General features: G+C 52.0%; 42 protein-coding genes and 3 pseudogenes. 16 read left to right on the top strand and 29 right to left on the bottom strand.

Going from position 1 to position 44,729, the window contains the following annotated elements; translation table 11 throughout:
- The 6 genes and pseudogenes from BV390_RS27090 to BV390_RS27060 form a co-directional block, all read right to left on the bottom strand.
- On the bottom strand, positions 1 to 704 hold a 704-nt coding region (locus BV390_RS27090), incomplete at its 3' end, for a 7-cyano-7-deazaguanine synthase (protein ID WP_227517256.1).
- Entirely contained in the window at positions 701 to 1,939 is a 1,239-nt protein-coding gene (locus BV390_RS27085) for a PfkB family carbohydrate kinase (protein ID WP_085397552.1), read from the bottom strand. The genes BV390_RS27090 and BV390_RS27085, both read right to left, overlap by 4 nt.
- Positions 1,936 to 2,271, bottom strand: coding sequence for a hypothetical protein (locus tag BV390_RS27080; protein WP_071844415.1), 336 nt, complete (start codon positions 2,269 to 2,271; stop codon positions 1,936 to 1,938). Before BV390_RS27080 ends, BV390_RS27085 begins: the two co-directional genes overlap by 4 nt.
- 262 nt (positions 2,272 to 2,533) lie before the next feature.
- Positions 2,534 to 3,622, bottom strand: a pseudogene (locus BV390_RS27075) (IS3 family transposase).
- A gap of 300 nt (positions 3,623 to 3,922) precedes the next feature.
- Positions 3,923 to 4,792, bottom strand: a complete 870-nt coding sequence (locus tag BV390_RS27070) for a phosphorothioated DNA-binding restriction endonuclease (RefSeq protein ID WP_085397551.1) — start codon at positions 4,790 to 4,792, stop codon at positions 3,923 to 3,925.
- A 147-nt stretch (positions 4,793 to 4,939) separates the two neighbouring features.
- Positions 4,940 to 5,272 carry an SH3 domain-containing protein gene (locus BV390_RS27060; RefSeq protein WP_085397550.1) on the bottom strand — a complete coding sequence of 111 codons (333 nt, stop codon included), beginning with the start codon at positions 5,270 to 5,272 and terminating at the stop codon, positions 4,940 to 4,942.
- 357 nt (positions 5,273 to 5,629) lie between these two features.
- On the opposite strand from BV390_RS27060, the gene BV390_RS27055 reads away from it, so the two are divergent.
- Entirely contained in the window at positions 5,630 to 6,439 is an 810-nt protein-coding gene (locus tag BV390_RS27055) for a toll/interleukin-1 receptor domain-containing protein (protein WP_085397549.1), read from the top strand.
- Positions 6,440 to 6,945: 506 nt separating this feature from the next.
- Here the strand turns inward: BV390_RS27055 and symE are convergent.
- From symE to srlA, 5 genes are all read right to left on the bottom strand, one after another.
- Positions 6,946 to 7,278 (bottom strand): endoribonuclease SymE, encoded by a 333-nt coding sequence (symE, locus tag BV390_RS27050; RefSeq protein ID WP_085397548.1) that lies wholly within the window; start codon positions 7,276 to 7,278, stop codon positions 6,946 to 6,948.
- A gap of 422 nt (positions 7,279 to 7,700) precedes the next feature.
- Complete coding sequence (locus tag BV390_RS27045; protein ID WP_073554232.1) at positions 7,701 to 8,717, bottom strand: Gfo/Idh/MocA family protein; 1,017 nt, start codon at positions 8,715 to 8,717, stop codon at positions 7,701 to 7,703.
- A 22-nt stretch (positions 8,718 to 8,739) separates the two neighbouring features.
- The gene (srlE, locus tag BV390_RS27040; protein ID WP_046853177.1) at positions 8,740 to 9,720 is read right to left on the bottom strand and encodes a PTS glucitol/sorbitol transporter subunit IIB; all 981 of its coding nucleotides are present in this window, start codon (positions 9,718 to 9,720) and stop codon (positions 8,740 to 8,742) included.
- Positions 9,717 to 10,088 carry a PTS glucitol/sorbitol transporter subunit IIA gene (locus BV390_RS27035; RefSeq protein WP_046853176.1) on the bottom strand — a complete coding sequence of 124 codons (372 nt, stop codon included), beginning with the start codon at positions 10,086 to 10,088 and terminating at the stop codon, positions 9,717 to 9,719. Before BV390_RS27035 ends, srlE begins: the two co-directional genes overlap by 4 nt.
- On the bottom strand, positions 10,085 to 10,612 hold the full coding sequence (gene srlA, locus BV390_RS27030; protein ID WP_046853175.1) for a PTS glucitol/sorbitol transporter subunit IIC: 528 nt from the start codon (positions 10,610 to 10,612) through the stop codon (positions 10,085 to 10,087). Before srlA ends, BV390_RS27035 begins: the two co-directional genes overlap by 4 nt.
- A 354-nt stretch (positions 10,613 to 10,966) precedes the next feature.
- Here srlA and BV390_RS27025 point away from each other — a divergent pair, with 354 nt between their 5' ends.
- The 5 genes and pseudogenes from BV390_RS27025 (at position 10,967) to BV390_RS27005 (ending at position 12,874) form a co-directional block, all read left to right on the top strand.
- Complete coding sequence (locus BV390_RS27025) at positions 10,967 to 11,209, top strand: helix-turn-helix domain-containing protein (RefSeq protein ID WP_046853174.1); 243 nt, start codon at positions 10,967 to 10,969, stop codon at positions 11,207 to 11,209.
- A gap of 41 nt (positions 11,210 to 11,250) precedes the next feature.
- Positions 11,251 to 11,456 (top strand): annotated as a pseudogene (locus tag BV390_RS31690) (transcriptional regulator); the annotation flags it as partial.
- A gap of 129 nt (positions 11,457 to 11,585) precedes the next feature.
- The gene (locus BV390_RS27015) at positions 11,586 to 12,044 is read left to right on the top strand and encodes an STM2901 family protein (RefSeq protein ID WP_085397547.1); all 459 of its coding nucleotides are present in this window, start codon (positions 11,586 to 11,588) and stop codon (positions 12,042 to 12,044) included.
- Positions 12,038 to 12,367, top strand: coding sequence for a DUF1493 family protein (locus tag BV390_RS27010; RefSeq protein ID WP_049265522.1), 330 nt, complete (start codon positions 12,038 to 12,040; stop codon positions 12,365 to 12,367). Before BV390_RS27015 ends, BV390_RS27010 begins: the two co-directional genes overlap by 7 nt.
- Positions 12,368 to 12,385: 18 nt before the next feature.
- Complete coding sequence (locus tag BV390_RS27005; RefSeq protein ID WP_046853171.1) at positions 12,386 to 12,874, top strand: Hcp family type VI secretion system effector; 489 nt, start codon at positions 12,386 to 12,388, stop codon at positions 12,872 to 12,874.
- Between the two features lie 263 nt (positions 12,875 to 13,137).
- Here the strand turns inward: BV390_RS27005 and BV390_RS27000 are convergent, their stop codons facing one another.
- Together BV390_RS27000 and BV390_RS26995 are read right to left on the bottom strand one after the other, a co-directional pair.
- On the bottom strand, positions 13,138 to 14,817 hold the full coding sequence (locus BV390_RS27000; protein WP_085397546.1) for a glycoside hydrolase family 43 protein: 1,680 nt from the start codon (positions 14,815 to 14,817) through the stop codon (positions 13,138 to 13,140).
- A 60-nt stretch (positions 14,818 to 14,877) separates the two neighbouring features.
- Positions 14,878 to 16,317 (bottom strand): MFS transporter, encoded by a 1,440-nt coding sequence (locus BV390_RS26995; RefSeq protein WP_160873654.1) that lies wholly within the window; start codon positions 16,315 to 16,317, stop codon positions 14,878 to 14,880.
- Positions 16,318 to 16,763: 446 nt separating this feature from the next.
- Here BV390_RS26995 and xylA point away from each other — a divergent pair, with 446 nt between their 5' ends.
- Together xylA and BV390_RS26985 are read left to right on the top strand one after the other, a co-directional pair.
- Positions 16,764 to 18,083, top strand: a complete 1,320-nt coding sequence (xylA, locus tag BV390_RS26990) for a xylose isomerase (protein ID WP_064384661.1) — start codon at positions 16,764 to 16,766, stop codon at positions 18,081 to 18,083.
- A gap of 530 nt (positions 18,084 to 18,613) precedes the next feature.
- Positions 18,614 to 20,002, top strand: coding sequence for a carbohydrate porin (locus tag BV390_RS26985; protein ID WP_032697986.1), 1,389 nt, complete (start codon positions 18,614 to 18,616; stop codon positions 20,000 to 20,002).
- A gap of 174 nt (positions 20,003 to 20,176) precedes the next feature.
- Here the strand turns inward: BV390_RS26985 and BV390_RS26980 are convergent.
- The 4 genes and pseudogenes from BV390_RS26980 to BV390_RS26970 form a co-directional block, all read right to left on the bottom strand.
- A pseudogene (locus tag BV390_RS26980) lies at positions 20,177 to 20,923 on the bottom strand (SAM-dependent methyltransferase); the annotation flags it as partial.
- Positions 20,924 to 20,926: 3 nt separating this feature from the next.
- Positions 20,927 to 21,052, bottom strand: coding sequence for a hypothetical protein (locus BV390_RS31830; protein WP_255380409.1), 126 nt, complete (start codon positions 21,050 to 21,052; stop codon positions 20,927 to 20,929).
- 10 nt (positions 21,053 to 21,062) lie between these two features.
- On the bottom strand, positions 21,063 to 21,320 hold the full coding sequence (locus BV390_RS26975; RefSeq protein WP_032689681.1) for a YjhX family toxin: 258 nt from the start codon (positions 21,318 to 21,320) through the stop codon (positions 21,063 to 21,065).
- Positions 21,321 to 21,570: 250 nt separating this feature from the next.
- Entirely contained in the window at positions 21,571 to 21,816 is a 246-nt protein-coding gene (locus BV390_RS26970; protein ID WP_032689680.1) for a helix-turn-helix transcriptional regulator, read from the bottom strand.
- 125 nt (positions 21,817 to 21,941) lie between these two features.
- Here BV390_RS26970 and BV390_RS26965 point away from each other — a divergent pair, with 125 nt between their 5' ends.
- Complete coding sequence (locus tag BV390_RS26965; protein ID WP_032689679.1) at positions 21,942 to 22,202, top strand: helix-turn-helix domain-containing protein; 261 nt, start codon at positions 21,942 to 21,944, stop codon at positions 22,200 to 22,202.
- Between the two features lie 619 nt (positions 22,203 to 22,821).
- Positions 22,822 to 23,034, top strand: coding sequence for a transcription antiterminator/RNA stability regulator CspE (cspE, locus tag BV390_RS26960; protein WP_007720208.1), 213 nt, complete (start codon positions 22,822 to 22,824; stop codon positions 23,032 to 23,034).
- Positions 23,035 to 23,272: 238 nt separating this feature from the next.
- On the opposite strand, the gene BV390_RS26955 is transcribed toward cspE, so the two are convergent.
- A complete protein-coding gene (locus BV390_RS26955) occupies positions 23,273 to 23,431 on the bottom strand; it encodes a YqaE/Pmp3 family membrane protein (RefSeq protein WP_015585265.1) in 159 nt (52 codons plus the stop codon).
- Positions 23,432 to 23,650: 219 nt separating this feature from the next.
- On the opposite strand from BV390_RS26955, the gene pspE reads away from it, so the two are divergent.
- Positions 23,651 to 23,989 carry a thiosulfate sulfurtransferase PspE gene (gene pspE, locus BV390_RS26950; protein ID WP_085397544.1) on the top strand — a complete coding sequence of 113 codons (339 nt, stop codon included), beginning with the start codon at positions 23,651 to 23,653 and terminating at the stop codon, positions 23,987 to 23,989.
- Between the two features lie 215 nt (positions 23,990 to 24,204).
- On the opposite strand, the gene BV390_RS26945 is transcribed toward pspE, so the two are convergent.
- Together BV390_RS26945 and uxaC are read right to left on the bottom strand one after the other, a co-directional pair.
- The gene (locus tag BV390_RS26945) at positions 24,205 to 25,749 is read right to left on the bottom strand and encodes an MFS transporter (protein ID WP_085397543.1); all 1,545 of its coding nucleotides are present in this window, start codon (positions 25,747 to 25,749) and stop codon (positions 24,205 to 24,207) included.
- Positions 25,750 to 25,772: 23 nt separating this feature from the next.
- Positions 25,773 to 27,179, bottom strand: a complete 1,407-nt coding sequence (gene uxaC, locus BV390_RS26940; protein ID WP_047663917.1) for a glucuronate isomerase — start codon at positions 27,177 to 27,179, stop codon at positions 25,773 to 25,775.
- A 460-nt stretch (positions 27,180 to 27,639) separates the two neighbouring features.
- Between uxaC and uxuA the strand changes: the two genes are divergently transcribed.
- Positions 27,640 to 28,710 (top strand): mannonate dehydratase, encoded by a 1,071-nt coding sequence (uxuA, locus tag BV390_RS26935; protein WP_032689673.1) that lies wholly within the window; start codon positions 27,640 to 27,642, stop codon positions 28,708 to 28,710.
- Between the two features lie 113 nt (positions 28,711 to 28,823).
- Here the strand turns inward: uxuA and BV390_RS26930 are convergent, their stop codons facing one another.
- Positions 28,824 to 29,717: a LysR family transcriptional regulator gene (locus tag BV390_RS26930; RefSeq protein WP_032689672.1), complete on the bottom strand. Its 894-nt coding sequence runs from the start codon at positions 29,715 to 29,717 to the stop codon at positions 28,824 to 28,826.
- Between the two features lie 33 nt (positions 29,718 to 29,750).
- Between BV390_RS26930 and BV390_RS26925 the strand changes: the two genes are divergently transcribed.
- A complete protein-coding gene (locus BV390_RS26925; protein WP_228304998.1) occupies positions 29,751 to 30,014 on the top strand; it encodes a 4-oxalocrotonate tautomerase in 264 nt (87 codons plus the stop codon).
- A 61-nt stretch (positions 30,015 to 30,075) separates the two neighbouring features.
- Here the strand turns inward: BV390_RS26925 and BV390_RS26920 are convergent, their stop codons facing one another.
- The 3 genes from BV390_RS26920 to BV390_RS26910 all read right to left on the bottom strand — a co-directional run bounded on the left by BV390_RS26920 (position 30,076) and on the right by BV390_RS26910 (position 32,987).
- Positions 30,076 to 30,597, bottom strand: coding sequence for a DUF2867 domain-containing protein (locus tag BV390_RS26920; protein ID WP_047663923.1), 522 nt, complete (start codon positions 30,595 to 30,597; stop codon positions 30,076 to 30,078).
- A 201-nt stretch (positions 30,598 to 30,798) separates the two neighbouring features.
- The gene (locus BV390_RS26915; RefSeq protein ID WP_085397542.1) at positions 30,799 to 32,127 is read right to left on the bottom strand and encodes an OprD family outer membrane porin; all 1,329 of its coding nucleotides are present in this window, start codon (positions 32,125 to 32,127) and stop codon (positions 30,799 to 30,801) included.
- A gap of 77 nt (positions 32,128 to 32,204) precedes the next feature.
- The gene (locus BV390_RS26910) at positions 32,205 to 32,987 is read right to left on the bottom strand and encodes a histidine phosphatase family protein (protein ID WP_032697975.1); all 783 of its coding nucleotides are present in this window, start codon (positions 32,985 to 32,987) and stop codon (positions 32,205 to 32,207) included.
- A gap of 544 nt (positions 32,988 to 33,531) precedes the next feature.
- Here BV390_RS26910 and surE point away from each other — a divergent pair.
- The gene (surE, locus tag BV390_RS26905; RefSeq protein WP_064793465.1) at positions 33,532 to 34,407 is read left to right on the top strand and encodes a 5'/3'-nucleotidase SurE; all 876 of its coding nucleotides are present in this window, start codon (positions 33,532 to 33,534) and stop codon (positions 34,405 to 34,407) included.
- A 53-nt stretch (positions 34,408 to 34,460) separates the two neighbouring features.
- Here surE and BV390_RS26900 read toward each other — a convergent pair whose 3' ends face one another.
- Genes BV390_RS26900 through BV390_RS26885 form a run of 4 tightly spaced genes read right to left on the bottom strand, consistent with a single transcriptional unit; the run spans position 34,461 to position 40,713 of the window.
- Complete coding sequence (locus tag BV390_RS26900; RefSeq protein WP_047663927.1) at positions 34,461 to 37,616, bottom strand: CusA/CzcA family heavy metal efflux RND transporter; 3,156 nt, start codon at positions 37,614 to 37,616, stop codon at positions 34,461 to 34,463.
- An 11-nt stretch (positions 37,617 to 37,627) separates the two neighbouring features.
- On the bottom strand, positions 37,628 to 38,905 hold the full coding sequence (locus tag BV390_RS26895; RefSeq protein WP_085397541.1) for an efflux RND transporter periplasmic adaptor subunit: 1,278 nt from the start codon (positions 38,903 to 38,905) through the stop codon (positions 37,628 to 37,630).
- 45 nt (positions 38,906 to 38,950) lie between these two features.
- On the bottom strand, positions 38,951 to 39,298 hold the full coding sequence (cusF, locus tag BV390_RS26890) for a cation efflux system protein CusF (RefSeq protein ID WP_032698007.1): 348 nt from the start codon (positions 39,296 to 39,298) through the stop codon (positions 38,951 to 38,953).
- Between the two features lie 29 nt (positions 39,299 to 39,327).
- Positions 39,328 to 40,713, bottom strand: a complete 1,386-nt coding sequence (locus BV390_RS26885; RefSeq protein WP_046853163.1) for an efflux transporter outer membrane subunit — start codon at positions 40,711 to 40,713, stop codon at positions 39,328 to 39,330.
- Positions 40,714 to 40,885: 172 nt separating this feature from the next.
- Between BV390_RS26885 and BV390_RS26880 the strand changes: the two genes are divergently transcribed.
- On the top strand, positions 40,886 to 41,569 hold the full coding sequence (locus tag BV390_RS26880) for a copper/silver response regulator transcription factor (RefSeq protein ID WP_032689664.1): 684 nt from the start codon (positions 40,886 to 40,888) through the stop codon (positions 41,567 to 41,569).
- A complete protein-coding gene (locus BV390_RS26875; protein ID WP_085397540.1) occupies positions 41,559 to 43,010 on the top strand; it encodes a Cu(+)/Ag(+) sensor histidine kinase in 1,452 nt (483 codons plus the stop codon). Before BV390_RS26880 ends, BV390_RS26875 begins: the two co-directional genes overlap by 11 nt.
- 56 nt (positions 43,011 to 43,066) lie before the next feature.
- Here the strand turns inward: BV390_RS26875 and BV390_RS26870 are convergent, their stop codons facing one another.
- The gene (locus BV390_RS26870; protein WP_032689662.1) at positions 43,067 to 44,188 is read right to left on the bottom strand and encodes a ribosomal protein uL16 3-hydroxylase; all 1,122 of its coding nucleotides are present in this window, start codon (positions 44,186 to 44,188) and stop codon (positions 43,067 to 43,069) included.
- Positions 44,189 to 44,729: the final 541 nt, after the last annotated feature.

Here is a 44,729-nt window from a genome sequence, read left to right as displayed (position 1 = left end):
GGCTGATTCGATGTGTTTGCGGGAAAAAAATCGGCCCAGATCCGCGAAATTTTAATCAGCGAGTCAGCTTGGGAAGAAATGACCTGCTTATTCGCACCTTCCCTAAGTCTGTCCAGTTCATATCCCACTTCATCCAGAACCTGAAAATACTTATTGCACCCACGGCAATTACCGCATGGGATATTAGCTTTGTGACAACTATGCGCCCACGCAAGACCACCCGGAGTGACACCAGAAATTCTAACCAACTCAGTTGTGGAAAGTTCTATTGCTGGGGCTTCAACGATCATGTTGCCTTCCTGGAAAGACATCAACTCACTGATTTTATACACAAAAGCTAGAGTACCATCTAAATGAGAGCTATCAGACTTCACTGTCCCTATCCAGAGGTGCGTGACACCAAGCGTAATAGCTTTCATTGCAGCAAGTGAAATCAGCATTTGATTACGATAAGGCCACCAATCACTGGACGGTGCGTTAGAATCGGCCTCTGCACCCGCCATATCCCCAGACCCTAAAGAGCTACAATCTACTTTAATGACATGATGATCAATTTTCAGGGCGCTACAGGTCGCACTAGCTGCCTTTATTTCAGCCTCCGCAGCACGTTGACCATAATCTAAAGTAATGGCTATATCTGGTCGTTTCCACCATGCAATTGCGATAGAGTCCATGCCGCCAGAGAGCAATAGAGCTGTCTTCATTTCTGCACCACTGCCCAAAGTGTTTTATAGATTGCAGTAACATAATCCTTGCACAAGATGCATCCTGAGCCAGACATCATTTTTTTGTCTTCATCAGCTTCATTTTCCGCATAGAAGACAACGGGTATATTACATGCTCGAGCGTACCCGACCTCATAGATTGTTCCAGCATCTAAACCGTCACCAATAGCAAAAATGATATCAGCATTTTTTATTCCCTCAAGATCTCTTTCCACAACATCTTCTGCTTTACCATGCCCGACGTCATGATAAGGAGAAAAGACTTTAAACCCTAGATCGCTCAAATTGCGGCGAGCTTGTTCAATCAACCACATCTGTGCCAAAGTAAAGAAAGGGCCTGCGAGATAGACCGAATATGTTTCACCACGTAGAAATTCAGGAGTGGGTAAAATTGCCTTGGGATTAAAATCAGCGAGCCCTTGAGTTGATGGAAATAAACTGTTCTCACAATAATACGCTGTTGCATGAGAAGCTGCATTAGCTGCATCATGAGCAGATTTTTTATTAATCATCCACTGGTATGCAAAATAAGCAACGAACGCATCTCCTGAACCTATTTTGAATACATTACTGGTCTCATAAGCTGGAATCGTGGATATTTTTCCATTATCACATACCAATGCTCCAGCAGGCCCTTGCTTAATTATAATTACTTGCGCATGGCCTTGTTCAAACAAATGGATAGCTTGCTCTTCAACAGATAATTTAGGTTGACCGCTCAACGTTGTGGCTTCATAGCGATTGAGAATAAGTGCCAGATTCTTTGCTGTTGAGCCGTTTTGCTTGAACAATTCAGGTTTCGACACATTTTGAGGGTCATAAACGGCGTATTCAGCATCAACTACAGCAGTCCCTTCCAGCATCCCATAACGTAGAACGTTAGTCGCTTGCAATCTAATGTCTGGCATCGATACGGGAGGAACATTATAAATTTTAGGTTCTGACAGGCCATGCTCGTAGTGAAACAAAATAGAACGAGCTAGAGGTTGGATGTCGACATTAAAGCCCTCAAAATAAGCTCTCTCACGAAGTACTTGAGCAACGCTGTTATCCGCGTAAGTGTGAAAATTTACTGGTACTTTGAGATGGGCAAGCGCTGATGCGGCTCGACCGGCAGATCCGAATATATCGTGGTAGCCAGGGTGCAAACAGACTTCATGGTAAGAGCCTCCAACTAATGTCAGAACTCCACTATCTGGTGTATTTGTATTCATTGTGCATAAACCTTAACCATAACCTGCCCACCATTGATTGAGATTACCCGGGCAACATATGTTGTACCAAGCTCAATGCATTCACGCATGCGCTGAATTTGAGGGGAGGCAATACCACCTGCAACTTGGTTAGCGCCATATATGGCTTCAGTTAAAGATAATCCGTTTTGGTTGCGTTGCTGGATGACCAGTATGTCTCCAGCTTTTAGTAATGGCACAACAGCTGGATTTGGCGAGCTAAGCTGAGTAGTTATCGTTAATTTTTCACATGTAAGTTCAAAAGTGTCTTGACCAAACTGACCACCAAAGCTTCCACCACCTGAACCGGACATAATGACCTCGAGATTATAGTTAGAGATATGCCGTTAAAATGTATTATGAAAAAAGATCCATTTGTACAAAAATTGACGATTTTCTGATCATCATCAAACATTGCTTTTGTACCTGGTATCGCCGCCATACCGGTCCATCGGGTGATATCTTTACTAGTTGGGTGACCTGCACCCCGTTGATTAATACACCCCGATGTTAGTAATGTCTTCATAATGACCCTGACCCCGAATATGCTCCAGTCATAATCAGGAATAACCGGCTTCATGTTGGTTGCATGTTCTGGCAACCGGCAGACTTTTCAGCAAATTCGGACGGGGTCATCCAGCCCAGCGCAGAATGAGGACGTCTCTGGTTATAGTGTATGCGCCAGGCTTCGATTTTGCACCGTGCATCCTCCAGCGACATGAACCAGTTTTCGTTCAGGCACTCCTGCCGCAGCCTGCCGTTGAACGACTCTACTGTGGCATTATCCGTTGGTGTTCCCGGTCGTGAGAAGTCTATACGCATCCCTCGCTCATATACCCACTTGTCCAGCATTTTTCCTGCAAATTCAGAGCCGTTATCGGTTTTTAGCAACTGTGGTAAAGGGCGTCTGAGCGCAATGGTGTTCAGCATCTCTGCGACCTCCGTTGAGCGCAGATTCTGGCCCACGCAGATCCCCAGACATTCGCACGTGTAGAGATCAATGACCGTCAGCAGACGTAACCGACGCCCGTCAAATAAGGCGTCAGAAACAAAATCCATGCCCCAGACATGATTCGGATACAGCCCCTGAGGCTGGGGCTGTCGCCGATTTATTTCTGCGTGGGCGTTTGAGACGCAGGGACAGACCCTGCTCGCGGTAGAGTCGGTAAATGCGTTTATGATTATCCCGCCTGAGCATGACGTGCACCCTGCGGTAGCCATAGTGGATCCGGGTTTCGGTGATCTCCCTGATACGAAGGCGTAGCGCGCTGTCGTCTGCCACCACAGAACGGTAGCGAAAAGAGCTGCGGCTGATCCGTAGCGCAAAACAGACCTGCCTCTCGCTGGCCCCGTAGCGTGCCTGCAGATCCCGGACCCATTCGCGCAGACGTGCCAGCGTCAGTTCTTTTTTGCCAGCACATCCTGCAGCATGGCTTTGTCGAGGCTGAGATCGGCAACCAGCTTTTTCAGCCTGAGATTCTCTTCCTCAAGTTGCCGCATGTGCTTCAGCTCAGAAGGGGAAATCCCGCCGTATTTTTTTCGCCAGGTGTAAAACGTGGCATCGGAGATGCCCAGCTTACGGCAGACTTCGGGCACGCTCGTACCCAGTTCGGCCTGTTTCAGGGCAAAGACAATCTGCTCTTCGGTGAATCGTGACTTTTTCATCGGCACAACCTCCGCTCAGGGGAGTCGTCATCATGCCAGAATTCTGTTTCTGAATGGAGCAGGATCTTGGGTCAGGATCAAGTAACTCTTTGATTCTTGAAATTCATAAACTAAAATGATTGAGTATATGATTGAATATATAAGTGAGTATATGAAGGTGTTTTTACTATTTATATTTTCATTAAATTCAGTTAATTAATTCTGTTTGGCGAGTCCGGCCTTCAACTCCAGATTTTAAGCGTAGTTATTCTGGTGTTAACGCCTTCACCTACAAGGCTTTCTTCACTTTTATTCTTACCCCTACCCCCTAAATACCTCCTTCCTATGCCATTCCACAAATCCGTCTTTCGGGTAGTTCTCTTTCCCCTGCGGTAGCCCAATCAGTTTCCCATCAAAATCCCAGAACAGCTTTCCGACTATACCGCCGCCGTTCACCGCAGGCGAAACCTGTATCCGCATGTTCTCATCCAGACCAACAGATCCTTTATCAAACGCTTTATGGTGAATGGCGCAGAGGGCCAGGCCATTGGGTATTTCACATGGCCCTCCGTGCTGCTTCCATTTGATATGCGCCGCTTCCAGTGCGACAGAGGTGTTATCGTGGCGCATATTAAAACCGCAGATAGCACACTCGTAGTTATAGGCGCGCAGCACTTGTTGGCGGAAAAGCGGATCTCGTTCTTTGCGAATTTGCTGAAAATCAAAGCCCATTTCATCGGCGATCTCTTCCTGAATACTTTCAGGGAAGTGGGCTGCTAATATCTGATGTGCCAGAGTGTTGATCAGTTTTTTGTTTGCAGAGAGTAGCGAGTAATACTCTTCATCAAAACCGCCTGCTACATGGCAGGACTCTAGCTCTTTAGTCGGAGGCTGTTTGCTGCCCGTGGTCGAGCAGTGCTCAGCGTTTTGTAGTTCCCAGAAGCCGTCGCCCTTCAGCCGCCAGAAAGGCATATCAGGTCGGTATTGAGCTCGCTGTGGGCCAAAGCGTTCTAGTAAGTTATGTAACTGATCGCGAACTTCTGAGGCGTAATCGAACATCCGTGAATGTCCGCGCTGATACTGGGACAGTACGTGGAGTAGCAACAGCGGCTTATGAGGCGCGCGTTGTTCCCCTTTACGCCAGATAGTGATGTCGGCAATTGCTTGCTGTAGAGTTTTACTGGAAGGCATTGCGTTATGTCATCTGCTAAATAATTGCGATGATGCTCGCAAAACACAACCCGATCAAGTTGATAGGCCAGCGAGAAGCGCCTTTTATCTAAACGCCATAACGTTTATTTCCGCTAGAAGTAATGCAGTAAAGTCCTCCTCGAGGCCCTATGCATACCGTGCCTGAAGAGCAGGGGCATGATGAACCATAGTTTTGTGGGGCCGAGTGCTGCAGAGAGGGGGGGGATGTTCCGTTCGTAATTTTGCGGGGAAAGGTGGCGTGACTTTTTTGACATAACAATTGGCTGATTCACATAAATAAGATGATGATACCCAACGCTCTTTTTCATTGGCGATACTTATTCTACTCCAGTTATTTTGTTGCTCATATATTTTGACCTGAGCCCCTCTTTGTAACGATTCCAGAGGTGAACCGTTAGGTGTAGAACGTACTTTTAGAGCATTAGCATTAGCATAGCCAATCTTCGCTTGTTCAGACATGCCTGATTCTTGTGCAGGTTTAGCTGCAGGGGAGTTGGTGCTTTATTATCCTTAGCAAAAAACCAGTCAAATAATACAATAACAATGAATCCGATGCTTTTATTCTTCATCTTTTATTCACATTCGCGTTTATTTTTATATAAATTATATAATATTTCTATGAGTTATGGATGTGCGTTTTATCATAAATCAGTATTTTAATTGGTGTTAGATTGTCTGGCACCGCAATAGGCCTCCTTTTCGCTATTTCAGCTCCGCGATTCCACCTCTTTAGTCAACTAGAAATACTTGATTTAATTTATATTGGTTGTATATTGGATTTTTATTTGTTGCTTAAAATGCTAAGAGGGATAAATAATGGAGCAGAACTATCTATATATGTTTGAGTGTGACTATGCATCTCGTACGCGCGAAAAAAAATTTCTGAAGGATATTTTAAATAATTTTGATAAAGATTATGCGACAATGGTAGGTGTTGTTGTAAATAACAATCCATACTGTTTAGCATTTCATATTGCAGTTAATTTACAAAAAGATCCTATTGTCTTTGAGTTATGGTTGAAAGATAATTATCCAGGAAAACTGAAAAGATATAATATTTTCACAAAAGATATCCCTCAGTATAATGTTCAAACTTTTATTGATGCTGACATGGTTGATTTTGCTATAACACCCGAAGGAGGTGGCTATTTATTTCTTTGGCCTGAGCGAGAGTTATTTGAAAAACAACATCCACAATATAAAAATATTAATGAAAAGCAATCCAAGGTGTTTATTAGTCATTCCTCAAAAGATAAGCTTAATATTGTCAATCCATTAAATGCTTATTTACAGGCTAATGATATAGCAACATGGCTAGATAGTTATGAAATTGATTATGGAGATAATATTTTTATCAAGGTTAATGAAGGGATTGAAGAGTCAGCTGTTGGCTTATTTGTCTTGACTGATAATTTTTTTAATAGTGACAGTGGTTGGCCCTTAGCCGAATTCTCCACCTTTTTCACGGATCTGATGAAGTCAAATAAAAAAGTGCTTATGTTGGATGCAGGAGTGTCACCTAAAAATATGTTAGGAATGATGAAGGCTTACCGCTATATCTCTTGGGATAATGGAGCAAGTCTACCGGAAATTGCTAACGCTATTAATAAAATAATAAAGCGATGAGTTTCTGAAGTTACTAATTGCAATGTTGTATTTAGGATTAAGGCAAGTATTTTAGTGCAGCCTAAATACTTGTCTCTAAAAAATTATGTTATAATTTTTATATGTGTTTTAATGATGGATTGGATATCCGGTCAATTTAATAGATGTAGGGTTGTGCGGATTTTATACAGGGATATTGCTATTATGGACATGATACTCTTTAAGAGACAGATTTTCGGATTGATTTGAAATACATTTCATATTGAAATTAATTATCAATTTATCAATTTATCAATTTTGTCCAGTTCATTAGAGTCATAAGTCAGCGCTGTCATTGTCGCTACCATGGAAATTATACCATTATGTTTAGTTGTAACATTGTTACCTTCGGGTTTGTGCTTGCCAATTTTCTATCCGTCAGTTTTGACATTGTACCTTCAACTCATTTCTGGTCAATAAAATTGAGAATAATAACAAGAAACTCCAATATAGGTGAACCGCTCCTGACGCATCAGGAGCGGTATTTATTAGCTTCGTACACGTTTCCCCGCAATCACCCCAATAAACTCTCTTACCTGTTTCTGCTTCCTTGCCGACAGCTTCTCAACCCGACGCATCGCTTCTTCCAGCTCCGGTTCCGGCTCCACTGCCGTCAGCACGATACACCCCGCCATCACCCGGGCTTCCACCTTTGTACCCGTCGCAAACCCTGCGGCTTCCAGCCACTGACCCTTCATCGTTAACGCCGGAATACGACTATAATCCGGAAAACGGCTCACATAGCTCACGGTTAACTGACGCTTATTTTTCGGTGACACTTCTGCAACGCATGAATCTGCAATACAATCGACTTCAGTCATAATTGCTATTCCCTGTAAATAGTGATTGTGATGAGCGATGTGGACGTGCGCTAACACGTTCACATCGCGTTAAATAACACCTGTAAATCTAACCAGTAACAAAAACAAAGTCCAGCTGATAATAAAACATAATCGGCACCTTCTGATTTATATTAAGAACTGAAGAGGGATATTTAATCTTGATGTTTATGGCGTATAAATAGAATAGATGAATGAGTTTATTTTCTTATAAGCCATTAAATGACTTAACACTGAATAGTATTACCAACTATCAGAAACACGGTTATTGCATCCGGCGAATAAACTCACCAGCTTTAATACTGACGCTCATTCGCACCGCAGGACATCCGGCCATCGGCTAACGCCGGTAACCGGATGTATAAAGTGACAAGGGGAGGGGAACATCCCTGTTCCCGGAGCCCTTAGACCAGCAGCTCCGCCTGGCCGCTCAGCAGGCTTTTATGCGCCGTCTCGCAAATCCGGCTGGCCTGTAGCCCGTCGTCTGCGCTGGCGGCATAGGGGGTATCGGTCTTCACCGCTTTAATAAAGTCATTAATCGGGTCAATACCAAACCCGCTGGCGACGCCGTCGCGGTAGGTAATGAAGTAGCTGTTCGGAGTCTTAACCGTTTGCTGGCCGAAGATCTCCAGCCCGCGGTTTTGTGAATCCGAGCGGATCCAGGCGTTATCGCACAGCACCGCCATGCGCCCGTCGTTGTCTTTCGGGAACGCGGCGGGCAGGACCCAGCTGTTCTCAATCACCCACGAACTGCCGTCCTCCATCAGTAGGGTGCTCTGCACGCTGTCCCATGTGTCCAGCCCTTTGCTCGCCAGCAGGCGTTTCTGCCCGACCGCGTAAACCGATTTCACCTCCTGCCCGCTGATATAGCGCACCATGTCGAAGCAGTGCGAGCCGAGGAACCACACCGGCGAACTGTGCGCCGACCAGGCCAGCCATTCGCTGGGAACGGCGATCACATCATCCATATTGATATAGCCGCGCAGGATCCTGCCGCTTTCCGCCTTCTGCACCTCCATGCGCACGCGGATCGCCGCCGGGTCCCAGCGCTTGTGAAAATCGACGCCGACGATTACCCCATGCTCCCTGGCGGCGGCAATAATCGCCTCGCAGTCGGCCACCGAGGTCGCCAGCGGTTTTTCAATCAACACATGCTTACCGTGGGCAATGGCCTGCAGAGCCGGTTCCTTATGGAAAGGATCGGACGTCGCCACGGAAATGACATCCACCTGCTGTTCATCCAGCAGGGCGGGCAGGCTGGCGTACCCGGCGATGCCCAGTTCATCCGCTGCGGCATGGCAACGCTCCGTGTTGTTGTCGCAGACCGCGACCAGCTCCACGTCCGGGTTATGCAGATAGGCGTTGATATGGTGCTTGCCATAGATCCCCGCGCCGACAACGGCCACTTTTAACTTGTTCATCATGACGTTCCTTATATGTCGGTTAAAACAGTCCCAGAGAGAAGGCCCAGCCAATCATCACCGCCAGCGGGCCGGTCAACTGGCGGGAAAGCAGGAAGGCCGGTACGCCGCTGGCGATGGTCTCCGGTTTGGCCTCCTGCATCGAGAGGCCGACGGGCACGAAGTCGCAGCCCACCTGCACGTTAATGGCGAACAGAGCGGGCAGGGCGAAAGCCGGCGAGATATTCCCCAGCCCAATTTGGGTGCCAATCATCACCCCCACCACCTGGGTAATCGCCGCGCCGGGCCCGAGAATCGGCGACAGAAAGGGGATGCCGCAGATCACCGACAGCAGCAGCAGTCCCCACAGCGAGTTCGCCATCGGCGTCAGGGCATGAGCGATCACGTTGCCCAACGACGTGGCCTGGACGATGGCGATCAGCACGGAGACAAAGGCCATAAACGGGATCACCGTTCGTACCGACACATCCACCGCCTCGCGGCTGGCGGCAAACAGCAGGGCGATGACGTGGCCGGTCTTATTGCCCAGCCTTTCCACCGCCAGAATCAGCTGATTGCCGAAGGTGGCGGGCGGCGGCATCTGCGCGACCGGCGGGGCAGGCTCCACCACAATCGCCTGCGGCTCATCCGGCATCGCGTCCGCCGCCACGCGGGTGATCTGCCCTTCATGTACGTCCGAAACGTAGTTGCTGGCGTTAATAAACTGCGCCAGCGGCCCGGCCTGGCCGGTGGGCATCACGTTAATCGTCTTGATGCCTTTTTTCGGATACAGCCCGCAGCGTAGCGAACCGCCGCAGTTGATCACCACGCACAGCGTCTCTTCATCCGGCGGAACGGCCTGAAAGCCGTTGATCACCGCCGATTGCGTGAGTTCGCCCAGCCGACGGGCGACGGGATGGATCTCCCGCCCGGTTAGCGACACCACCTTCAGGCCACTGCCGATCGGCAGCCTCAGCCCGGTTCCGAACCCTTCGGTGCCGGGAGCTACGTTGATCAGGTTCATTGCGCACTCTCCTTAACGATCACATCGCCTTGCAACACCGTAAGCGCAGGGACCTTGCCGGCAAGATGTACCGTGCCCTGATGACGAGGCGCGCTGGCGCTATCGAACACCAGCGTCAGGTGCCCGAGCTCCAGCAGCGCCTGCAGGGCGTGGCTGCCAACGGCGGTGATGTGGTAGTCCTCGCCCCCGAGCGTGAACCGATCGCCCGCCCGTAGCCGGGCATATTCGTGCTGAAAAACGGGCCGCAGGGCCAGGGCGTAATCCAGGCAGTCCGCCGGGCCGTCGGCGCGAAAGGTAATCAGCAGGTTATCCGCCAGGCCGTCCGCCACATGGGGGCCGACGCGTTCGATATGGGCCTGATAGATCATGCCGCACCTCCCGTCGCCTTATGGCGCAGGCGCAGGAACAGATATTCGGTGATCATGCCGCGCAGCAGGCCAATGATGATGGCGGCGGCGATATAGCGCAACGCCAGTTCGGTCACCGGCAGACCGAGGGTTTTGATCCCGGCGGCGACGCCCAACCAGATGAACAGCTCCGAGGGCACCACGTGGGGGAACAGGCTGGTCAGCGGGTGGGCGGTGGTGCCCAGCGCGTCTTCATACCCGGGTTTGCTCTTTTCCGGCAGCAGCTTGCCGAGCGTCAGCGCGCCGGGGCTGCTCATAAAGAACCAGCCGAGGATCGGCAGCAGGCCATAGGTCAGGATCCGCGAGCGACCAAACAGCGTCGCTACCCGTTCCATGCGCTGCTGGCCGACCAGCTTCATCAGAAAGTTGATGGCGAGCAGCAGGCAAATCAGCATCGGAATGATCCCGCTCATCATGTCGAGAAAGACCTTCCCGGCGAGCTGGAAAATATTGATAAAGCTTTCAGCAAGGGTAACCAGAAACATGGCGACCTCCTTGCGTAGGGCGGGTTGGCAGTGCGACAGCGGTGGTGATTTTCATAAGTAAAGTTCCCTGTGTTGGTTAAGGTTACAAACGAAATTCATTGTTTTTAGCGGGCTTATATTTGTCGCCTTCTGGAAACTGAAGGCGGTGGTCCTGGCTATGCCCCTGAGTCACGAAGCGGCCAGAATCCCAAGGTTCTCCCTGAGTAAATTAGCTAGCGGTTATTTCTCTTCGGCCATGGGCGCTGAGCTATCGTGATGCGTTCTGACTGCTCTTGAATAATTGATTATCCCGTTTTGGGATATTTATGGAAGCGATCGATATTCGATTTTGGGATATAGATCGAGAAAAATGACATGTCTTCTATTTATTCTGATGAATATCAATTGGTTATAAAAATATTACGCGCGGCAAGAAAGGAGAAGGGGTTAACTCAGGTAAAGCTGGCCCAAGCGCTGGGGCGCCCACAGTCATTTGTTGCCAAAATGGAGAGTGGTGAAAGGAGATTAGATGTCGTGGAATTCGCGCATATTGCTGCCTTGCTATCTATTGATCCGGTCAATATATTAAATATCATTATGTCAAAATATAAATCATAAGGTCTGAATCGCTTTTTTAGGCTTGAATTCATGCGGGCTACGAGGAATCCGCAAGCTCTCGCATTAGCTCATACGAAAGAGCGTCCATGCCCCCGATTTTATATTAGCCTGCAAACTGGCAGCGGTACTTGATGTACCGGAAGCCTACTTCTACGCGGTAGATGACGATTTGGCGGAGTTGATATTGCAGTACCATCGTTTTAAGAAAAACAATCCAGGGAAGAGGGTATTGATTGGGCCAAACTAAATTCATAAACCAGGTTTATATTAGAACGGGGAAATATTTTCATAGTGCTGCCTTTATTTTTATTTCACTGGACGATTGTGCAAGGCGTATGATAAACCAACAAATCATTAAAGATTTGACGGAGTGCTGATGGATACAGTCGAAGAACTAAATGGAACATACTTCTATGCGGGAAAATTGAATCTTACCGCCGCTGAACTGTTTTTTATGGTGTTTATTTTCAACACGGCTGATCAATTCGGTATTAAAGACATTGCCGCAGCCTGTGCACTGTATGCAGGTATAAACGATCAGACAACGCGCACTAAACCCGGTACAGCGATTCAAGGGACTTCACGCCTTTCGAAAGGGATTAGAAAAGCATTCGGGAAACGGTTCTTTCCGTTCGGTATTAAACTTCCTACATGGATCGGTGGTTATACGCCGTGGACGGTAAAACGTAGAATGGTCCGAAGTATCGGAGCGTGGATAGGTCGAACTATCCCATTAGTTGGCGAGGTCGTTCTTTTGGTTGATGTTTCACAAATTACCTACAATTCGATCAGAGAATATAACACCATAGCGAGAGGCAACGATAAGTTATGGTAGACCCTATTGAACAACGAGTAATTGAAATGATCACTATTCGTGGTGGTTGTTACATATTCAGGAAAAAGAAATATGACACGTACACGCCAGAATCAAGCATTCATTTTGATGTGCAGCTTGATCAGGATGATGTTGAAGAGTTAGTCGAAGAGTTTGAAACGGAATTTGGCGTTGATATGTCTACTTTCCATCTTGAAGCCTACTACCCCGAAGTTAAGTTTTCATGGAATCTATTCAAGAAACCTGATCCTGTAGATGTTCCTGATCTCACGATTGATATGTTTATTCAATCGGCTAAGGCCGGGAAATGGTTGTTCGACTAATTGTGAGGAGCTTAATAAATGGCTGTACCTGTTCACCTAATTTTAAAAGATGATGGCGGATCGCAGATCGTGGGGTCGTGTGATGTTCACGGAAGGGATGGCAGCATAGAACTACGAAGTTTACAGCACGGCGTAATTATCCCTACTGATCCCCTCACTGGTAAAGTCACTGGTTCCCGTCAACACTGTTCTTTTAACTTTACTAAAGAGATTGACAGTTCATCACCGTATCTGTTTAAGGCTGTTGCTACAGGCCAGACGCTGAAAAGTGCTGAATTTAATTTCTACAGAATTAACTACAGTGGACAAGAGGAAATCTACTACATCATCACGTTAGAAAATGTGAGAGTGGTTCACTATAGCCCTGTTATGCACGACACGAGATCGGTGACGGGGACTGGTCACATGGAAGATATTTCCCTGAGTTATGAGAAAATCACGCACCTTTATAAAGACGGTAATATTCTTCACTCTGATTCGTGGAACGAGAAGTATGGCTGTCATTAACGATGCCGGACAAGAGGTGGAATACTGTACTATACGGATGTCGCACTATGGCCTGATTATCATCAGGTCTGCTGTCTAAAAGAGAACCCCTTGTGCTGAACAAGAGAAACCGGGCCGTCGGCATTTTATCCGTTCAGCGTACGGAATGACAGAGTGTGGATGCGTGGAATAGAGCGGCGAACAACCTTATAAATCACCTGACAGTAAAATAACAGCAACAGAAACCTACGTTATCGTTAAGATAACGTAGGCATCATTATGATTTAATTAAACCGTGATTCGCTCGCCTGCCAGCTATACGTACCATCGGCCATTAACGCATCGCCCAGCTCCTGATAATGGAAATCATAAAACTCCGCGCTGGCGTCATAACCTGAGTAGTCTACAGCCGCAAGGCCAACGAACGCCCCGGTAAAGAACCCACCATAGCTTTGCAACACGTAATCATCGGAAAGGATAGCGGCATCTAATTTAACGGGGATTTCAGTGAAGTTGACCCCATCAAAACTGTATTCATAGCTATACGTTTGTTTGCGAACTTTGGTGCGGAACCAGACGAACTCAGTCCCTTCCGGGATCTTGATGGCATCATCTTTCAAACAGGATGTGTATTTCCCGCGGTTATTTTCACCGATCTCAATGACTGAGCCATTAATCTCATTCCAGGTGATGAACACAAAGCTCCAGTGGCGATCGTTGTAGTAATTCGTTAATCCTGCCATCTGTTGATAATTGACCGGATTAAATTTCACTTTAACCTGGGCATCAAAATAGAAGGCCTGCCAGCGTCGGGCAATCAGCGACAGGTTATGCGTATTCGCTAATGAACCTTGCCCGATTAACGTCAGCTTGCCATCGCCGGTGGTCCCCATTTTTTCTGTGAACGGAACGCGCAGCGTATTCCAGTTAGGATCGAGCGTTGCTGTTTTAAACGCATCGTACTGACTATGGTCTTTGGTACTTTCGGTGTAAATGGCATCGGTGGGTCCTTCGACAAAGGTTTTCCCGCCGTGGCCCCCTTCGATACGCGGCCAGCCGTCGGCATCCCAATACACTTTCTGGATCGCGGTTTCTCTGCCCAGAGTTGACCAGCCACGCGGATCATAGGCCGACTCACCTGGACGATTCCACGGACGGGCGCAGAGCGAGGCATAATACCATTCACCTTTGGGGGTGGAGACCAAAGCGCCATGCCCCTGCTTCTGGATGTAGCTGTCCGGGGTATCGACGTTCGTTAAGAACACTTCCCCTGGCTCGGTTTTAAAGCTGTTGGCCTCTAAGGTTCTGGAGCGTGCAACAACCTCCTGGTGGGTAAAGACGGTCCCCCCCTGCGCGGCGAAAAGATAATAATAGCCGTTCAGTTTGTAGAGGTGTGGCCCCTCGACCAGTGCAACGGCGGTGCCCCGATAAATGGTCCGCGCGGTTGCCGGTTTTAATTTCAGTGTCTTCGTATCAAGCTCAGTTAACGTGATGCCATCGAAGGGGTGATGGTACTCTCGATGGTCCCAGGTTTGCTGCACGATATATTTACGCCCGTCATCATCATGGAAAAGCGAGGCATCAAAACCGACGCCATTCAGTTTGATGGGGTCTGTCCACGGACCCCGGATATCGGTCGCGGTGGTCAGATAGTTGGTCATGTCTTTGAAGGCGCCTTCGGTGATTTTCACATCGGTATACACTAACCAGAATTTGCCATCGGCATACGAGAGCGCCGGCGCCCAAATCCCACCTGATGAAGGGTTGCCTTTCATATCTAAAAGGGCGGTGGTAGACAAGGGACTGGGAAGCAGATTCCAGTGTTGCAGGTCCTTTGACTCATGTAAACGAACGCCAGGGAACCACTCAAATGTCGAGTTGGCGATATAGTAGGTGTCCCCTACACGGATAATACTGGGGTCCGCATTAAATCCGGGTAATACAGGGTTTTGAATAAGTGACATAGCATTCTACCTTTTTAAAATATCCAAATTTATATTTCTGAATTCTTATTAATTTTTTAACTATACCCGGATCTCATCCAGCTGACGGTTGATCTCGGTGACATTTTTATCTGAGATAGGATAGAGCTGAATAATAATCATCGAAATAGCGGCTAACACGATGGGCATCCACACCGCGGTCATAATGATTCCGTCGATAGCATTGGCACTTTGTTGCGCGCCGGTTTCGCTAAAGCCATAGGCGGCCAGTAACCAAAGTGGAATCGCGCCGCCAATCGTGAAACCAATCTTGAAGAACAGTCCCATAATCGCGTTAATGATGGCGGCATTGCGTTTGCCTGATTTTAATTCGCCATAGGCAATCACTTCCGGAACAAGCGCCCACATGAAGCCGGTCGCCGAGGTTAAGCCCCATTGTTTAATGAAGGTTGCGACGTAAGCAAGCCACAGGGCATCGTGCATGCCTTCGCGTGACCACACGTAGGTCAGTAATTCACCCACAATAAACATGCCAAGGAAAAGATGGAAGAAGCCTTTTTTACCGAAGATTTTCTTCAGTCTGGACCAGAAGATAGGGAAGATGATACCGGGAATTGAGGCGACAAGACCAATCGCTCCCATCCATTCAGAATGACCGACAACAAACTGATTGAAAAAGCCATTGACCGTGTTCATGAAGAACATGAAGGTAAAGGCTAACATGAAAAAGAATCCGAGAATGACCAGTGGCCGGTTATTTTTAAGTTCAAGGAATAAATCTGTCGCTTTTACGTTAGCCGTCTGTTCTGCCGTCGCGACCACACGTTCTTTGGTGAATTTATAGCAGAAGAAAAGTGCCGCTGCGCCAATTAACATATAGATTGAGTAAACGCCAAACCACGCATAGTTAGCTGACGGGTCGGTATAGTTACCCATATTCAGCTGAAGGCCAAAAAACCCCGTATCCTTGAGGCTGCGATCTTTTGGTGAGGCCATCTGTACGAACATCGGGAACAAGGTATAAACAAGCAGGTTGGCGCTGTTTGCCAGCATCATGCGGGTACTGGTCAGTTTATCAATTGATTCAGGGTCTCTCGTCAATGATGCATTAAGCGAACCATAAGGAATATTCACCAATGAATAAACTAAATCCAGTGCCAGATAAATGATAAACGCAAAAGGAACCGAACCTCTTATTCCGGGAATAGGCGCAAAAAGCAACGCGGAAAGAATCACGAGGGGAATACCGGCTCTTAAAAGCCAGGGGCGATATTTCCCAGCGCTTGAACTTCTTTTGTCAACATAGGTGCCGACCATCGGATCCCAGAAAACATTAACGATGCGCACAAACAGAAATATAAACCCCGCCGTGGCGGTGCTGATGGTATTTACCGTCAACATGTGAAGAGCAAGAAAACCGCCTATCGTGCCAAAAACAAGGTTTTGCGCAAAATCACCCATCCCATAACCAATGCGTTCCCCACGAGTTAATTTGTGATATTCATCATGCCGACTTTGCATTATGTTCTTGCTCATTCTAATCAAGTCTCCGGTCTCTTTTGTGAATGTGAAACACTTTCTGACACAGATGGCCTCAGGGAATCCATTACGATTTTACATTAATTAATTATGTTTTTTTACTTCTGTGATCATCGAAACTCAGGCTCTCTCCAGAGCGCGTACCCAGCGTGCTGACGAGTCGCTGACAAGCAATATCGGCGGCAGGAAAATGTCCCCGAAAACACCTGGTTTTTTATTTTTAGTGATTGCCATCTGAATCCCTCGCGAAGGAAAGGGGGGTATGGCTATCAGTGTATTTAATATGTCGCGTTATTATTTGCGAGATGGTTCACATTTGCGTATTTTCTTAATTGCCGAATGAAATAACGTAATTGAGCCGCCTGCCAGGAAAATACAGGATAGGTCAAAATTATTTATTTTTCGCTTCCTGAATGACGGAGTTCATTATGCCAGTTTATTTCGACCAACTTGACCGCGTCCATTTTGCCGGTCCCAAAACAACAAATCCGCTGGCTTTTCGCCACTACAACCCGGATGAAATCGTTCTGGGAAAAAGAATGGCAGAACACCTGCGCTTTGCCGCCTGCTACTGGCACAACTTCTGCTGGAATGGCGCCGATATGTTTGGCAGCGGTTCTTTTGAACGGCCCTGGCAACAGGCTGGCGATGCGCTTAGCCAGGCAAAATATAAAGCTGACGTCGCTTTTGAATTCTTCCATAAGCTCAATGTGCCGTATTACTGCTTCCACGATGTGGACGTCTCGCCAGAAGGCGCATCGTTGAAAGAGTATCTGAATAACTTCGCCAGAATGACCGAAGTGCTGGCGCAAAAACAGCAGGAAAGCGGGGTGAAATTGCTGTGGGGGACTGCTAACTGTTTTACCAACCCGCGCTACGCCGCCGGGGCGGCAACCAACCCCGATCCGGACGTCTTTGCCTGGGCGGCAGCCCAGGTCGTTGCCGCCATGAATGCCACCCACCAGTTGGGCGGCGAAAACTATGTGCTATGGGGCGGTCGCGAAGGTTACGAATCTCTGCTGAATACGGATTTGCGCCAGGAGCGTGAGCAAATTGGCCGCTTCCTGCAGATGGTGGTTGAGCACAAACACAAAACGGGTTTCCGTGGCACCCTGCTTATCGAACCTAAACCGCAGGAACCCACTAAGCATCAATATGATTACGATGTCGCGACGGTCTATGGCTTCCTCAAGCAATTTGGCCTGGAAAAAGAGATCAAGGTGAACATTGAGGCTAACCACGCCACGCTTGCCGGGCACTCTTTCCACCATGAAATCGCCAGCGCCATTGCTCTGGATATTTTCGGCTCCGTTGACGCCAACCGCGGTGACGCCCAGCTTGGCTGGGATACGGATCAGTTCCCGAACAGCGTAGAAGAAAACACGCTGGTCATGTACGAGATCCTTAAATCCGGCGGCTTTACCACCGGTGGCCTGAACTTTGATGCCAAAGTCCGTCGTCAAAGCACCGACAAATATGACCTGTTCCATGGTCACATTGGCGCCATGGATGTGATGGCGCTGGCACTCAAAAAGGCCGCTCGCATGATTGAAGACGGTCAGCTGGAGCAACGCGTTGCAAAACGCTATGCCGGCTGGAGTCGTGAAGTGGGTCAGCAAATTCTGCAGGGGCAAATGTCGCTGGCGCAAACCGCCCGGTATGCCGAACAGCATAACCTTAATCCTCAGCATCAAAGCGGACATCAGGAATTACTCGAAAACCTGGTCAATGCCTATCTCTTCGAATGAATCCTGCTTGCATGCCCCCGCGGGGGCATTGATTACCGGTGCCATTCATCGTGACTGAAATTTATTGCGGCGCATTCGCGGTGAACCCGATGCGGTACTGATATATAGACGACTCCTGCGGACTGATAAATACGCTTTCAGCAACCCCGAAGAGCAGAAGAGACAGGGAATCAGCGGGCCACAGAAATAACGAGCAATTAAGTTAAAGAGAACCATTGATGAAACGGGCCTTTGGCGAAAACATCTGCCGGGGCAACACCTGTTGTGCACGACAAACCGAGAAGGAGGGCCAAAGACCGCTGTCATCGCAATCATCAATAATGCTGGTCGATGAATTATTCGAAGACATTATTCATCTGTACCGGCGCACATCAGAAAATATCACTCATGGAGACATTATCACCAGAATAGCGTAAAGCCTCTGCGACCGTAAAAATAACAATGATATTGTTCTTATGATAGCGACATATTCTGTCACCCAGAATGGGATTGTTATTATCTGAATACAATTAAACTATATTGAGATAGACATGAACATGATAAAAAAACTTCCATTAACTATGGCGGTTATCGCCGCGCTTTGCCCTTTTTCCTCTGTTATGGCCCAAGAATTTACTCAGGAACAAATTGACGCCATTGTGGCGAAAGCCGTCGATAAGGCGCTGGCGGACCGCCAGGCGAAAATGGACGCCGCCGCTGCAAAGAAGGTGGATCTGGAGACCAATCCGCAAACTGCCGCACAGTCGCCGGATATGGCGATTCCATTCGGTCTGAAGTTTAGCGGCTACGCCCGCTACGGCGCCCATTTCCAGACCGGCGATCAGAAATATATCGGTGTGGATGGGTCCTATAACGGTGCCTCGGCGATTGGTCGCCTGGGCAACGAAGGTAACGGCGGCGAATTCCAGATTACCAAAGCCTTTAAGAGCAGCCAGGGGGCAATCTGGGATATCAACGTGATGTTTGACCACTGGAGCGACGAAGTTAACCTGAAAAAAGCCTACGTTGGCGTCACCAATGTGCTGGCATCCAACCCCGGGGCCTACCTCTGGGCAGGACGTGACTTCCACCAACGTCCACAGCAGGGCATCAACGACTACTTCTGGATGAACCACGATGGCCAGGGCGCCGGGGTGAAAAACTTCGATATCGGCGGCGTGCAGTTCGATGTCGCGGCAGTTTCGCAGGTAGAGTCCTGTAGTCCGGAAGTCATGGCCGACGAGTCTAACCCATCGCGCATCACCTGTACCGGCGGCTCTGGCACCGGCGACGACGGTCACTATGCGCTGACCACCAAAACCCACAACATTAAGGCCGGGCCCATCGATGTCGAGGTCTATGCCAACTACGGCTTTGACTCCAAAGCGGTGGACAACGACGCGCAGATTGATGCCTGGCAGGGCGGACTGCTGTTGAGCCACACCAACAGCGACGACAGCGGCGTAAACAAAGTTATCCTGCGCTATTCCGATAACGCCGATAACAGCGTTTACAACAAAACGGACGGGTTGACCACCGTCTACGCCAGCTTCGAGGGCAACTATAAGTTCACCCGGCAGGCGCAGGTCGAATACCTGTTGGCCTTCCATGACTATGACAACAGTAAGGACAACACTGACAACCGCAAGAACTACGGCGCCATCGTTCGTCCGATGTACTTCTGGAACGATGTGCACTCCACCTGGCTGGAAGCGGGTTACCAGCGCGTTGACTACGATCGGGGCGGGGATAACCACGGCTGGAAGCTGACGCTGTCGCAGAACATCGCGATTGGTATGGGGCCGGAGTTCCGTCCGATGCTGCGCTTCTACGTGACCGGCGGTCAGGTCGACAACCAACGTACGGCGAAAGTGAACGGCACCAGCGACGAACAGCTGGATTCCCTGAACGTGGGCGGCATGTTTGAGGCGTGGTTCTGATGTCACGGTAAGACGATATCCCTCTCGTGACCATGTTATCCACCAGAACTCTTAGCTTGTGATGAACGGCATCCCTGTCGGTTGGTCATCAGGCTGAGAGGATCTGGTGTGATAATGTGTCGAACATGCCCGAATGGCGGTATAGCCCGTTTCAGCTATACCGCCAGCTTCACTTCAGCGGGCGATTAATGCAAACACGCCCCAGCCAAAGTATTCCCGGGTCCAGGTGACATGGCGTTTGGGGGCTATCGTCAGTTCGGTTCGAACCTCCGGGGCAAAGTCATCGTCAGGGTTTTCCTCCAGCCAGCGGCGCATAGTGAGCCACTTCGCGGCTTCGTAGCGATCCCAGCCTTCCTGGTCCGCCAGCACCATTTCCACCACGTCATAGCCGAGTTGGTCGAAACAGGCGACAAGGTCGGGAAGGGGAAGGAAATCGGCCACGGAGGAGACCCCGCAGGCCTGGGCTATCTCTTCCGTCGCGGGGAGCTGACGCCAGTACGGTTCGCCAATAAGCATGATCCCGCCCGGTTTCAGACTCTGCGCCAGTAGTCCGACTGTCCCGGCAAACCCACCGGCAATCCATGTCGCGCCGACGCAGGCGGCCACATCGTATTTCTCTTCTGCAACATACCCTGCGGCATCGTTATGAATAAAATGAACCTTACTGCTGACGCCGAGCTCTTCCGCGCGCCGCCTGGCCTGCGCGGTGAACAGCGGGCTCATATCGATGCCGGTGCCGGTAATGCCATGGCCGCGCGCCCAGGTGCAGAGCATCTCACCCGAGCCGCTGCCGAGATCGAGAATGTGGGTGTCCGGCTTCATGCGTAACACGCGACCCAGGGTGGCGTACTTTTCCGGGGTGAACGGATTATGGATGCGATGTTCACTTTCGCTAATTGTAAAAATACGTGGGATATCCATGAGTTAATACCTTTTATTGACTTGGTCAGGAGAACGGGAGATGGCCTTGGGGGCCTCCGGCGTGAAATAAGGCTTGTCGCTGGCATCGCTCTCGTCGGTGATATGAAAAGTGAAGTGGTCTGTGGTCATCGCTCTCTCCTTAGCGGTTATCGGTCTGGGCGCGAACGTTGTTCAGCCCGGTGGTATTAATGCGATAGGGTTGACCGTTGACGGATTTGATCAGCTTTTTGGTTTTGAGTTTTTTGAAAACGGCGAGCGTGCAGTCGGCGAGCAGAAGCCCTTCGCGGCTGTAGCATTCCACGGAAGTCACGCGGCCAGATGCATCGCGGACGTGCGCAATACGTCCACCTTTGGCGAGAACGTGTAAGGTACGTTGTTCCTGACGGGATAAATTCATGCTGGAAAACCTGTTTAATCATCATGTGCAAAACGTGCAAACACACAGCGGTGTCCGCATTCGATTTCGGCGCATTGATAATCAGTCCGGCCTGAAAAGGTCGGGGAGCTGATTATCGGATGATGACATTCTCCAGCATCAAAGCCTCGGGTTGAGTAGATAGGTATTTACGGGGTGAATGATAACACCTGTTTTTTATCAGGGAATAGCCCAGGTTAAAAAGTGTGATCCGGATAAACTCGCCTGACGCTCAGCGCTGATACCAGCCGGCTACCACTTCCGCCAGATCGTCTTCGACCGTATAGAAATAACAGGCCGGGATCTTCAGCACTTCTGCCAGCCGACAGGCCAGCGCGAAGTCGGGAGTGTGGATGCCGCGTTCATACTGGTTCATCCGCGCACTCGCCGTCGCCTCATCAATACCCGCGAGGATACCCAGTTTTTGTTGGGAAAGTCCCGTTCTGAGGCGTGCTTCTTTTAAACGGTGCGGCAGCATGATGATCCTGAAAGACTGGAAACAGAATCACGATTCTGGGAGCTGTTAGTTGAAAATGTACTAAGTATTACTTAGTGTGTTGGTGGTAATATGAACGGCTTCACTAACGCAAAGGAATGAATGAGATGAACAGAACTGATATGCATCCGGCTGATATCATTGCGCAATTAAAAAAGCGTAACCTGTCTCTGGCGGCGGTGTCCCGCCAGGCGGGACTGAGCTCGTCAACGTTAGCCAACACGCTGTCTCGCCCCTGGCCTAAAGGGGAGTTTTTGATCGCGCAGGCGCTGGGTATCGACCCTGCGGAAATATGGCCGAGTCGCTACTTCGATCGGCAGGGCAATCCGATCGACAGGATGAAACGGATTCGTGTAAAGGGTGAATAATCCACGTGGGACGGCAGGAGCGGATGCCCATCCGCAGGGCAGTAGATCCGGCTACCGGCTGGCGTTAATCACCGGCGGTATAGCGTGACCGTGGGGGAAGGGCGCGTCCTGGTTTCCGCAGCTATTTAAACCCGCCGCACGCCCGTCTGTTCAGCAGGTTTTTACCCGTGTTTAGCCAGCCCGGCCTGCCCGCAGAGCCGGTTCATTTTCTCATTTGTTCCTGTTTTCTCTCATGACATTGATGCCTGCGGCACAGGCATGACCCTTGATTGCAAAATACGAAAACGAATCCGTGAAATATCAGGCGTATTGCTATTGTGCGAAGCTGACATGGCGATTGATGTTACCGGCTACTTTTAACAGACATATGGCCATCCGGGTGTTTAAGCGGTTAAAATAAAAAAACATAAACCTTGCTATAATAATTTCTCTATGTCTTAATAACGTCATCGGTTTGGAACACAGACCTTATGAAAGCAGTTTTAGTAAAGCAGTCCTCAGTTCAAGAGCTATCCACAGATACCCTTCTTCATGAGCCTCCTCCTAAGTGCCAAATAAGTAACTCTAAATACAGGCCATCATCGCCGCTCTTAGTGGCTCATTAATTAAGGAAGTATCTATGTCTAATAAAATGACTGGTTTAGTAAAATGGTTTAACGCAGATAAAGGTTTTGGCTTTATCACTCCGAACGATGGCAGCAAAGATGTATTCGTACATTTCTCTGCAATCCAGAGTGACAACTTCAAGACCCTTGATGAAGGCCAGCAGGTTTCTTTCACCATTGAAAATGGCGCGAAAGGCCCGGCAGCCGGCAACGTCACTCCGCTGTAAGCCGCGCTCATTATCAGCGACGTTTACAATAGCGATGAAGGCGATAGCCTGAGCAGATAAGCTCTGCTGATAATAAATGAACCCGCCCTGTGCGGGTTTTTTGTTGCATGCAGTTTGCCGAATTAACCTCCCTTCTTCGCTCAAAACGGGCGGCTCACCCCGTAAAAATAAAATAAGATGCAGATGCAAAATACCTGAAAAAATAAACGGCGCCGCTGCGCCGTCATGATGATATTGGTTAATCGCGCGTTTGTACCCAGAATGCGTGAATCAGGCCGGGGATATAACCCAGCAATGTCAGGACAATATTCAGAATAAATGCCCAGCCAAATCCTTTACCCAGTAATACGCCAAGTGGCGGCAAAATAATCGTTAAAACAATTCTCCAGAATCCCATACCTACTCCCTATAAAATCAACATAGAAACCGGTGACGTTATCTTTAAGCATAGTAATTTTAACTGAGACTGCCAGTTTGCCTGCCGTGCTGACTTTGCGCACAGATCATCGATTATCCGCTTTCTGCCCATTTTCCTGATCAGGTCAACGATCGCCTGGGATACCTTCGCTAGTATCATTTCGGCTGACCAGGAAAACAAATAAGGAGAACTATCGTCATGTTTAATCTGACCCGGCTAATGAAAAAAACGATCTTGACCGGCGCCATGCTGATGGCGTCCACCTCATTGTGGGCGGCTGAGCACTGGATTGATGTCCGCACCCCAGACCAGTTCCAGGATACGCATGTTGAAGGGGCGGTGAATATTCCCCTGAAACAGCTGGATGCGCGCATCGGCGAAGTGGCAAAAGATAAGAATGACACGCTGCACCTGTACTGCAATACGGGGAACCAGTCCGGCAAAGCAGAAAAAATGCTGCAAGGCATGGGCTATAACAATGCCGTCAACGAAGGCGGGCTGAAGGATGTCGAGAAAACGCAGAAAATGGTGAAGTAATCCGCTTGCTCCAGCGCGAGAAGGTGCCTTAAATCCCTCTTTTTGCCCTGCTCCGGCTTCACCTGCGCGGCTCACGCGTCTGTCGTCGTCGAATGATAAAATCAGGAGCATGTCTGGCGGAGAATCCGCGGCGATGGATCGGCTGACCTTGATCGGGTCAGCCGGGCAGGGCTACCGCGCGGCAGCAGGCGTGATGCCGCTGCCGGCGGTATCTGTCAGTTCAGTACCGAGGTGGGGTCGCCCGCCTTTACTCGCTCGGGCGGGGTGTCACCCCAGAGCGTGTCGTAGCGATAACCCGTCAGGTCTTCAACCACATGGCGCGCTTCAGGCGTGACGTCCTGTTTAAGACCGTTCGCCTTCAGGCGCTCAATCTCATCGACAAAAATCTTGTGCGTACGTTTGTTCAGATGGAAGGTCAGCGCCTGCCACAGGGCAATCAGCAGCAGCACGGCGGTGCCGGCAAACAGCAGTGTCGCGATGGTATTAATCGCTTCCTGAGGCTGAGTCAGGCTCCCTTTCACGAAGCCGCCGCTTTGCAACAGCAGGCCCACGGCAAAGGTGGCGATTGCGACCGTCGTTTTACGCGAGAACGTCATCACCGCGGCAAACAGGCCTTCACGACGCTGGCGGGTAATCATTTCGTCAATATCGGGAATAAACGGGAAGACGTTCCACGGCGTAAATTCCAGCACGCAGCGGCCGACCTGATAGATACCTGCGATGATCACCAGCAGCATGACCTTGTTGTCGGTCGGGAACTGATACACCAGGAAGAAGCCGCCGAGGCACAGCAGCATCAGGCTATAGGCGAAGACATAGAGGCGAGAGGGACCATACTTAATGATCGCCACGCCCGCCGCCAGCGTAACCGGGAGCCCGACGATACTCATCGACAGCAGCGTGCCCGCCAGTGAGGATGAGACGTTCAGGCAGTAGACGCAGAAAAAGACGAACACGGTGTTGTAGACGTCCTTCGCCGTGAAGGAAAAGAGATAAATCGCCAGGTGCTTACGGAACGCCCGCACCTTCAGGGTAGAGGCATATTCCTTAAACAGGTTGCCAAAGGCGACAAGCTTCTCGGCCGCCGTGGTCGACTTGCGCTCTTTTTCCATTTCCGCCAGCATTTCCGGCGTCAGTTCGCGTTCCCAGGTCACTTTCCACGAGATAAAGACGCAGACCATAAACATCACGGCAAACACCACGCCGTTAACCAGATAGGCATCCGCATTGTTTTCACCCAGCGCGCCAATCAGCAGACCGGGGATAAAGGTGGCGAGAAAGGTCCCGGATGCCGACAGGAACATACGGCATGTGGACAGTTTGGTCCGGCTATTAAAATCTTTGGTCATCTCGGAGGGCAGCGTTTCCCACGGGATAAGCACCATAGCGGCAATGATCTCAAAGGCCAGATACACCGCGAGATAGAACCAGTAGTTCATGCCGTTTAGCCACAGCAGGGTGTAAACCAGCATGAGCGGCGCGCCGATCAGCAGGAAAAACCGCCGCCGGCCAAATTTCTTACCCAAATAGTTTTTATAAAAATGGTCCGTGAAGCTGCCCATAAACAGGCTGACGATGGCATCCACGATACGCGCGATCGCAACAATCGACGCCGCTTCAATCGGCGACAGGCCGACAAAGGTGGTATAGAAGAAAAGCAGCCATGCGCCAATGACGGTAAATGCGCCGCCACCCATAATATCCGTCAGACCGTAGCCGATACTGACGGGGATGGTCACTTTTCTGTTCTTACGAGTCATGGTTTATCCCTGTATCTGACGGGTCAAAAACGAAAATAACGACGGGCGTTGTCCACGCAAATACCGCGGATCATGGCGTCGAGGATGGCGCGATCTTCCGGCACTTCACCTTTCTCTACCCAACCGCCAACCAGGTCACAAAGGATCCGGCGGAAATAATCATGTCGGGTGTAGGAGACGAAGCTGCGGGAATCGGTCAGCATGCCGATAAAGTTGGCCAACAGCCCCTGATCGGCCAGCGTATTGAGCTGGTTAACCATGCCGCGTCGGGTATCGTTAAACCACCATCCGGAGCCGAACTGCAGCGGTGATTTCATGCCATCCTCGCCGCTCTGGAAGTTGGCGAGGGTCGAGGCGACCACGTCGTTATAGCTGGCATTGAGGTTATAAAGAATGGTTTTCGGTAGACCGTCATTTTCCACCATGGCGTTAAGCAACGCGTTCAGGCTCTGCGCAAGGTGAGTTTGATCGCCAATAGAGTCAAAGCCGCAGTTGATGCCGACCTTGTTGAACATGGTCGCGTTATTGTTGCGAATAGCGCCAAAGTGAATCTGCATTGCCCAGTCGCGCTGCTTGTACATTTTGGCCAGCGCGACAAAAATCATACTTTCCCATGCCTGAAGCGCGTGCTCATCCAGCGTCTCTCCTGCCAGCCGACGCTGAAACAGCGCGGCCTGCCCGACTTCATCAAGCGGGCAAAAACGGATCGCCAGCGGACCGTGGTCCGATACGCGACAGCCCGTGCTGTGGAAAAAATCAATACGCGCTTCGAGAGCGGCCAGGAAACTATCCAGCGAGGTGATCGCCCGCTGGGTTTTCTGCGCCAGTCGGGAGACAAACGTCAGGAAGCGCTCGGGGCAGGTGTCGAACAGCTCATCAGGACGAAATGTGGGCAAAACGCGTGGGGAAAAGTCGCTTTTTGCTGCCAGCAGCCGATGGTATTCCAGATCGTCGAGCGGCCCGTCGGTCGTGCACAGCGCTTCCACGTTTGAACGGCGGATAAGCGCCTGCGGTAAAAAGTCGTCGTGGCGTAATTGCGTATTACACTGCGCCATAATATCGCGCCAGTTTTTGCTATTAAGCGTTTCGTCGATCGCAAAATAATGTTTCAGCTCAAGGTGGGTCCAGTGATAAAGAGGATTGCCAAAACTGGCTTCGACAGTTTGCGCCCAGGCTTCAAACTTTTCTTCGGCGGAAGCATTACCGGTAATTCTTTGTTCCGATATTCCATTAGCCCGCATTGCCCGCCATTTGTAATGATCGCCTTCCAGCCACAGCTGAGTAATATCCGTGAACGGTTTATTCTCCCAAATGGCTCTGGCATCAAGATGACAGTGGTAATCAATAATCGGTAACGCTTTTGCAATCTCAGAGTACAGCCGCTGACCTGGCGCGTTGTTTATCATAAAACTATTGTTTATCAGTGACATAAAAACTCCGTACACGATGTCGCTTTTACTACGCATCCCCAGTGTTAAGCCGGGGCCGGTGTATGACGAGAACATAATGGCGTTGAGGGTAAGCTTCCTTTTCATTGGTTGTCTACTACCATACAAGATGTAATGATAAAATTGTGACTTAACGCATGTATTTCATCAGCGATATTCAGAGGCTGAAATAAAAGCCGGGATCAATTTAATGGTTAAAAATAAAGTCGTGTTATAGATGATGATAAATTTAAACTGAATTTGTTATTTTTTTACAAGATAAAAACAATTAACCGCAGCCAGGATAATGAAGATCGCGCTCAGCCTGCGACTCTTTTTTATCGCCTCGTCACTCTTTTTTAACGAGGTGGTTGATCAAACGATAATTACTGCATATGCTATCCAATACTAGTATGGTACATCTCGTAAAATGCATAGCAGCAACGATTAAGGCGGATAAAAAATGCAGATGACAATGCGCTGGTTTGGGCCACAGGAAGACAAAATCCCACTGGAATATATCCGGCAGGTGCCGGGTGTGGAAGGTGTTGTCGGGGCACTGTATGACGTTGCTCCCGGAGAAGTCTGGCCAGTCGAAAAAATTAAAGCTCTGGTTGACCAGGTCCATGCCGCGGGCCTGACAATGGAAGTGATTGAAAGCGTTAACATTCACGATGACATCAAAATAGGCACCCCGGCACGCGATCGCTATATCGAAAACTATAAACAGACGATCCGTAATCTGGCGGGCTTTGGCGTCAAGGTCATCTGTTATAACTTCATGCCGGTCTTCGACTGGATGAAGACCGACATGAACTACGTCCTGCCGGACGGTTCGCTGACGATGGCCTTCGAAAAAAGCGGCATCGATAAGAGTCTGGAAGAGGTCGTCAAAGAGGTTCTCGATAACGCCAACGGTTTTGCATTACCGGGATGGGAGCCCGAGCGGCTGGCTAAAGTGCAGGAGTTGTTCGCCCGCTATCGCGGAGTCGATGATACTAAGCTGCGGGAAAATCTGTTTTATTTCCTCAGAGAAATTATCCCGGTGTGCGAGGAAGTGGGGGTGAAAATGGCGATTCATCCGGACGATCCGCCGTACTCTATTTTTGGCCTCCCGCGGGTGGTGAAAAATCGGGATGACCTGGCGAAGATTTGCGATGCCGTGGATTCACCGGCGAATGGCATCACGCTGTGCACCGGGTCGATTGCGGAAGATCCGGATAATAACGTCTATGAAATTCTTGCCGAATTCACGCGTCGTAAGCGGATCCATTTTGCCCACGTACGCAACATTAAGCTGATTAAAGATAAAGATTTTTACGAATCCGCTCATCCGTCGCAGTATGGCTCGCTGGATATGTATCGCGTCATGCAGGCCCTCCATGATAATGGCTTTGACGGCTATATCCGCCCGGATCACGGCCGGTTTATCTGGGGCGAAACCGGGCGTCCCGGATACGGTCTTTACGATCGCGCGCTGGGGGTAACCTATCTGCTGGGGCTGTGGGAGGCGCTGGAGAAGAAATCGCAATAAATCTGTTTGCCGGAGGCCTCAGCAGGCCCCCGGCAGCGTGTTTTGTGCCGTCGTCAAAACGGGCGTGTTGACCCCGGGGTGGCGCAGACATCGGTGTGAAATCGTTTCATCCGTTATTGCTGCGCGCCAAAGCGCTGTATCAGAAAATCAATTACACTGCGCAGCTTGGCTGATGGGCGGGTATCCTGTTGATAAATAAGATACATCGGCGTTGGCTTATAGGACCACTTGGGTAGCACCGGCACCAGGCGTCCCTCGGCGATATCTTCCTTCAGCAGCGATTCCGGTTGCAGCACGATGCCGCAGCCGTTCAGTGCGGCAATCCTCAGCGCATGGCCCTGGTTAGACATAAACCGACCTTTCACTACCGCTTTAACGATCTCGCCATTGGGCCCCATCAGTTCCCAGCGATCCTGATGTATCCAGTAGGACATCCCCAGACAGCTAAAGTGACTCAGCTGATCCGGATGCGTCGGCGTCCCGTGCTGACGGAGGTAGTCGGGAGAGGCGGCAAGGATCCGCCGGTAGGCGTGCAGCGGCCGGGCAACGATATCCGTCTGGTGAATCTCACCAATATGAATACCTAACTCCGCATTCCCGCTACTCAAGTTTGGCGTTTGGTTATCCAGCGTCAGCATGACGTTGACCTCCGGGTTTTGCGCCATGTAGACGCTCAACGCCGGGACCAGTATCTGACAGCCGAAGCTGACCGGCGCCACCATATGGACCAGCCCTTTGGCTGTCGATTGCAGCTCCGTGGCGCTATTTTCGGCGAGAGAAAATTCTGCCAGCACTCGGCGACAGCGCTCATAGTAGAGCTGTCCGACTTCGGTTAACTGTTGGCGACGCGTGGTGCGGTGCAGCAAACGTGCGCCAAGCCGTTGCTCAATCGCCCGGATCTGTTTGGCCACCATCGTGGCCGATACGTCGCTGACATCGGCCGCTGAGGCAAAGCTGCCGCACTCGACAACCCTGACAAACATCTCCATTCCGGCAAGTTTATCCATGATTAACAACCTGTAGGTTCTGATTCACTCAACCTGACACCCATTTATTCGTCCTCACCTTTCGGCAAAGATTCACTCATCGACCCCAGACGGGGTCTCAGCGGAGAGAAAAATATGCCTGTTTTACGTTTAGAATTACAGCCGGGCCGCACGCCTGAACAAAAGCGCGATTTTGCCCGTGAAGCGACCCGGGTCGCGGTTGAAACGCTGAAATGCAAACCGGAGAGCGTGGATGTGGTCATTGTCGAAATACCCAAAACGCACTGGGCTAAAGGAGGCGTATTGCCCACGGAATAGTGAGCGGGCCGCGCTTCTCGTCGCCAGCGCAGATTCACCGCGCCGCAGACCCTGGGCGCGGTTATCGCCAGCCCCTTGCTGCCGCTCTTTTGAGCATGGCGCGCACCACCAGGCGGTGGAATGGGGCAATCAACGTGATATAAAGTTTCCCGGTTCGGTTATGGCAGCGCACCACGGAAGCCAGCACCACCTCTTTTTGATTGGTCGGCGTCTCGCGACGCTGACGATGCACCACGGCAATCCTGAAATCGAGATGGCTGTCATTGGCGCCGACGATCAGCTCGTTGGCCTCGACCGCGAGTACCGGGAAAAAATCGATATGCGGAGTGCCCTCTGCGACCAGTTTTGCGCGCATCTGAGCGGAGGACTGGATCCCGAAGGGCCTGACCATAAGATCCCGACAGGCCAGCAGCCATTTGAACCAGCGCGGCGGCCTCGCCAGTACCTGATGAGCCAGAGTATTGATATCAGCAGGCGCATCAGGAGGCAGGGTGATGGCGAAAGCATCCGCAAGCTCGGGGGAAGGGAAGAGGTTCACGATCCGGCTTTCATCGGGTAACGGCACGGTACGAATGGTTTGCAAGGCAATCCCTCGGCAGTCGGTGGGCAGAGTGGCGGGGCGCAGGCTACCACAGGAGGAGCCTGACGCGCCGTTGTTCTATTGTTTCACGAAAAGATACGCGATAACGGGTTGCCGGCAGTTTACCGACGTACGGCTATTTTACGAGCGCTGAGCGTGCTGTTTCGCCTGATTGCCGGTATCATCGCGTGTCGCGGCGAGATATCAGAACAGAGCAAAGCGATACTCGATGATGACCTCGGAAGAGAGGGAGTTGGCCCGGATATAGCGTCCATCGTTCAGCACCGGCGTTTTTCCGTTCATGCGATAGGACCATCCTGGCCCGAACATCGCCCAGACGGTCAGGTTTTTTAGCTGCGGATGCGTTGGCACCCAGCGGCTAAAAGCGTTGATTTCGCCCGTGCGCACGTGGTTGCCCTTGTAGTTAAACTGCGCAATGTTGCCCGCCAGGCCTATCGCCAGCTCTGGCGTCAGGTTGTAGTCTGAAATATTCGCCAGCACCAGCTCCCCGTCACGCAGGTAGTCGCTGCCGGCGTAGGCCATCGAAATAAAGGTGCCGCGTGAGTTTTTGCTCATATGCCGGGGGAAAAAGCCGATTTCGTGGGCTTTTTCGGCATCGGTATAGCCCAGTCCCCACCTGGAGCTCCAGTTGTCCGCCTGCCATTTGACATCAATCGCATAATGTCGGGCATCGCTGTCGAAATCGCGTTTATTGGCCGGCATCGCTTTATATTCATCCAGAGCGTGAGTGGCATAAATCTGCGTACCGATATTCAGCTGCTTCAGCGGTTTGAGTTGCGTGAACAGCACATGGCGGCGCAGGTAGTTATCGCTTTCACCATAGCCGTACTGTAAATTCAGCCGTTCGCTCTGCCACAGTAGATCGCCGCTGGCGATATGGTTGAGATACCGTCCGGTGTTGGTCTGGAAGCGTTTCTTATCCGGCGAGTTACGGTCCATCGAACTGTCGATATAGGCGCCGCGCAGGGTCACGTCACCGTAGTTGACGCCGCCGCTCCAGCCGAGATAGGTGGTGGGCGACAGCCGGGTAGAGGTGGAGATCACGCCAGTGTTTTTCATCATCTGCCAGCCCCAGCGGGCGTTCAGATTGAGATCGGCGAGTTGATATTTCAGCTTCATGTTGCGCTGACCAAACTTGGAAAACCCCTCGGCATTGCTCTTTTTATTACCGCTCCCGTTATTATAGAGCACGCCGCGCGAGTTAAAATAATCGCTGGCGCCCAGCTTGATGGCACCGTAATAAGTTGCATCGAAGCCAATGATATCGGCGAAATAACCTGACTGGTAATCCACGGCAACACCCTGGCCCCAGGCGTTGTGCACTTTCTTGGGTTCTGTCTCCTCTTCCTTAAGATATTTCCAGTAGTTTTTAAGCGATAGCGTCATATGTGACTGGCTAAAAAAAGGATCGGCAAATACCGTATCAATCATATCCGCTTGCGCAACATCATTCGCTGACCAGACGTAGGCAGGAAGCGTCAGCAGCAGCATAGTAATAATATTGTTTTTCATTATAAACCCCGAGGCGATATGCTGCGAGCCAGCCGGGGCTGGCGTCAGCAGTTATCTGCAATAATATAATTAAGCGATCAGTTATTGTTATTGAGGGCCTGCTTGCCGGCTTCGACATATTTCATTGTGCCGATTTCTGGAACCGAATATGTGCCATTTTTATAGACAATTTTCACCACTGCGGCGTTGGCCAGCGGTTTATCTTTCGCCGTGTCGGCGGTGAGGTCGGAAATCATAATTTGCATCGCCGTGCCGGACGAAATGGCGAGGATATTTTTGTCGCCATGGGCCTCGGCATTTTCAACGAGGGTATGCAACGCTGCCTGAGTACGGCTCTTCACCTGCTGATAATTTTCCGCCATGCCCTGCGGGTCGGCTGCGGCCAGTGCGTTCTGGCTTTCAGCCACCGGCAGAGCGCCTGCCTTCATTTTGCTGAACAGCGCGGCGCTGTCTTTTAACCCCAGCTGTTTGGCGCCAGCCGCGGCCATATCCTTGTTGAAGCCGCCTTCAAAGCTGCCAAAAAAGGCTTCGCGTAGGCCTGGCAGCTCGATCGGGTGATAATGGGCGATCCCGGCCTGCTTCAGAATCACCGCCAGGGTTTCCCGCTGTCGCCCGGCATCGCTGGAATAAAAGCGGTCGAACTTCACCCCTTTTAAACCTTCGCCGAGATAACGGGCGACGCGGATACCGTCTTCAGTCAGCGGAGAATCGGCCCATCCCTGCACGCGGTCGAAGGTATTTAATAGCGTTTTCCCGTGTCGGGCAAAATAGATATTAATGCTGCCATCGTCTTTCATTTCCGCTGCTGAACAGGTTGCGGCGCTGGCGAACATGATGATTGCGGTTAGCCATTTATTCATATTGTTCTCCTGTTTATTATGTGAAAGCCAAAAAAAAACCTACGTCAGTGACTCGGGATGGGCATATTTTATGATGCCGCCGGAGTATCTGACGTAGGTTTTGCCTGTGTTGGAAACAGTAACAATCCACTACCGTCGACCTTATCATGTTAGCGGTGGAAAAACAGGCGGAATTTGTTTTTATATTAATAAATGTGATCGTTCGCATGCCCTGTGGATTGTTACCAATAACATTTCAATCTCCGGAATATCGTTGAAGAGTGACATGGTGAATTCGTAAGAATTAGGTGTTAAGATTCAGGTTAAATATCATTTCGCAGCCTTTATTTTTAGCATAAATAGTCTGGCGTTATTGATCATAGTCACATAATAAACCTGCTGCCTCTGGATTATCCTGGCGATACGGGGTATTTTCCCCTTGTCCTGGGATTGTAACGGAATAACGGCAAAACCTAAGAGAGCTGGCGCAAGTCAATTTGCGTGCAGCTCTCTTAGGTTTTTTTTTGCGCCAGACAAATATCTTGATACTGACTAAGGAGTTATCGTGAAAATCAACATCCTCGCCGCTGCGCTGCTCACCATACTGACCGCCTCGACTCAGGCGGCGGAAAAACCGCTCAGAATCCTGCTGGTTAACGACGATGGCTGCCAGTCGGTTGGCACCACGTCGTTGCAGGAAAAGCTGGCCGCCAAAGGGTATGACGTGTGGATGGTGGCGCCCGACACCAACCAGAGCGGCATCGGCTCAGCGATAACCTTCAAACCGGGTAAAACGTTCGATGTTAAGAAAGTGGCTGACAAGCGCTACTGCTTCCCGGGCACGCCGGCGGATGCCGTGGATTTTGGCCTGTGGGGGCTGATGAAAGAGGCGGCGCCGGACCTGGTCATTTCTGGGGTGAATGATGGTCCCAATACCGGCATGGCGCAGGTGAATTCGGGGACCGTCAGCGCTGCGGCCCGCGCGCTGCGCTACGGTTTCCCGGCGATCGCCGCCAGCATCGGCTATCGCTTCACGGAACAGGAGATGAAAAACAAATGGCCGAGCACGCATAAATACTGGCCGGATTCGGTGGATTACGTCGTGACCGTGGTGGATAAGCTGAACGCCACCCGCGAGCCGGGGGCCGCCTTATTACCCAAAGGGTCGGGGCTGAGTATCAACTACCCGCCGCTGCCGGCAACGGAGATTAAAGGCGTCCATTACATCGACAATGAGCAGTTTCCTGTTCCGCAGATTAGCTATGAGCTGCAGGCTGACGGCACGGCGAAGCAGGGCATGAATCCGGCATCGCTGACGCCAACGACGGCGGACACCGACAGCGGCTGGTTGAATAAGGGCTATATCACCTACACCCTGTTTGACGGTTCGTGGAATGCGCCGCAGTTCCAGGCGCAGTATGAAAAACGGCTGGGCCGCTAATCGCGCGGCGAACAAGCGAAAGGAGCGACAATCGCCCCTTTCGCTGAGGTGGATCAGGATGCCACTTTCCGCGTCTGCCGGTGCCGGTACAGCCACATCAGCTTATACGCTGCCGGGATGATAAACAGCGACAGCAGCGGGGCGGTGATCATCCCGCCGATCATCGGGGCGGCGATGCGGCTCATCACCTCCGATCCCGCGCCGGTGCCCCATAAGATGGGCAGCAGGCCGGCGATAATCACCGCCACGGTCATCGCCTTTGGCCGCACGCGCAGCACCGCCCCCTGATACAGCGCCTCGTCGAGCTTTTCGACGCTAAAGGTCTGCGGATTTTCCAGCGACGGATGAGCTTCAATCGCGTGACGCAGGTACATCAGCATCACCACGCCAAACTCCGCCGCCACCCCGGCCAGCGCAATAAACCCGGTGCCGGTGGCAACCGACAGATGGAACCCCATCCCGTACAAGAACCAGATACCGCCAACGAGGGCGAACGGTACGCTGGTAATGATCAGCAGGGCCTCGCCAAAGCGGCGGAACGCCAGGTAGAGCAGGACGAAGATGATCATCAGCGTCATCGGCACCATCAGCTTCAGCTTCTGATTGGCGCGTTCGAGCAACTCAAACTGTCCGGAGTACGAGACGCTGATCCCCGGTTTCATCTGCACCTGTTCGGCGATGGTTTTTTGCAGGTCGTGAACCACGGAGACCATGTCGCGATCGCGGGCGTCGATGTAGATCCAACTGGCCGGGCGGGCATTCTCGGTTTTCAGCATCGAAGGACCGGTCACCACCTTCACTTCGGCGACGTCGCCGAGGGTGATTTGCTGTTTCATCGGGGTCAGGACTGGCAGCTGGCGCAGGGCTTCCGGGCTGTCGCGATAGCTTTGCGGGTAGCGGATGTTGATCGGATAGCGCTCGACGCCTTCTACCGTTTCGCCCACCATGGCGCCGCCGATGGCCGACGACACAAACAGCTGAACGTCGCCTACGGTCATGCCATAGCGGGCCGCTTTTTCGCGGTTGATAGCGATATTAAGATAGCGCCCGCCCACCAGGCGTTCTGCCAGCGCCGAGGTGACGCCCGGTACGGTTCGGGCGACCACTTCGATCCGTTCTGCGACCTCGTCGATATCGGAGAGTACCGTGCCGGAAACCTTAATGCCGATCGGGCTTTTGATCCCGGTGGAGAGCATATCGATGCGGTTACGAATCGGCGGTACCCACAGATTGGCCAGTCCCGGCAGGCGCACGGTCTTATCCAGCTCCTCGATAATTTTCTCCATGGTCATCCCCGCTCGCCACTGCGCCTGCGGCTTGAGCTGAATGGTGGTTTCGACCATTTCCAGCGGCGCGGAGTCGGTGGCGGTTTCTGCCTTACCGGTCTTGCCAAACACGCGGGCCACTTCCGGCACGGTCATGATCAGCTTATCGGTCTTTTGCAGCATATCCGCCGCCTGCGCAGCTGAGATCCCCGGCAGCGTCGAGGGCATATACAGCAGATCGCCTTCGTTGATCTGCGGTAAGAACTCGCCGCCGACCCGACTAAGTGGCCAGATAATCGTCAGGATCGACAGCAGAGCGACCAGCAGGGTGGTTTTCGGCCAGTGCAGAACCTTCAGCAACAGAGGATGGTAAATGCGGATCAAAAAGCGGTTGAGCGGATTACTGGTTTCCGCCGGGATCTTGCCGCGGATCCAGAAGCCCATCAGGATCGGGATCACCACGATCGCCAGCAGCGCCGCGCCCGCCATCGACCAGGTTTTGGTAAAGGCGAGGGGGCCAAACAGCTTCCCCTCTTGCCCTTCGAGGGTAAAAATCGGGATAAACGACAGGGTGATAATCAGCAGGCTGATAAACAGCGCCGGGCCGACCTCCACCGAGGCATCGGTGATAATTTTCCAGCGCGTGTCGTTGGCCAGTTTCTGCCCCGGGTGGTGGTGCTCCCACTCTTCCAGCCGCTTATGGGCGTTTTCGATCATCACGATGGCGGCGTCAACCATCGCCCCTACGGCAATGGCGATACCGCCCAGCGACATGATATTGGCGTTCAGCCCCTGAAAATGCATGACGATAAAGGCGATACAGAGCCCAAGCGGCAGCGAGATAATCGCCACCAGAGCGGAGCGGATGTGCCACAGGAACAGCGCGCAGACCAGCGCCACGACGATAAACTCCTCCAGCAACTTATAGCTGAGGTTGTCGATCGCCCGGTCGATCAGCTGGCTGCGATCGTAGGTCGTCACGATTTCCACCCCTTCCGGCAGGCTGCTTTTCAGGGTCTCGAGCTTGTGTTTAACGGCGGAAATCACTTCGCGGGCGTTTTTGCCGGATCGCAGGATCACCACGCCGCCGGCCACTTCGCCTTGGCCGTTCAGTTCGGCGATACCGCGGCGCATTTCCGGACCTGTTTGCACCCGCGCCACGTCGCGTAGAAAGACCGGCACGCCGTTGTCGCCGGTTTTCAACACGATATTATTGAAGTCATCCAGCGTCTGCAGGTAGCCGCTGGCGCGCACCATATACTCAGCTTCCGACAGCTCGACGGACGAACCGCCCGCCTCCTGGTTGGAGGCGTCCAGCGCGGATTTCACCGCCGACAGGCTGATGCCATACTGGGTCAGTTTCTGCGGGTCGACAACAATCTGATACTCTTTGACCACGCCGCCGACCGATGCCACTTCCGAGACATTGGGGATGGTTTTCAGCTCGTATTTTAAAAACCAGTCCTGCAGCGAGCGCAGTTCGGCGAGATCGTGTTTACCGCTGCGATCGACCAGCGCATATTCGAAGATCCAGCCCACGCCGGTTGCATCCGGTCCCATTTCGGCGCTGACGCCCGCCGGCAGTTTACCCTGCACCTGGTTGAGATATTCCAGTACCCGGGAGCGCGCCCAGTAGGGGTCGGTACCATCCTCAAAAATGACGTACACATAGGAGTCGCCAAACTGCGAGAAGCCGCGTACCGTTTTGGCTCCCGGTACCGACAGCATGGTGGTGGTCAGCGGCCAGGTGACCTGATTTTCGACGATTTGCGGCGCCTGCCCCGGATAGCTGGTTTTAACGATAACCTGCACATCCGAGAGATCCGGCAGCGCATCGACCGGCGTATGGACTATCGTCCACGCGCCCCAGAGGCTGAGAAACAGCGCGCCCATCATCACCAGAAAGCGGTTGGCCACCGAGCGACGGATTATCCATTCAATCATTTGCCATCTCCTTAGTGGGCGTGCGCCGCGGGTGTCGGCAGCGCGGCAGGCGTCTGCGCGCGCATCCTGTCCAGAGCGCCGGAAATATTGGCTTCCGAATCGATCAGGAACAGGCCGCTGGAGACCACCTTTTCGCCTTCGCTGAGGCCGGCGCTGACCGCCGTGAGGCCGCCGGATTGCTGGAACACGTCGATACGTTTCGGGATAAAACGCCCGTCGTTGTCAACCGTGATCACCCGCTGCTCCGTGCCGGTATCGATCAGGGCTTTTGAGGGGATCAATAGCATCGGCTGGCTTTGGGTGTTCAGCCGGAGCCAGGCGTTCATTCCCGGTTTGAGCATCTCATCGGGGTTATCCACCTGCAGGCGAAGCTGTAGCGTGCGGGTCGTGGCATCTGCGCTGGGCAAAATCGTCCATTTGCTGATGGTAAAGGTTTTCCCCGGCCAGGCCGGAACGGAAATCGTAAACTGCGAGCTCTCTTTAAGCAGCCAGGCAATAGATTCCGGCACCGCGGCGCTGATCCACACCGGATCCATTCCCTGAATTTTCGCCACCACGTTATCTTTGGTGATGTTCATCCCGCTGCGTAAATCAAAGGCGGTAATGACGCCATCGATCGGCGCTTTGAGGGTGAAGCGGGTCTGAATTTTGCGCGTCGCTTTTAAGCGGCGAATATCCTCTTCCGGCATGCCGGCGAGGCGCAGACGCTCGAGGATCCCCTCCACCTGGGTGGCGGTTCCGCCGGTATCCCGCAGCAGCAGATATTCGCTCTGGGCTTCGACCCAGTCCGGAATGGTCAGATCGACCAGCGGCGTGCCCTGGCGAATTTTATCGCCGACGGTCAGGGGATAGACCTTCTCGATAAATCCCGCCGAGCGCGCCTGCACAATCACAAACTGGTATTCGTTAAAACTGACGCTCGCCGGCAGCAGCTGCTCGAAATGCAGCGGGCCACGGCGAACGGGTTCGGTTTTCAGCCCCAGATTTTGGGTCTGCGTGGGATCGATACGCACGCCGGGTGTGGAAGGGGAGGCTCCCCCTTCGTCGGCATACTTTGCCACCAGGTCCATATCCATAAACGGGGATTTTCCCGGTTTATCAAAGCGCGTATTAGGGTACATCGGGTCATACCAGAACAGCACTTTACGGGCCTCTTTTGTATCGGTCGCTGCCGCGCTGTTCGCGGCGGTTGGGGGCGAGAACCAGGCGTACAGGCTTGCGGAGATCATGCCGCCAATAAGCATACTGCCGATAATCAGCGCGCTGTTTTTGAGGGTTAACGAGGCCATATTTGTGTCCATTCCGGTGTTATTGGGAAACTATCTCCGTGGGCGTTACTGTGCGAGATGGATATCCTGTAATAAGGACAGATTGCCCTGCTGAATAAAGGTAAAGGCCACTTTGCTGCCGGCTTTAATGTCGTTGAGCGGCGTTTGCGGGGTAAAGGTGAAACGCATGGTCATCGGCGGCCAGTTCACCGCCGGAATCGCATCATGGGCGATGGTGACCTTTTTGCTTTCCATATCAATGGATTTAACCTCGCCGGTGGCACTGATAGCCGGCGTTTGTTGCGCGGCGGGCGCGGGGTTCATCATTTCGCCATGCTGATGTTCGCTGGCCTGCGCGCCGAACATCACCGTAGAAAGAAGGCCGAAAATGAGGGTTTTAGTAAGGTGATTCATCATGCATGCTCCTGAAAGTAAATGAGGATTTATTCCACCCAGCCGCCACCGAGGGCGGTGAATAGCTTGATTTCGTTGACCTGACGGGCGTAGTTGAGGTCCAGCAGGGTTTGTTGCGTGGTGAACAGCGAGCGCTCGGCATCCAGCACTTCGATATAGCTCACCGCGCCGTGCTGATAGAGCGCTCTGGCACGCTGCTGGGTCGTCTGCAGCGAAGCGAGGTAGCGTTGCTGAGCGCTGATTTGGTCAGCCAGGCTCTGGCGCAGTGCCAGCGCATCGGCGACCTCTTTGAAGGCGGCCTGAATTTTTTGCTCATAATTCACCACCGACTGCTGCTGGCGGATTTCTGCTAAATCGAGGTTGGCCTGATTGCGCCCGGCATTAAAAATCGGCAGTTCGATTTTGGGGACGAAATTCCACATCCCGCTGGCGGGGTTAAACAAGCGGGACAAATCCGCGCTGCTGCCGGACAGCGAGCTGGTTAAGGTTATCGACGGGAAAAAGGCCGCGCGCGCGGCGCCGATATTGGCGTTCGCGGCCCGTAAACCGTGCTCGGCTTCTAAAATATCCGGGCGCTGCAGCAGGATCTGTGAGGAGAGCGCCGGCGGCAAGGCGACACCGTTGATATCAAGGAGGCTGCTGGCCGCGTCATCAGGCAGATGCTGGTAGCTGCCCAGCAGCAGCTGCAGGGCGTTGTTGGCCTGCGCCAGTTCGCCTTCACGTTTGGCAATATCGGCACGGGTACTTTCGATCACCCCGCGGGCCTGCTCCAGCGCCAGGACATTGGTGCTGCCGGTCAGCAGCTGTTTCTCGACAAAGGCGTAGGAACGCTGATAGTTCTGCAATGTCTCCTTCGCCACCTGCAGCTGAGCCCAGGCCAGGCGCTGGTTGAAATAGCTCTGTGAGACGTTCGAGATTAATAAGATATGGACCGCCCGGCGGGCTTCCTCGCTGGCGAAATAGTTTTGCCTGTCCGCCTCGCTTAAGTTTTTCAGACGGCCGAAGAAATCGAGATCAAAGCTGAGGTTTAGCCCGGCCTGATAGTCGCTGGCGGTGGTGGTGTCACCTTTGAGTTTGCCGCTCCAGGTGGTGCTGGCTGCGCTATCAAGCTGCGGGTAGCGATCGGCGTCAGTGACGCCATATTGCGCTCTTGCCTCCTGAACTTTGAGCGTCGCCATGCGCAAATCCCGGTTGTTCAGCAGCGCTTCGCCAATCAGCGATTTCACCTGTGGGTCAACGAAAAACGTCCGCCAGCCGCTCTCCTGATAATTTGCCGGCATCGTGACCAGCTTGTTCTGGCTGAGTGAGAACTGCTGCGGCACCGGCGAGGCCGGCTGCTGGTACTCCGGTGCTAAAGAGAGGCAGCCGGTCAGAACAAAAGTCATGCTGAGCATGATGAGCTTTAATTTACGCATAGGGCAGGACGTTTTCGGCGACGAATGAATGACGGGTACTGTACAAAACGGCCTCTGTTCGATGCGTGACAGGCAAATGACAAAGCTGTCATTTTCCTGAGAATTCATTGCTATCCGGTTTGGCTCCACTAAAATTGGAAACCCGCACAAAAGGCGCGTGAAGGAGCATGTCATGAAGATTTTGATCGTCGAAGATGAGAAAAAAACCGGGGAGTACCTGACTAAAGGGCTGACGGAGTCCGGTTTTGTCGTTGATCTGGCCGATAACGGTCTGAACGGCTATCACCTGGCGATGACCGGCGATTATGACCTGCTGATTCTCGATATCATGCTGCCTGATGTGAACGGCTGGGATATTGTCAGAATGCTGCGCGCCGCCAATAAAGGAGTGCCCGTTCTGCTGCTGACGGCTCTGGGCAGCGTTGAACATCGGGTAAAGGGGCTGGAGCTGGGCGCGGACGACTATCTGGTGAAGCCCTTTGCCTTTGCCGAGCTGCTGGCGCGGGTCAGAACTTTGCTGCGCCGCGGCGCATCGACCATGGTTGAAAGCCAGTTTCAGGCGGCGGATCTGTTCGTCGACCTGGTGAGCCGTAAAGTGACCCGCGGCGGAACGCGTATCACCCTGACCAGCAAAGAGTTCACGCTGCTGGAATTCTTTCTGCGCCACCAGGGAGAAGTGCTGCCCCGCTCGCTGATTGCGTCCCAGGTCTGGGATATGAACTTTGATAGCGATACCAATGCCATCGACGTGGCGGTCAAACGTCTGCGGGCCAAAATCGATAATGACTTTGAACCGAAGCTTATCCAGACCGTGCGTGGCGTGGGCTATATGCTTGAGGTACCGGATGTTGAGTAAGTGGTTTCCGCGGCCCTTTTCGCTGGCTTCGCGGCTGACTTTCTTTATCAGCCTGGCCACTATCGTGGCGTTCTTTGCCTTTACCTGGATAATGATCCATTCGGTGAAAGCGCACTTTGAAGAGCGCGATGTTCACGACTTAAAGCAACTCGCGACAACGCTTGAAACGGTGCTAAACCACGGCGACTATCCGCAGGCCCAGCGCCTGGACATCGTTAAAAACGTCATTGATGGCTACGCCAACGTCTTTATCTGTCTCGATGATGCCAATGGACAGACGCTTTTCCAGTCGCCGAATGGCCCGGATCTGAGCCAGATCATGAGCACCCCCGGGCTGGTGGCCCGCCTGCAGGACGGGAGAGTGATCTCATGGAGCGACCCGCATCCGTGGACGATGACGCATGATAACCATCAGATGCAAAGCAGCGCCTGGCGGCTGATTATGCTGCCGCTCGGCAAATCGGCGGAGGGCAAACCGGCTTATTACCTGCTGATGGCGTTATCGATTGATTTCCATCTGCACTATATTAACCAACTGAAGGCGAAGCTGATTTCGGCAGCGTCGGTGATCAGCATTGTTATCATCTTTATTGTGCTGTTCGTGGTTTATCAAGGCCACAAACCGATCCGCCAGGTCAGCCGGCAGATTCAAAACATCACGTCCAAAGATCTCGACGTACGGTTAAATCCCGGGAGTGTTCCGGTGGAGCTGGAACGGCTGGTGATTTCGTTTAACCATATGTTGGAACGTATTGAAGATGTCTTCACCCGCCAGTCCAACTTTTCTGCCGATATTGCCCATGAGATCCGCACGCCGATTACCAACCTGGTGACGCAAACGGAAATCGCCCTCAGTCAGACCCGCAGCCAGAAAGAGCTGGAAGATGTGCTGTACTCCAGTCTGGAGGAGTTTTCGCGGATGTCGCGGATGGTGAGCGACATGCTGTTTCTGGCGCAGGCGGACAATAATCAGCTGATCCCCGAGCAGAAAACCCTGAACCTGGCCGATGAGGTCAACAAAGTGTTCGACTTCTTTGAAGCCTGGGCGGAGGAGAAAGAGGTAACGCTGCGTTTTACGGGAAATGGATGCTGGGTGAACGGCGACCCGCTGATGCTACGGCGGGCAATCAGCAACCTGTTGTCGAACGCAATCCGCTACACGCCGGGGCAGCAGGCGGTGACGATTCAGGTCAGTGAAACCGCCGGGCAGGCGAAGCTGGTGGTGGAAAATCCGGGGACACCGATTGCGCCTGAGCACTTACCTCGGCTGTTCGACCGTTTTTATCGCGTCGATCCTTCCCGCCAGCGTAAAGGTGAGGGAAGCGGCATCGGCCTCGCGATCGTGAAGTCTATTGTCGCCGCGCATCACGGCAGCGTGGTGGTGGAGTCCGATAGTCGCTCAACGCGCTTTATCCTGACCTTGCCAAAACAGATGCCGTAAACGGCGAAAGCCTGGCAAAACCAGGCTTTCGGATAGACCCGTGCGGGGCTGCGGGATTACTCTTCGAAGTACCAGTAGCCCTGATTGATCAGGCGGACGAGTTCCGCCACAAATGCCGGATTCTGTAGCGCATCGCCCAGCTCGTCCTGACCCACGGTGGTGTACCGGCACAGAGCGTCCAGCGCATTCGCATCGGTTGTTTCCAGCTGCTCGCTGTTGACAAAGAAGCTGTCGCCGATATGCAGAACCCGTAGTCCGCTCAGGCGGCATAGCGTTTCACCCCCCGTCAGCGCATCCACAACGTCTTCTTCAGTATACGGCGGTTCGGCCGGGGCAATGTCCAGCTCATGGCGCGGGGTGGTCGCAAAGCGGCCGAACCACTGCTTAAAGTCTTCCGGCTGGTTAATCATGTCGATCATCATCGACCGCAAACGCTCGAGCTCATACTCTTCCACGCGGCCGGGATGCTCACGACAGGTGAGGTCCGGATCGCTGTAGTGCTCGCCGCCGAGATCGTTTTCCAGCGCGTAATCGGCAAAGCTGCTGATGAGATCGCGACCATTAGGGCCACGGAAGCCGACGGAGTAGTTCAGCGCGGTTTCGTGGGTAACGCCATCGTGCGGGAATCCAGGCGGGATATAGAGGATATCGCCAGGCGCCAGATCTTCATCAATGATTGGCGGGAAAGGATCGACATGCAGCAGCGCCGGGTGCGGACAGAACTGGCGCATTGGCAGCTTGTCGCCCACGCGCCAGCGACGGCTGCCCATTCCCTGAATAATAAAGACGTCATACTGGTCGATATGCGGGCCAACGCCGCCGCCGGGGACGGAGAAGGAGATCATCAGATCGTCAAGGCGCCAGTCCGGCAGAACGCGGAAGGGACGTACCAACTCGGCCGCCGGCATATGCCAGTGGTTTACCGCCTGTGCCAGCAGAGACCAGCCGCTCTCACCCAGACCGTCAAAATGTTCAAACGGCCCGTTGCTGGCCTGCCAACGATCGTTAACCAGGCTCACCAGGCGACTGTCGACTTCAGGTTCCATGGCCAGACCGGCCAGCTCATCCGGCGTAATCGGATCGACGAAGTCCGGGAAAGCATTCTTTAATACCACCGGCTGCTTTTGCCAGTACTTCTCTAAAAACTCGGGCCAGTTGATGTTCAGTTGATAAGCCATAGATTCACACCAGTCATGTAGAAACGGGCCTGATTATAGAAAGGAGTTGGCCAGCGGCGCTTTGTCATGAGTCAATACAGCCGCTTAATTCGCCATCTGCGACGGCGCAGGGTGAGGAAATTAAAGAAAGAGAGATGGGAAAATGGCGATGACGAATATCGCACGCGCTTTTTTATGCCGCAGGGGATTTGGCCCTGTTTCCGCTGTAAGCCGCGTGGTTACTGGGTTTCTCCGTTTCACGGCAACGGGGGAGAATGCGGGAAAGTTCAAATAATGAGCGTTTGATAAGTTTTTTGTATTTTAAGGCTTGCCATGCAAACAAAACTCCCTATAATGCGCTCCCACTGACACGGCAAATGTGAACGAGTTCACAGATTAAGCCGGGTCGGCAGAGAAAAAATTCTGAAATTCAGGGTTGACTCTGAAAGAGGAAGGCGTAATATACGCCACCTCGCGACAGAGCGCTCAGCGCCGTCGCACTGCTCTTTAACAATTTATCAGACAATCTGTGTGGGCACTCAAAGTGACATGGATTCTTAAC

The sequence above is a fragment of the Klebsiella sp. YJ genome, assembly GCF_002108615.1.
GTDB classification, from domain to species: Bacteria; Pseudomonadota; Gammaproteobacteria; order Enterobacterales; family Enterobacteriaceae; genus Klebsiella; species Klebsiella planticola.
Note: the sequence above shows the minus strand (reverse complement) of the source record. Positions and strands in the feature narration are given on the sequence as shown.

Excerpts from the sequence above, each read along its gene's own strand:
- BV390_RS27085 (WP_085397552.1), bottom strand. The coding sequence starts at position 1,939 with ATGAATACAAATACACCAGATAGTGGAGTTCTGACATTAGTTGGAGGC.
- BV390_RS27080 (WP_071844415.1), bottom strand. The coding sequence starts at position 2,271 with ATGTCCGGTTCAGGTGGTGGAAGCTTTGGTGGTCAGTTTGGTCAAGAC.
- BV390_RS27070 (WP_085397551.1), bottom strand. The coding sequence starts at position 4,792 with ATGCCTTCCAGTAAAACTCTACAGCAAGCAATTGCCGACATCACTATC.
- BV390_RS27060 (WP_085397550.1), bottom strand. The coding sequence starts at position 5,272 with ATGTCTGAACAAGCGAAGATTGGCTATGCTAATGCTAATGCTCTAAAA.
- BV390_RS27055 (WP_085397549.1), top strand. The coding sequence starts at position 5,630 with ATGGAGCAGAACTATCTATATATGTTTGAGTGTGACTATGCATCTCGT.
- symE (WP_085397548.1), bottom strand. The coding sequence starts at position 7,278 with ATGACTGAAGTCGATTGTATTGCAGATTCATGCGTTGCAGAAGTGTCA.
- BV390_RS27045 (WP_073554232.1), bottom strand. The coding sequence starts at position 8,717 with ATGAACAAGTTAAAAGTGGCCGTTGTCGGCGCGGGGATCTATGGCAAG.
- srlE (WP_046853177.1), bottom strand. The coding sequence starts at position 9,720 with ATGAACCTGATCAACGTAGCTCCCGGCACCGAAGGGTTCGGAACCGGG.
- BV390_RS27035 (WP_046853176.1), bottom strand. The coding sequence starts at position 10,088 with ATGATCTATCAGGCCCATATCGAACGCGTCGGCCCCCATGTGGCGGAC.
- srlA (WP_046853175.1), bottom strand. The coding sequence starts at position 10,612 with ATGTTTCTGGTTACCCTTGCTGAAAGCTTTATCAATATTTTCCAGCTC.
- BV390_RS27025 (WP_046853174.1), top strand. The coding sequence starts at position 10,967 with ATGTCTTCTATTTATTCTGATGAATATCAATTGGTTATAAAAATATTA.
- BV390_RS27015 (WP_085397547.1), top strand. The coding sequence starts at position 11,586 with ATGGATACAGTCGAAGAACTAAATGGAACATACTTCTATGCGGGAAAA.
- BV390_RS27010 (WP_049265522.1), top strand. The coding sequence starts at position 12,038 with ATGGTAGACCCTATTGAACAACGAGTAATTGAAATGATCACTATTCGT.
- BV390_RS27005 (WP_046853171.1), top strand. The coding sequence starts at position 12,386 with ATGGCTGTACCTGTTCACCTAATTTTAAAAGATGATGGCGGATCGCAG.
- BV390_RS27000 (WP_085397546.1), bottom strand. The coding sequence starts at position 14,817 with ATGTCACTTATTCAAAACCCTGTATTACCCGGATTTAATGCGGACCCC.
- BV390_RS26995 (WP_160873654.1), bottom strand. The coding sequence starts at position 16,317 with ATGCAAAGTCGGCATGATGAATATCACAAATTAACTCGTGGGGAACGC.
- xylA (WP_064384661.1), top strand. The coding sequence starts at position 16,764 with ATGCCAGTTTATTTCGACCAACTTGACCGCGTCCATTTTGCCGGTCCC.
- BV390_RS26985 (WP_032697986.1), top strand. The coding sequence starts at position 18,614 with ATGAACATGATAAAAAAACTTCCATTAACTATGGCGGTTATCGCCGCG.
- BV390_RS31830 (WP_255380409.1), bottom strand. The coding sequence starts at position 21,052 with ATGACCACAGACCACTTCACTTTTCATATCACCGACGAGAGCGATGCC.
- BV390_RS26975 (WP_032689681.1), bottom strand. The coding sequence starts at position 21,320 with ATGAATTTATCCCGTCAGGAACAACGTACCTTACACGTTCTCGCCAAA.
- BV390_RS26970 (WP_032689680.1), bottom strand. The coding sequence starts at position 21,816 with ATGCTGCCGCACCGTTTAAAAGAAGCACGCCTCAGAACGGGACTTTCC.
- BV390_RS26965 (WP_032689679.1), top strand. The coding sequence starts at position 21,942 with ATGAACAGAACTGATATGCATCCGGCTGATATCATTGCGCAATTAAAA.
- cspE (WP_007720208.1), top strand. The coding sequence starts at position 22,822 with ATGTCTAATAAAATGACTGGTTTAGTAAAATGGTTTAACGCAGATAAA.
- BV390_RS26955 (WP_015585265.1), bottom strand. The coding sequence starts at position 23,431 with ATGGGATTCTGGAGAATTGTTTTAACGATTATTTTGCCGCCACTTGGC.
- pspE (WP_085397544.1), top strand. The coding sequence starts at position 23,651 with ATGTTTAATCTGACCCGGCTAATGAAAAAAACGATCTTGACCGGCGCC.
- BV390_RS26945 (WP_085397543.1), bottom strand. The coding sequence starts at position 25,749 with ATGACTCGTAAGAACAGAAAAGTGACCATCCCCGTCAGTATCGGCTAC.
- uxaC (WP_047663917.1), bottom strand. The coding sequence starts at position 27,179 with ATGTCACTGATAAACAATAGTTTTATGATAAACAACGCGCCAGGTCAG.
- uxuA (WP_032689673.1), top strand. The coding sequence starts at position 27,640 with ATGCAGATGACAATGCGCTGGTTTGGGCCACAGGAAGACAAAATCCCA.
- BV390_RS26930 (WP_032689672.1), bottom strand. The coding sequence starts at position 29,717 with ATGGATAAACTTGCCGGAATGGAGATGTTTGTCAGGGTTGTCGAGTGC.
- BV390_RS26915 (WP_085397542.1), bottom strand. The coding sequence starts at position 32,127 with ATGAAAAACAATATTATTACTATGCTGCTGCTGACGCTTCCTGCCTAC.
- BV390_RS26910 (WP_032697975.1), bottom strand. The coding sequence starts at position 32,987 with ATGAATAAATGGCTAACCGCAATCATCATGTTCGCCAGCGCCGCAACC.
- BV390_RS26900 (WP_047663927.1), bottom strand. The coding sequence starts at position 37,616 with ATGATTGAATGGATAATCCGTCGCTCGGTGGCCAACCGCTTTCTGGTG.
- BV390_RS26895 (WP_085397541.1), bottom strand. The coding sequence starts at position 38,905 with ATGGCCTCGTTAACCCTCAAAAACAGCGCGCTGATTATCGGCAGTATG.
- cusF (WP_032698007.1), bottom strand. The coding sequence starts at position 39,298 with ATGAATCACCTTACTAAAACCCTCATTTTCGGCCTTCTTTCTACGGTG.
- BV390_RS26885 (WP_046853163.1), bottom strand. The coding sequence starts at position 40,713 with ATGCGTAAATTAAAGCTCATCATGCTCAGCATGACTTTTGTTCTGACC.
- BV390_RS26880 (WP_032689664.1), top strand. The coding sequence starts at position 40,886 with ATGAAGATTTTGATCGTCGAAGATGAGAAAAAAACCGGGGAGTACCTG.
- BV390_RS26875 (WP_085397540.1), top strand. The coding sequence starts at position 41,559 with ATGTTGAGTAAGTGGTTTCCGCGGCCCTTTTCGCTGGCTTCGCGGCTG.
- BV390_RS26870 (WP_032689662.1), bottom strand. The coding sequence starts at position 44,188 with ATGGCTTATCAACTGAACATCAACTGGCCCGAGTTTTTAGAGAAGTAC.